Source organism: Pseudomonas sp. Fl5BN2 (assembly GCF_009908205.1).
Taxonomy (GTDB): Bacteria; Pseudomonadota; Gammaproteobacteria; order Pseudomonadales; family Pseudomonadaceae; genus Aquipseudomonas.
The window spans coordinates 1-56,768 of record NZ_JAAARL010000006.1 but is presented as its reverse complement, the minus strand read 5'-3'; the positions used below and the strand labels follow the sequence as shown (position 1 = coordinate 56,768).

50 protein-coding genes, 4 tRNA genes and 1 pseudogene (1 of these 55 running past the window's edge) are annotated in these 56,768 nt (G+C 59.8%); 21 read left to right on the top strand and 34 right to left on the bottom strand.

Annotated features, from left to right (window positions below; all coding sequences use genetic code 11):
- A protein-coding gene (locus GV819_RS10060; RefSeq protein WP_161755923.1) for a hybrid sensor histidine kinase/response regulator crosses the window boundary here: on the bottom strand, positions 1-2,508 show its 5' portion. Its footprint begins 966 nt before the window's first position; the window shows 2,508 of its 3,474 coding nt (coding positions 1-2,508); it begins with the start codon at positions 2,506-2,508; its stop codon lies beyond the left edge, outside the window.
- Positions 2,509-2,641: 133 nt separating this feature from the next.
- Positions 2,642-3,187, bottom strand: coding sequence for a TetR/AcrR family transcriptional regulator (locus GV819_RS10055; protein WP_161755922.1), 546 nt, complete (start codon positions 3,185-3,187; stop codon positions 2,642-2,644).
- A 92-nt stretch (positions 3,188-3,279) separates the two neighbouring features.
- Between GV819_RS10055 and GV819_RS10050 the strand changes: the two genes are divergently transcribed.
- Positions 3,280-4,482 (top strand): MFS transporter, encoded by a 1,203-nt coding sequence (locus GV819_RS10050; protein WP_161755921.1) that lies wholly within the window; start codon positions 3,280-3,282, stop codon positions 4,480-4,482.
- A 10-nt stretch (positions 4,483-4,492) separates the two neighbouring features.
- Here GV819_RS10050 and GV819_RS10045 read toward each other — a convergent pair whose 3' ends face one another.
- Positions 4,493-5,464, bottom strand: a complete 972-nt coding sequence (locus GV819_RS10045; RefSeq protein ID WP_161755920.1) for a GlxA family transcriptional regulator — start codon at positions 5,462-5,464, stop codon at positions 4,493-4,495.
- A 122-nt stretch (positions 5,465-5,586) separates the two neighbouring features.
- Between GV819_RS10045 and GV819_RS33155 the strand changes: the two genes are divergently transcribed.
- The 4 genes from GV819_RS33155 (at position 5,587) to GV819_RS10030 (ending at position 9,239) form a co-directional block, all read left to right on the top strand.
- A complete protein-coding gene (locus GV819_RS33155) occupies positions 5,587-5,715 on the top strand; it encodes a hypothetical protein (RefSeq protein ID WP_256667448.1) in 129 nt (42 codons plus the stop codon).
- Positions 5,712-6,023, top strand: coding sequence for a cupin (locus tag GV819_RS10040; RefSeq protein WP_161755919.1), 312 nt, complete (start codon positions 5,712-5,714; stop codon positions 6,021-6,023). The genes GV819_RS33155 and GV819_RS10040 overlap by 4 nt, the downstream gene beginning before the upstream one ends.
- 106 nt (positions 6,024-6,129) lie before the next feature.
- Entirely contained in the window at positions 6,130-7,281 is a 1,152-nt protein-coding gene (locus tag GV819_RS10035; RefSeq protein WP_161755918.1) for a TDT family transporter, read from the top strand.
- Between the two features lie 83 nt (positions 7,282-7,364).
- On the top strand, positions 7,365-9,239 hold the full coding sequence (locus GV819_RS10030) for an MFS transporter (RefSeq protein WP_161755917.1): 1,875 nt from the start codon (positions 7,365-7,367) through the stop codon (positions 9,237-9,239).
- A 63-nt stretch (positions 9,240-9,302) separates the two neighbouring features.
- Here GV819_RS10030 and sugE read toward each other — a convergent pair whose 3' ends face one another.
- The 3 genes and pseudogenes from sugE to rdgC form a co-directional block, all read right to left on the bottom strand.
- Entirely contained in the window at positions 9,303-9,620 is a 318-nt protein-coding gene (gene sugE / locus GV819_RS10025) for a quaternary ammonium compound efflux SMR transporter SugE (RefSeq protein WP_161755916.1), read from the bottom strand.
- 117 nt (positions 9,621-9,737) lie between these two features.
- Positions 9,738-10,702: pseudogene (locus GV819_RS10020) on the bottom strand (bile acid:sodium symporter family protein).
- A 75-nt stretch (positions 10,703-10,777) separates the two neighbouring features.
- The gene (gene rdgC, locus GV819_RS10015; RefSeq protein WP_161755915.1) at positions 10,778-11,698 is read right to left on the bottom strand and encodes a recombination-associated protein RdgC; all 921 of its coding nucleotides are present in this window, start codon (positions 11,696-11,698) and stop codon (positions 10,778-10,780) included.
- 160 nt (positions 11,699-11,858) lie between these two features.
- Between rdgC and GV819_RS10010 the strand changes: the two genes are divergently transcribed.
- From GV819_RS10010 to GV819_RS09995, 4 genes are all read left to right on the top strand, one after another.
- A tRNA-Val gene (locus GV819_RS10010) sits at positions 11,859-11,934 on the top strand.
- A 19-nt stretch (positions 11,935-11,953) separates the two neighbouring features.
- A tRNA-Asp gene (locus GV819_RS10005) sits at positions 11,954-12,030 on the top strand.
- Positions 12,031-12,230: 200 nt separating this feature from the next.
- Positions 12,231-12,306: transfer RNA gene (locus GV819_RS10000), tRNA-Val, on the top strand.
- A gap of 19 nt (positions 12,307-12,325) precedes the next feature.
- Positions 12,326-12,402, top strand: a tRNA-Asp gene (locus tag GV819_RS09995).
- A 579-nt stretch (positions 12,403-12,981) separates the two neighbouring features.
- Here the strand turns inward: GV819_RS09995 and GV819_RS09990 are convergent.
- On the bottom strand, positions 12,982-14,151 hold the full coding sequence (locus GV819_RS09990; protein ID WP_161755914.1) for a catalase family protein: 1,170 nt from the start codon (positions 14,149-14,151) through the stop codon (positions 12,982-12,984).
- The gene (locus GV819_RS09985) at positions 14,148-15,956 is read right to left on the bottom strand and encodes a di-heme-cytochrome C peroxidase (RefSeq protein WP_178125971.1); all 1,809 of its coding nucleotides are present in this window, start codon (positions 15,954-15,956) and stop codon (positions 14,148-14,150) included. Before GV819_RS09985 ends, GV819_RS09990 begins: the two co-directional genes overlap by 4 nt.
- A 268-nt stretch (positions 15,957-16,224) precedes the next feature.
- Here GV819_RS09985 and GV819_RS09980 point away from each other — a divergent pair, with 268 nt between their 5' ends.
- From GV819_RS09980 to GV819_RS09960, 5 genes are all read left to right on the top strand, one after another.
- Positions 16,225-16,938, top strand: a complete 714-nt coding sequence (locus GV819_RS09980) for an FKBP-type peptidyl-prolyl cis-trans isomerase (protein WP_161755913.1) — start codon at positions 16,225-16,227, stop codon at positions 16,936-16,938.
- A gap of 292 nt (positions 16,939-17,230) precedes the next feature.
- Entirely contained in the window at positions 17,231-17,686 is a 456-nt protein-coding gene (locus GV819_RS09975) for a YkvA family protein (RefSeq protein WP_161755912.1), read from the top strand.
- A 114-nt stretch (positions 17,687-17,800) separates the two neighbouring features.
- On the top strand, positions 17,801-18,142 hold the full coding sequence (locus GV819_RS09970) for a helix-turn-helix domain-containing protein (RefSeq protein WP_161755911.1): 342 nt from the start codon (positions 17,801-17,803) through the stop codon (positions 18,140-18,142).
- Positions 18,139-18,510 carry a hypothetical protein gene (locus tag GV819_RS09965; protein ID WP_003179080.1) on the top strand — a complete coding sequence of 124 codons (372 nt, stop codon included), beginning with the start codon at positions 18,139-18,141 and terminating at the stop codon, positions 18,508-18,510. The genes GV819_RS09970 and GV819_RS09965 overlap by 4 nt, the downstream gene beginning before the upstream one ends.
- A complete protein-coding gene (locus GV819_RS09960) occupies positions 18,511-18,933 on the top strand; it encodes a sel1 repeat family protein (protein ID WP_161755910.1) in 423 nt (140 codons plus the stop codon). It abuts the gene before it with no gap.
- On the opposite strand, the gene GV819_RS09955 is transcribed toward GV819_RS09960, so the two are convergent.
- The gene (locus tag GV819_RS09955) at positions 18,878-20,710 is read right to left on the bottom strand and encodes a bifunctional diguanylate cyclase/phosphodiesterase (RefSeq protein WP_161755909.1); all 1,833 of its coding nucleotides are present in this window, start codon (positions 20,708-20,710) and stop codon (positions 18,878-18,880) included. The two genes, GV819_RS09960 and GV819_RS09955, sit on opposite strands and share 56 nt — an antisense overlap.
- A 135-nt stretch (positions 20,711-20,845) precedes the next feature.
- A complete protein-coding gene (locus GV819_RS09950) occupies positions 20,846-22,930 on the bottom strand; it encodes a carboxy terminal-processing peptidase (RefSeq protein WP_178124784.1) in 2,085 nt (694 codons plus the stop codon).
- Between the two features lie 138 nt (positions 22,931-23,068).
- On the opposite strand from GV819_RS09950, the gene GV819_RS09945 reads away from it, so the two are divergent.
- Positions 23,069-24,031 (top strand): zinc-binding dehydrogenase, encoded by a 963-nt coding sequence (locus GV819_RS09945; RefSeq protein ID WP_161755907.1) that lies wholly within the window; start codon positions 23,069-23,071, stop codon positions 24,029-24,031.
- 109 nt (positions 24,032-24,140) lie between these two features.
- On the opposite strand, the gene GV819_RS09940 is transcribed toward GV819_RS09945, so the two are convergent.
- The 6 genes from GV819_RS09940 to GV819_RS09915 all read right to left on the bottom strand — a co-directional run bounded on the left by GV819_RS09940 (position 24,141) and on the right by GV819_RS09915 (position 29,448).
- On the bottom strand, positions 24,141-24,794 hold the full coding sequence (locus GV819_RS09940) for an HAD family hydrolase (RefSeq protein WP_161755906.1): 654 nt from the start codon (positions 24,792-24,794) through the stop codon (positions 24,141-24,143).
- A 40-nt stretch (positions 24,795-24,834) separates the two neighbouring features.
- Positions 24,835-25,824, bottom strand: a complete 990-nt coding sequence (locus tag GV819_RS09935; RefSeq protein WP_161755905.1) for an ABC transporter ATP-binding protein — start codon at positions 25,822-25,824, stop codon at positions 24,835-24,837.
- Positions 25,821-26,621, bottom strand: a complete 801-nt coding sequence (locus GV819_RS09930; RefSeq protein ID WP_161755904.1) for an ABC transporter permease — start codon at positions 26,619-26,621, stop codon at positions 25,821-25,823. The genes GV819_RS09935 and GV819_RS09930 overlap by 4 nt, the downstream gene beginning before the upstream one ends.
- The gene (locus GV819_RS09925; RefSeq protein ID WP_161755903.1) at positions 26,608-27,453 is read right to left on the bottom strand and encodes an ABC transporter permease; all 846 of its coding nucleotides are present in this window, start codon (positions 27,451-27,453) and stop codon (positions 26,608-26,610) included. Before GV819_RS09925 ends, GV819_RS09930 begins: the two co-directional genes overlap by 14 nt.
- A complete protein-coding gene (locus GV819_RS09920; protein WP_161755902.1) occupies positions 27,450-28,256 on the bottom strand; it encodes an alkaline phosphatase family protein in 807 nt (268 codons plus the stop codon). Before GV819_RS09920 ends, GV819_RS09925 begins: the two co-directional genes overlap by 4 nt.
- Before the next feature lie 124 nt (positions 28,257-28,380).
- The gene (locus tag GV819_RS09915; RefSeq protein WP_161755901.1) at positions 28,381-29,448 is read right to left on the bottom strand and encodes an ABC transporter substrate-binding protein; all 1,068 of its coding nucleotides are present in this window, start codon (positions 29,446-29,448) and stop codon (positions 28,381-28,383) included.
- A gap of 362 nt (positions 29,449-29,810) precedes the next feature.
- Between GV819_RS09915 and GV819_RS09910 the strand changes: the two genes are divergently transcribed.
- Positions 29,811-30,539 carry a UTRA domain-containing protein gene (locus GV819_RS09910; RefSeq protein ID WP_161755900.1) on the top strand — a complete coding sequence of 243 codons (729 nt, stop codon included), beginning with the start codon at positions 29,811-29,813 and terminating at the stop codon, positions 30,537-30,539.
- 26 nt (positions 30,540-30,565) lie between these two features.
- Here the strand turns inward: GV819_RS09910 and GV819_RS09905 are convergent, their stop codons facing one another.
- The 7 genes from GV819_RS09905 to minC all read right to left on the bottom strand — a co-directional run bounded on the left by GV819_RS09905 (position 30,566) and on the right by minC (position 37,220).
- Positions 30,566-32,722: a mechanosensitive ion channel family protein gene (locus GV819_RS09905; protein ID WP_161755899.1), complete on the bottom strand. Its 2,157-nt coding sequence runs from the start codon at positions 32,720-32,722 to the stop codon at positions 30,566-30,568.
- 79 nt (positions 32,723-32,801) lie between these two features.
- Positions 32,802-33,008, bottom strand: coding sequence for a hypothetical protein (locus tag GV819_RS09900; protein ID WP_161755898.1), 207 nt, complete (start codon positions 33,006-33,008; stop codon positions 32,802-32,804).
- A gap of 84 nt (positions 33,009-33,092) precedes the next feature.
- Positions 33,093-34,382, bottom strand: coding sequence for a M18 family aminopeptidase (locus GV819_RS09895; RefSeq protein ID WP_161755897.1), 1,290 nt, complete (start codon positions 34,380-34,382; stop codon positions 33,093-33,095).
- 106 nt (positions 34,383-34,488) lie between these two features.
- Positions 34,489-35,124, bottom strand: a complete 636-nt coding sequence (locus GV819_RS09890) for an RluA family pseudouridine synthase (protein WP_161755896.1) — start codon at positions 35,122-35,124, stop codon at positions 34,489-34,491.
- Positions 35,125-35,215: 91 nt separating this feature from the next.
- Positions 35,216-35,470, bottom strand: a complete 255-nt coding sequence (gene minE, locus GV819_RS09885; protein WP_019693048.1) for a cell division topological specificity factor MinE — start codon at positions 35,468-35,470, stop codon at positions 35,216-35,218.
- Positions 35,470-36,282, bottom strand: coding sequence for a septum site-determining protein MinD (gene minD, locus GV819_RS09880; RefSeq protein WP_011062650.1), 813 nt, complete (start codon positions 36,280-36,282; stop codon positions 35,470-35,472). The genes minE and minD overlap by 1 nt, the downstream gene beginning before the upstream one ends.
- 200 nt (positions 36,283-36,482) lie before the next feature.
- A complete protein-coding gene (gene minC, locus GV819_RS09875; protein WP_161755895.1) occupies positions 36,483-37,220 on the bottom strand; it encodes a septum site-determining protein MinC in 738 nt (245 codons plus the stop codon).
- 121 nt (positions 37,221-37,341) lie between these two features.
- Here minC and GV819_RS09870 point away from each other — a divergent pair, with 121 nt between their 5' ends.
- The 3 genes from GV819_RS09870 (at position 37,342) to GV819_RS09860 (ending at position 42,885) form a co-directional block, all read left to right on the top strand.
- A complete protein-coding gene (locus tag GV819_RS09870) occupies positions 37,342-38,274 on the top strand; it encodes a lipid A biosynthesis lauroyl acyltransferase (protein WP_161755894.1) in 933 nt (310 codons plus the stop codon).
- Between the two features lie 50 nt (positions 38,275-38,324).
- The gene (locus tag GV819_RS09865) at positions 38,325-39,494 is read left to right on the top strand and encodes a patatin-like phospholipase family protein (protein ID WP_161755893.1); all 1,170 of its coding nucleotides are present in this window, start codon (positions 38,325-38,327) and stop codon (positions 39,492-39,494) included.
- 271 nt (positions 39,495-39,765) lie between these two features.
- Positions 39,766-42,885: an autotransporter outer membrane beta-barrel domain-containing protein gene (locus GV819_RS09860; RefSeq protein ID WP_256667445.1), complete on the top strand. Its 3,120-nt coding sequence runs from the start codon at positions 39,766-39,768 to the stop codon at positions 42,883-42,885.
- An 80-nt stretch (positions 42,886-42,965) separates the two neighbouring features.
- Here GV819_RS09860 and denD read toward each other — a convergent pair whose 3' ends face one another.
- Positions 42,966-43,949 carry a D-erythronate dehydrogenase gene (gene denD, locus GV819_RS09855; protein ID WP_161755892.1) on the bottom strand — a complete coding sequence of 328 codons (984 nt, stop codon included), beginning with the start codon at positions 43,947-43,949 and terminating at the stop codon, positions 42,966-42,968.
- A gap of 15 nt (positions 43,950-43,964) precedes the next feature.
- Entirely contained in the window at positions 43,965-45,275 is a 1,311-nt protein-coding gene (locus GV819_RS09850) for an MFS transporter (RefSeq protein ID WP_161755891.1), read from the bottom strand.
- Between the two features lie 161 nt (positions 45,276-45,436).
- Here GV819_RS09850 and GV819_RS09845 point away from each other — a divergent pair, with 161 nt between their 5' ends.
- Entirely contained in the window at positions 45,437-46,222 is a 786-nt protein-coding gene (locus tag GV819_RS09845; RefSeq protein WP_161756195.1) for a FadR/GntR family transcriptional regulator, read from the top strand.
- Between the two features lie 104 nt (positions 46,223-46,326).
- On the opposite strand, the gene GV819_RS09840 is transcribed toward GV819_RS09845, so the two are convergent.
- The 7 genes from GV819_RS09840 to puuE form a co-directional block, all read right to left on the bottom strand.
- Positions 46,327-47,112: an outer membrane protein OmpK gene (locus tag GV819_RS09840; protein ID WP_161755890.1), complete on the bottom strand. Its 786-nt coding sequence runs from the start codon at positions 47,110-47,112 to the stop codon at positions 46,327-46,329.
- 641 nt (positions 47,113-47,753) lie between these two features.
- The gene (locus tag GV819_RS09835; protein ID WP_161755889.1) at positions 47,754-49,112 is read right to left on the bottom strand and encodes a nucleobase:cation symporter-2 family protein; all 1,359 of its coding nucleotides are present in this window, start codon (positions 49,110-49,112) and stop codon (positions 47,754-47,756) included.
- 170 nt (positions 49,113-49,282) lie between these two features.
- On the bottom strand, positions 49,283-50,596 hold the full coding sequence (locus GV819_RS09830) for a urate hydroxylase PuuD (RefSeq protein WP_161755888.1): 1,314 nt from the start codon (positions 50,594-50,596) through the stop codon (positions 49,283-49,285).
- A 52-nt stretch (positions 50,597-50,648) separates the two neighbouring features.
- The gene (locus GV819_RS09825; RefSeq protein ID WP_161756194.1) at positions 50,649-51,152 is read right to left on the bottom strand and encodes an ureidoglycolate lyase; all 504 of its coding nucleotides are present in this window, start codon (positions 51,150-51,152) and stop codon (positions 50,649-50,651) included.
- A gap of 120 nt (positions 51,153-51,272) precedes the next feature.
- Positions 51,273-52,268, bottom strand: coding sequence for an allantoicase (alc, locus tag GV819_RS09820; protein WP_161755887.1), 996 nt, complete (start codon positions 52,266-52,268; stop codon positions 51,273-51,275).
- 97 nt (positions 52,269-52,365) lie between these two features.
- Positions 52,366-52,881: a 2-oxo-4-hydroxy-4-carboxy-5-ureidoimidazoline decarboxylase gene (gene uraD / locus GV819_RS09815; RefSeq protein ID WP_161755886.1), complete on the bottom strand. Its 516-nt coding sequence runs from the start codon at positions 52,879-52,881 to the stop codon at positions 52,366-52,368.
- Entirely contained in the window at positions 52,878-53,804 is a 927-nt protein-coding gene (gene puuE / locus GV819_RS09810) for an allantoinase PuuE (RefSeq protein ID WP_161755885.1), read from the bottom strand. The genes uraD and puuE overlap by 4 nt, the downstream gene beginning before the upstream one ends.
- 425 nt (positions 53,805-54,229) lie before the next feature.
- Between puuE and uraH the strand changes: the two genes are divergently transcribed.
- Positions 54,230-54,583, top strand: a complete 354-nt coding sequence (uraH, locus tag GV819_RS09805; RefSeq protein ID WP_161755884.1) for a hydroxyisourate hydrolase — start codon at positions 54,230-54,232, stop codon at positions 54,581-54,583.
- A 106-nt stretch (positions 54,584-54,689) separates the two neighbouring features.
- Here uraH and GV819_RS09800 read toward each other — a convergent pair whose 3' ends face one another.
- Together GV819_RS09800 and GV819_RS09795 are read right to left on the bottom strand one after the other, a co-directional pair.
- Positions 54,690-55,316 carry a LysE family translocator gene (locus GV819_RS09800; RefSeq protein ID WP_161755883.1) on the bottom strand — a complete coding sequence of 209 codons (627 nt, stop codon included), beginning with the start codon at positions 55,314-55,316 and terminating at the stop codon, positions 54,690-54,692.
- A 62-nt stretch (positions 55,317-55,378) separates the two neighbouring features.
- A complete protein-coding gene (locus GV819_RS09795) occupies positions 55,379-56,728 on the bottom strand; it encodes an NCS2 family permease (RefSeq protein ID WP_161755882.1) in 1,350 nt (449 codons plus the stop codon).
- Positions 56,729-56,768 lie beyond the last annotated feature (40 nt).

The following is a 56,768-nucleotide window of genomic DNA, read 5'->3' as shown; positions in this document are numbered from 1 at the left end:
CAGTTGCTGGGCGTCGGCAGACAGCCCATCGTCCTGGTGGGAGAGGGCGGCGGAGAACAGGCGTGCGGCGTTCAAGGGTTGCATCAGGTCATGACTGACCGCTGTCAGAAAGCGGGTCTTGGACTGGTTGGCGGCTTCCGCCGTGCCCTTGGCTTCGGTCAGCGCCGCGTTGAGTTGTGACAGTTCGTGGGTACGTTCGGCTACCCGCTGTTCCAGGCCTTCGTTGGCTTCGGTGAGGGCTTGTTCGGCTTCGCGGAACGGGGTGATGTCGGTGAAACTCATGACGAAGCCGCCGCCGGGCATTGGGTTGCCGATCAACTCGATGACCCGGCCATTGGGAAACAGTCGTTCGGAAGTGTGGGCCCGTCCCTGGCGCATCCAGTGCAGGCGCCGCGCCACGTGGACTTCCGCTTCGCCGGGGCCGCACAGGCCGCGTTCGGCATTGTGCCGAATGATGTCGGCAATTGGCCTACCGACACTGATCAAGCCTTCGGGGTAGTTGAACAGCTCCAGGTAGCGACGGTTCCAGGCCACTAGTTTCAGCGACTGGTCCACCACGCTGATGCCCTGGGTGATGTTTTCGATCGCTCCCTGTAGCAGTGCACGGTTGAACTGCAGCACCTCGGATGCTTCGTCGGCGATACGTACCACATCCTCCAGTTGCATCTCCCGCCCTTCGATGGCGGCCTTGACCACGGCGCGGGTCGAGGAGGCCCCAAGGACCCCGGCCAGCAGGCGTTCGGTGTGCGCGATCCACTCGCCGTCGGCGTTCTGGTTGGGGTTGAAGCCTTTGCCCTGGCGGTAGGCGAAGCGGATGAAGCTCTGGCGGGCGCGTTCTTCACCGACAAAGCGGGCTGCCAGCTTCAGCAGGTCGTCGATCTGCACCGACAGCATCGAGCGTGAGCTGAGACGTCCGCTGATTTCCTGGCCGATGAAGCGCCCGGCCTGCCAGTGTTCGGAAACCCGGGTGCGCGATAGCACCGAGACCCAGGCGAACAGCGTGAAGTTGCCGGCCAGGGATAGCACTACGCCTTGAGTCAATGGGGTGATCGGCAGGTTCAGTGGGTTGCCGTGCAGCCAGGCCAAACCTGGGAAGCTGTTCAGGGACCAGCCCAGGCTGTGGGCGGCGATGGGTAGGACCAGGGTGTAGAACCAAAGGAAGGTGCCGGTTGCCAGGCCGGCGAAAACGCCGCGACGGTTGGCTTGTTTCCAGTACAACGCGCCGAGCATGGCTGGGGCCAGTTGGGTCACGGCAGCGAAGGCGATCTGGCCGATGGTGGCCAGGCTGGCTGTGGAGCCCAGCAGGCGATAACTGACGTAGGCCAGTAACAAGATGGCGACGATGCTGACCCGGCGTACCGAGAGCATCCAGTGGCGGAAGACTTCGAAAGGCCGTTCGGCGTTTTTGTGCCGCAGCAGCCAGGGCAGCAGCATGTCGTTAGAAACCATGGTCGATAGCGCGACGCTGGCGACGATCACCATGCCGGTGGCCGCCGATGCGCCACCGATGAATGCCAGCAGGGCCAGGGCCGGATGGGCCTGGGCCAGGGGCAGGCTGATGACGAAGGAGTCTGGCAACACGCTGCTGGGCAGGAGCATTTGCCCAGCCAGGGCGATGGGCACTACAAACAGTGCGGCCAGGGCCAGGTAGGCCGGAAACACCCATTTGGCAAGGCGCAGATCCTGGGGTTCGATGTTCTCCACCACGGTGACGTGGAACTGCCGTGGCAGGCAGATGATCGCCATCATTGCTACACCGGTCTGGACCACCATCGACGGCCAGTTGATGGTTTCCTTCCAGTACTGCTCCAGGCGCGGTGCCAGCATGGCCTGGTTGAACAGGTCGTCGAAGCCGTCATACAGGCCAAAGGTCACAAAGGCGCCCACGGCGAGGAAGGCAAACAGCTTGACCAGGGATTCGAAGGCAATCGCCAGCACCATGCCCCGGTGGTGTTCGGTGGCGTCGAGGTTGCGGGTGCCGAAGACGATGGTGAACAGGGCCAGGATCAGCGACACGATCAGCGCCGTGTCCTGTGCTCGCGTGCCCATGGCGTCAGCTCCGGCGCCGATCAGCAGGTTGACCCCGAGTACGATGCCTTTGAGTTGCAGGGCAATGTAGGGCAGCACCCCCACCATGCAGATCAACGCCACCACCACTGCCAGGGACTGGGATTTGCCATAGCGGGCGGCAATGAAGTCGGCGATGGAGGTGATGTTCTCCTGTTTGCTGATCATCACCATCTTCTGCAACACCCAGGGCGCGAACACCAGCAGCAGGATGGGGCCCAGGTAGATCGGCAGGAACGCCCAGAGTTGTTCGGCGGCTTGGCCCACTGCGCCAAAGAAGGTCCAGCTGGTGCAATAGACGGCCAGCGACAGGCTGTATACCCAGGCCCGTACCCGCGGTGGCAGGGGCGTGCTGCGACGATCACCGTAGAAGGCGATGGCGAACATGATGGCCATATAGGCCAGGGCAACGGCGGCGATCAGCCCGCTGGACAACGACATGGAAACTCCGAAGCAAAGACGCCGGGCACCTCAGCCCGGCCAGACAGTCTGGCACGATGTTGAGTTGGCGTCAGTGTCGACCAAGGTCTCAGCGCGGCCTGATGTCGCACGGCTGTACAGCCGTGCGGGCGGGCTATGGCTGCAGGGCAATCTCGATCAGTTCATGGAGTTCCTGCACCGGCAGCGGTGCGGCGGAGAACAGAATTCGGAACACCGTGGGCGCTACTATCAGGTTCAGCAGGCGGTCGATGCCCGGCAGGTTTTCTTCGCTGCCCGGATAGCGTTCGATAATGCTCTGCAACTGAGCGCTGAGGATGGTCACGCAATAGCCTGGGGTCGCGCTGCATTGCACGTCGCGCATCATGTTGCGTCCAGGTTCCGAACTCATTTCATCCAGGTATTGCTCGGCCCAGGCCTGCAGGTCGCCGCGCAGGGTGCCGGTGTTGGCTGGTTCGCTATCCGGACGCATGCGCGCCAGGGCGACATCGGCCAGCAGGGCTGACAGGTCGCCCCAGCGACGATAGATGGTCGAGGGCGTGACCCCGGCGCGGCTGGCGATCTGCGGTACGGTCAGGGTCGAGCGTTCCTGTTCGTCAAGAAGCTCGCGGACCGCGGTATGGATGGACTCTTGAACCCGGGCGCTGCGACCGCCAGGGCGTAAACCTTCTCTAATAGTCATGGCGTCGAACCTTAACACAAAGAATTTGCTTTAAGCCCGTGACAGTCGCACACTCCACAAAAGCAAAATATTAGCTTTAGTGGAGCGTGTTCATGTCCGGTGTTATCGACACTTGCGTGTCTAACCGTCGCAGTCTGGTGTTTCTGGCCATTACCCTGCTCAGTTTTCTGGCGGCATCCAGCGTACCGACGCCGCTGTATCACCTGTATCAGGAATCCCTGCACTTCTCGTCGGCAGTCTTGACCCTGGTCTTCGGGGTCTATGCCTTGAGCTTGTTGGCGGCCTTGCTGACAGTGGGGTCGCTGTCGGATTACCTGGGGCGCCGGCCGGTGATTTTTGTCGCCTTGCTGATCAATATCCTGGCAATGCTGCTGTTCATCAATGAAAGCAGTGTGCAGTGGCTGATTGCTGCGCGCGTGATGCAGGGGTTTGCCACTGGCATGGCCACCAGCGTGCTCGGTGCCGCGTTGCTGGACACAGACCCCCGGCAGGGGCCCTTGGTCAATAGCGTTGCTCCATTGCTGGGGATGGCTTGTGGTGCCATGGGAGCCAGCCTGCTGGTGGAATTTGCGCCATGGCCGCTGCAACTGAGTTATTGGTTGCTGCTGGGAGTGTTCCTGGTCCAGGCGCTGTATGTCTGGCGTCTGCCGGAAAGTGTCAGTCCGCAAGCGGGTGCCTGGGCTTCCCTGCGGCCCAGGCTGCATGTCCCGCCACAAGCACGGTGGGCTTTATGGCTGGCGTTGCCGGTGGATGTGGCGGTCTGGGCGGTGGGTGGCTTTTATCTGTCCCTGGCGCCGTCCCTGGTGCGGGCCGCTACCGGGTCCACCTCGAACCTGATCGGCGGTGCACTGGTGGCCGTGCTGACACTCAGTGGCGCGCTGATGATCTTCTCCCAGCGTCAGCGCCCGGCGGACAAAGTCCTGCGTTTGGGGGCGGGCTTGTTGGCGGTGGGAGTGATGCTGATTCTCGGTGCGGTGCATAGCGCCAGCCTGATGCTGTTCTTCTTCGGCACCCTGGTACTGGGCAGTGGCTTTGGCGCCGGATTTCTCGGTGCACTGCGCAGCGTGGTGCCTCTGGCCTTGCCTCACGAGCGGGCGGGCTTGATGTCGGCGTTTTATGTGTTGAGTTATCTGGCCTTTTGCCTGCCGGCGCTGCTGGCAGGAAGTCTCACGCGCAGCTTCGGCCTGATTGCCACCACCGATGGTTATGGGGCAGTGCTGATCCTGCTGTCCCTTGGCGCTCTGTTGGCCCTGATGCGCCGCCGCTCAGCCTCGGCTTGTGGCGTTGGACTCTGAATCAGGCGTCTCAAGGGCGTCGGTACTGCGCCCGATAAGCCGAAGGGGAGAGATGTAGCACTGCATTGAAATGCTGGCGCATGGATAGAGTGCTGACAAAGCCTGACTCCACGGCAATGGCGTCGATGCTCTGCTGGCTGGTTTCCAGCAGGCGCTGGGCATGGTTCAGGCGTCGACCAAGCAACCATTGGCCCAAGGTGGTGCCAGTCAGTTGGCGGAAATGCCGAGTGAAAGAGCGTCGACTCATGGTTGCGCGCTCAGCCAGTGAGTCCAGTGAGTGGTTCCGAGTGAAGTTCTCTCCCAGCCATTGCAACAGCTGCCCCATAGGATTGCGCTCGCCAGCCTGGGGCAGGGGGTGGTCGATGAATTGGGCCTGGCCGCCGGAACGATGAGGAGCGATCACCAAGCGACGGGCCAGCTTGTGGGCGCTCTGGGCGCCGCACAACTGTTGTAGCAGATACAGGCAGCAATCCAGTCCGGCAGCGGTACCTGCGGAAGTGAGCAGGGTACCGGCTTGGGCATACAGCACGTCGGCGTCCAGTTCCACCTCTGGGTATTTTTCGCTGAACGCCCGGGCCCAGTGCCAGTGAGTAGTGGCTTTGTGGCCATTCAAGAGCCCGGTCTCGGCCAGGACAAAAGCCCCGAGGCACAATCCCACCAGGCGTGCGCCCCGCTGATGAGCGTTGTACAGCGCATCGAGCAGCACTTGGGGCGGTCGCTCCAGGCTGTCGCGCCAGGAAGGCATGACAATCACGTCAGCCTCGTGCAACTCGCTCAGGTCGTGATGGACAGTGATCTCGAAACCGGCGGATGTTCGCAGTGGCAGGTTCTCGAAGGCACAGACTCGCACCTGAAAGCGTGGCAGTTCGAAATCCTGGTGTTGTTCATCGAATACCAGCAATGGTACTGACAGGTGAAAGGGGCTGATGCCATCAAAGGCGATCACCGCAATGCGCAAAGGTGGATCGACATCGGCGTGCATGCTTGGGCCCAGGTGAAAGGATTGGCCCGATTCTATCGGAAGATGGCTTTCTGGCCACTTACTAACAGCGCTGACCAAGGTCACCCTGGATGCTCGCTTTTTGCTCTGAAGGAATGCACACCATGTCCCCTGTATTTCGTTATCTGCTGATCGGTAATGACTGGCGTGCGCTGTGTCTTGCCTGCTACTGGGTTGAAGCCGCTCGACAACTGGGTGGAGCGATGGGAGCGCGGTGGGGGAGCCAGGCATGAAGGTCATTCGCAGTGCCGAGTTTGTTGGTGATCGAGCCTGGGCGGCACTGGATATTGCCAGCATGAATGGCATCAGTACGCGCCTGCACTGGACCGACCAGCCCTATCGATGGCACATCAATGACGGCCAGGAAGTTTTTGTGGTCCTGACCGGCCGGGTGCAGATGCACTATCGCCAGGAAGGTCGGGAGCAGGCGGTGATGCTGGAGGTTGGAGATATCTTCTACGCCGACCTTGGCACCGAGCACGTGGCTCATCCGCAAGGGGTCGCCAGAGTGTTGGTGATCGAGTCCGAGGGCAGTGTCTAGCTATATATTTGTAAAATAGATAACAGATAGAGAAATTACCCGTTATATAGATATTCGATTAGGTTCTACCATTGGCTCCACCTCATCAGGGGACAGGAGACACGCCATGACATGTACCCATAGCAGCAAACCCGGCCACCGGCCCTTGAGCCATTTACAACACCCCCGGGAAGCCATTCGCCAATTCACCCCCAACTGGTTCGCGGCCACCATGGGCACCGGCGTCTTGGCGTTGGCCCTGGCCCAGTGGCCGGCCGAGGTTCCCGGGCTGCACCTGGTGGCCGAGGGGTTCTGGTGGCTGACCATCGCTTTGTTCGTGTTGTTTACGCTGATGTATGCCGCGCGCTGGGTGTTGTTCTTCGATGAGGCGCGACGGATTTTCGGGCATTCCACGGTCTCGATGTTCTTTGGCACCATTCCGATGGGCCTGGCGACCATCATCAATGGCTTGCTGCTGTTCGGTATCCCTCGCTGGGGCGAGGGTGTCGTGAACCTGGCGCAAGTGCTCTGGTGGCTGGATGTGGCGATGTCCCTGGCGTGCGGGATCCTGATCCCCTACATGATGTTCACCCGCCAGGAACACAGCATCGATCAGATGACCGCTGTCTGGCTGTTGCCGGTGGTGGCAGCTGAAGTGGCGGCGGCCAGTGGCGGCCTGCTGGCACCCCATCTGCAGGACGCCCACGGGCAACTGGTGATGCTCAGTACCAGCTATGTGCTGTGGGCCTTTTCGCTGCCGGTGGCATTCAGCATCCTGACCATCCTGCTGCTGCGCATGGCCCTGCATAAATTGCCCCACGAAAGCATGGCGGCCTCGAGCTGGCTGGCCTTGGGGCCGATTGGTACCGGCGCCCTGGGTATGCTGGTGCTGGGGGCCGATGCGCCGGCAATCTTCAGCGCCAACGGCTTGCCAGGTGTCGGCGAGATTGCTGCCGGCCTGGGGCTTGTGGCAGGGCTGACGCTGTGGGGTTTTGGCCTGTGGTGGATGCTGATGGCGGTGCTGATTACCCGACGCTACCTGCGTGAAGGCATCCCCTTCAACCTCGGCTGGTGGGGCTTCACCTTCCCGTTGGGCGTGTATTCGCTGGCCACCCTGAAACTGGGCAGCACCTTGCATCTGGGGTTCTTCAGTGTGTTCGGCGCGGTGCTGGTGGTGGCCCTGGCGGCGATGTGGCTGATCGTGGCCAAGCGCACGGTCCAGGGTGCATATAAAGGAGAGCTGTTTGTTTCGCCGTGTATTGCAAGCCTACGGAAATAATCGCCAAAGATAGGTAAGGTTGTGGCCTGGATCGACGTTCGACACTCCAATAACAGTATCCACGCCACTCAGGGACATGGAAGATGAGTCACCCCTCGCAGTTCACCTTGCTTCGCAAGCGGCGGTTTCTGCCGTTTTTCATCACGCAGTCCCTTGGCGCTTTCAACGACAACATCTTCAAGCAATCGTTGATCCTGGCCATTCTCTACAAGTTGAGCATCGAGGGTGATCGCTCGATCTGGGTCAACCTCTGTGCCTTGCTGTTCATCTTGCCGTTCTTTCTGTTTTCGGCCCTGGCCGGGCAGTTTGGCGAAAAGTTCGCCAAGGATGCGTTGATCCGCCTGATCAAGTTGGGTGAGATTGCGATCATGCTGGTGGGGGCGGTGGGATTCGTCTTCGATCACTTGTCGCTGATGCTGGTGGCGCTGTTCGCCATGGGCACCCATTCGGCGCTGTTCGGTCCGGTGAAGTATTCGATCTTGCCCCAGGCACTGCGTGAAGAAGAGTTGGTGGGAGGCAACGGCCTGGTGGAAATGGGCACCTTCCTGGCGATTCTGGCGGGCACTATCGGTGCCGGGATCATGATGTCCTCGGCGCATTACGCGCCGATTGTCTCGGGCGCCATCATCGGTGTCGCGGTGCTGGGCTATCTGGCTAGCCGGGCCATTCCCCGGGCCGCTGCGGCTACCCCGGACATGCGTCTGAACTGGAACATCTTCAGTCAGTCCTGGGCTACGTTGCGCCTGGGCCTAGGGCAGACCCCGGCGGTGTCTCGATCGATTGTCGGCAACTCCTGGTTCTGGTTCGTCGGGGCGATCTACCTGACCCAGATCCCGGCGTATGCCAAGGAGTGGATGCACGGCGACGAGACCGTGGTGACACTGATCCTTACCGTGTTCTCGGTGGGTATCGCATTAGGCTCGATGCTGTGCGAGAAGCTTTCAGGGCGCAAGGTCGAGATCGGTCTGGTGCCGTTCGGCTCCTTTGGCCTGACGGTCTTCGGCCTGTTGCTGTGGTGGCATTCTGGTGGGATTCCGGAAAGCGCCAATGGCCATGGCTGGATTGAAGTGCTGGGCTTTGCCCATGCCTGGTGGGTGCTGTTCGACGTGCTGGGTCTTGGGGTCTTTGGTGGCTTCTACATTGTCCCGCTGTATGCGTTGATCCAGTCCCGTACTCCGGAGAATGAGCGAGCCCGAGTGATTGCGGCCAACAACATTCTCAATGCGCTGTTCATGGTGGTGTCGGCGATTGTCTCCATTGTCATGCTGAGCATGGTCGAACTGACCATTCCCCATCTGTTCCTGGTGGTGTCGCTGCTCAATATCGCGGTCAACGTCTACATCTTCAAAGTAGTGCCCGAGTTCAGCATGCGTTTCATGATCTGGTTGCTCAGCCATTCCATGTACCGTGTCGAGCATCGCAACCTGGAGCTGATTCCCGATGAGGGGGCAGCCTTGCTGGTGTGTAATCACGTGTCTTTCGTCGATGCCTTGCTGATCGGCGGAGCGGTCCGTCGGCCGATTCGCTTCGTGATGTACTACAAGATCTACAACCTGCCGGTGTTGAACTTCATCTTCCGTACCGCTGGGACCATTCCCATTGCTGGTCGGCACGAAGACCTGCAGATCTATGAAAAAGCGTTCAAGAAGATTGCCGAGTACCTGCGTGATGGTGAGTTGGTGTGCATTTTTCCTGAGGGTAAGTTGACTGCCGATGGCGAGATCAACGAGTTCAAGGGCGGCCTCACGCGGATTCTCGAAGAAACCCCGGTGCCGGTGATTCCCTTGGCTTTGCAAGGCTTGTGGGGGAGTTTCTTCAGTCGTGATCCGAACAAAGGCTTGTTCCATCGCTTCTGGTCGCGAGTGACCTTGGTGGCCGGGCCCATGGTGGCCGTGGAAGCTGCCGAGCCAGTGCAGTTGCAGGCGATGGTGGGGCAGTTGCGCGGACCCCGTCGCTAGTGATCTGACGGATACAAAAACGCCCGCAATGTTGCGGGCGTTTTTATTTCTGCGGCGGGGCTATCAGCTGGCGCTGACTTTCAATCCCACCAGGCCGGCGATGATCAGCGCCACACTGGCCAAGCGCATAATGGCCATGGATTCTCCGAACAGGATAATCCCGGCGATCACTGTGCCAATGGCGCCAACGCCGGTCCAGATCGCATAGGCGGTGCCCAGGGGCAGCTCCTTCATTGCCAGGCCCAGCAAGCCCAGGCTGATGGCCATCGCGATGATGGTCAGGGCGGTGGGCAGCGGACGGCTGAAGCCATCGGTGTATTTCAGGCCGACCGCCCAGCCCACTTCAAACAAACCGGCAAAAAACAAAATGATCCAGGACATGCGGACCTCATCGGTTGATGGGGTCGTCCCCAGAATTAATCACTCGATCGAGTCGCGAGGTCGTCCTCGCGCTGCGCAGTATACTGCTCAGCTTTCATCGGTCGATCAGTTTTTTGCTCAGTCATTGCTGAGTTGTGTTTCCGGTTCTTGCTCGGTTTCGTCGCGCATGCGACGGAAGTAGGTCGAGAGTAGGGCTCCGGAAATGTTGTGCCAGACACTGAACAACGCGCTGGGTACTGCCGCCAGCGGCGAAAAGTGCGCACTGGCCAGCGCCGCGCCTAAACCGGAGTTCTGCATGCCGACTTCCAGGGCCAGGGATTTGCGTTGGGCCAGCGGCAGCTGAACACTCGCCCAGTGAAGTAGCCCAGCAAGTACCCGAAGCTGTTGTGCAGCATTACTACCGCCATGATCAGCAGGCCGGACTCGGCGATCTTCGCCTGGCTGGCGGCCACCACGGCGGTGACGATGATGACGATGCTGACCACCGAAACCAGTGGCAGTACTTCCACTGCACGTTGCACGCGATGGCCAAGCAGGCGCTGGGCCAGTACCCCCAGCACGATTGGCAGCAGCACCACTTGCAGGATCGACCAGAACAACTCCATGAAGGACACCGGTAACCAGGCTGAGGCCAGCAGCCAGATCAGCGCTGGAGTCAGCAGCGGCGCGAGCAGGGTGGTCACTGCGGCTATGGCCACCGACAGGGCCAGGTCGCCCCGAGCCAACCAGGTCATGACGTTGGACGAGGTGCCGCTTGGGCAGCAGCCGACAAGGATCACGCCGACGGCAATCTCCGGCGGCAGATGGAAAGCCTGGCAGAGCACCCAGGCCACACCGGGCATGATCACAAAATGCGCTACCACCCCCAGTGCTACGCGCCAGGGGTGGCGGGCTACCTCGGCAAAGTCCTCGAGCTTCAGGGTCAGGCCCATGCCGAACATCACCAGCCCCAAGAGGGGCACGATGGCGCCTTTGAGGCCGATGAACCAGCCAGGCTGAAAGAATGCCAGCACGGCAAAAATCAGTACCCAGTAAGCGAAGGTGTTGCCGACAAAGCGGCTCAGTGCAGCCAGTGCGCGCATGACCTGTTCCTTATTATGTGAAAACGCCACCGAAGGCGGTGGCGTCTGTTGCAGAGCGGCTATCCAGGCAAGGCGTCAGATGCCTTGTGGCGTCTCTTCGCCACCCAGGGCTTCGAATAGCGCCGGCAGGAAGTCGCCGAAGGTCAGCATCATCAGTGTGAAGCTGGCGTCCTGTTGGCCGAGGGCCTCATCGCCGCCGTCCTGTTCTGCTTGATCCTGCAGCAGGTCTTCGAACTTCAGGCGCTTGACCACCATCTTGTCGTCGAGCATGAAGGACAGTTTGTCCTGCCAGGCCAGGGACAGTTGAGTGACCACTTTGCCCGTACTCAGGTGCAGCTGGATTTCTTCGCTGGTCAGGTCCTGGCGCTTGCAGCGCACAATGCCGCCGTCTTCGTGGGTATCGCGCAGTTCGCATTCATCGAGGACAAAGAAGTCGTCGGCGGCTTTCTGGGTCTTGACCCAGTCGGTCATGATCGCCGTCGGGGCAATTTTCACGGTCAGTGGGCGTACGGGCAGGGTGCCGAGTACTTCGCGCAGAGTGGAGAGCAAGTCTTCGGCACGTTTCGGGCTGGCCGAGTTGACCAGGATCAGGCCCTGTTTCGGGGCGATGGCAGCGAAGGTCGAGGAGCGGCGGATAAAGGCGCGGGGCAGGAACGCCTGGATGATTTCATCCTTGATCTGATCGCGTTCCTTCTTATAGACCTTGCGCATCTGCTCGGCTTCGATCTCTTCGACCTTTTCCTTCACCGCGTCGCGTACCACGCTGCCTGGCAGAATGCGTTCTTCCTTGCGCGCCGCGACCAGCAGGAAGTCCTGGCTGACGTGGACCAAGGGGGCGTCTTCACCTTTGCCGAACGGAGCGACGAAACCGTAAGTGGTCAACTCCTGGCTTGCACAGGGGCGCGCCAGTTTGGTCGCCAGTGCAGTTTCCAGCGCCTGCGCATCAACAGGCAGATCTTGGGTCAGGCGGTAGATAAGCAGGTTCTTGAACCACATGGGGTGAATCTCTCCTTTATACAAAGGGGGGCATTATTCTCCGCGCAGCTCCATAGGCCAACCCTCCGCTAAGCCTTTGGAAGGCCTGATAAAATTATTTTAAAAAGTGCTTGCCAGAGTAATGGCTGCTCCGTAGAATGCGCGCCACACCGAACGTGAAGGGTGATTAGCTCAGCTGGGAGAGCGTCTGCCTTACAAGCAGAATGTCGGCGGTTCGATCCCGTCATCACCCACCATTCGCATTCAGTGTTACGCGCAGCGGTAGTTCAGTCGGTTAGAATACCGGCCTGTCACGCCGGGGGTCGCGGGTTCGAGTCCCGTCCGCTGCGCCATATTCGGTAACCTGGAACACTGAACGCCAGGTCACCACAGAAAGCCCGCTAGCGCGGGCTTTTTGCTGTAAGCAGTTGTTGTAAAGAGTTCCGTGGGTCGTGTTGCAGTTCATTGAAATTCGATTTTTTTAATAAAATTATTAATTAAATCAACACATTATGAATTTCTGTGGCATAATGCGCCCCGCAACGAAGGTAAAGGGTGATTAGCTCAGCTGGGAGAGCGTCTGCCTTACAAGCAGAATGTCGGCGGTTCGATCCCGTCATCACCCACCACTTACTTTCAACGCTACGCGCAGCGGTAGTTCAGTCGGTTAGAATACCGGCCTGTCACGCCGGGGGTCGCGGGTTCGAGTCCCGTCCGCTGCGCCATATTCGCTCCTTCAGGCCCACTGAACGCCTGGGAGCTACAAGAAAAGCGGCCTATGGCCGCTTTTTTTCGTTCATGGCCCAGCCACTGCATTTCTTGTCTGCTCTTGGCAGCACGCTGTCGATCCAGAAATCCCTCCCAAGCCGGCTCGGTTGTTTGAACGAGTGCGTTGAGGCCGCTCGATGAATTGGCGGTGATCCTCGGTGCATGGGTTGGCAACGGTCGCGACAGCGATATGCTCAACCACCCCGTGGCGCTAGGGGGCTGAGCACTCACAACAGCGCTCGGCTTAGCGGTAAAGCCACTCCCTGTGCCGGTGTCGTTTATGGCCTCAATGACAATCACTCGGTCTACGTATGCGATACCAGCATCTTCAAGCCGCAGATCGTGTGTGACAGCGATGGTGCAATTCTGCAGTCGGATGTATTCGATAAAAATACATCCACACCTTGGATGCCAACTTCTGCAGCTTCACGTATACCGCCCCGCGCAACCTGATGCTGGGTGCCTGCTACGACTTCTGACGGTTGGCGAGGCATAAAAAAGCCCCGAACTTGTCGGGGCTTTTTTATGCGTGCAGATTACGGTTCGGCATTACGGCGGTGCCGATAGTCGCTGACCGCTTCATACACAGCTTTGCGCAAACGGTTGATGCCGCCAATCGGTCGATGGGCTTCCAGACCGAACCAGGGGTTGAAGGATTGGTTGTCACACGCCAGGTTCTGCGCCGGGGTATCGAAGTCCTGGGCGGGGATCTTCATTCGGGCCACTGTTTCAAACGCTGAATCACTCTCCTTCCACTGGATGCTGGTGTCTTCGATCGGCATGAAGCGGCTTGGGTCTTGGCGCTGGATCTGCAGGACAAAGCAGGCGGCGACTCGATCGGTCGACAGCTGTTGCAGCAGGGCACTGCGCAGGAAGTTCGGCAGGTCCTGATTTTGCGTGGGCAGCTTGTAGCTCGGACAGCTGTCCGGGTCCGGCAGTACTCGGAATTTAGCGTTGGCGTTGCCGAACTTGTAGGGCGAGACGGAAAAGTAAGTGGTCTGGGTCGGGCTGGCCGGTGCCGGTGACAGAGTCGCCAAAGCGATGAGCAGATGGCGGATCTGCCAACTGCGTGGATTCCAGGTGGGGAAGAAGGCGCCGACTTTCTTACCGTCCGCCTGAGCGCCGATGTTCTGTTGATACTCGGCCACATCACTGACGAAGAAGTTCGGATGGTTGAACATCACGAAATCCTGCTCGCGGCGACCCGACTCTGAGGGCAGCAGCTGCCGTCCTGGGACATCCAGCAGCTTGATCGCCATGCCACGGGCATCGCGAATGCTGTCGAACTGTGGATAAGCGTTGCCGTTGGACAGGCGCACCAGCGCTTGCCAGGTTTGCCCGGGAGTGGCGAACACTCCCTGGCGCAGTTGCGGATCCAGCTCCGCGAGCACCTGGACTTCGGCTTTCACGCAGCCGTGGGCCTTGGCATGGGCGTCACGCAGGTAGCGGGTGCCTTCGCGGTGCTGATCCACGATGCGCACGGCGGTCTGGATAATGTCTTGGGTGCGTGCGGTCTCATCCGCCGGAATCTGTTCTTCCACCGCCACCGGGCCGCGGTGCTGCCAGGCAAACCAGGCGCTGGCCAGGCCCCATCCGATCAGTCCGACGCACAGCAGAATCAGTACCAGCTTGCCCAGCAGGGCTCCTAGGCGTAGCCAGAGCCGGCCCAGCAGGGACGGCCGTTTTCTTGCGAGATCGAGTTTCATGGCAATTGCGACTCCAGCGGTCCGCCCAGAACTTTCAGGTATTCCAGCAATGCCCAGCGTTCTTCAGGCTGCAGCAGCGGGCCGATTACACCGTTACCGCGCTGACCGGCGCGGAACTCATGGCCACTGTTGTGGTTGCCACTGATACGGGTATCGAATTCAAAGCCGTTGGCGAATGCCTCGGTGCGATAGCCCAGGTGTTTCGGATCGTATTCGAAGGTGCCGCGATAGAAAGTTGTCGAGCGCTCTGATTGCGGTGACAGCAACTGGTAAAGGCTGGGGACCGAGCCATTGTGCAGGAACGGCGGTGTGGCCCAGACCCCGGCCAGTGGGCGTGCCTTGTAGGCGTGCAGTTCACGTACGCCAATGGGCAGCCCGTAGCCGTCCAGGCGTGGGCGTTCTTCTGGGGTGACCTGGGCGTCGCGGTAGGCGCGCTCTTCGACGAAGGCAGTGATATAGGCCAGGCCCTTGGCCGCCGAGAGCTGATGCAGGTCCAGGGGCTCGGTCGGTGTCGGGTGCAGTTGAACGTTGGACTTGGTCAGTTCAGTGATGTCCCACTGCAAGGCACTCAAATCGTAGCGTAGGTCGGCGATGTTGCTGGCGGAGTTCGGGTCGGTGCCGATGACCGCGACAGGCAGCATCTTCAGTTGCTGCACCGGGCGCCCGTTGTTGTCGCTGACGCTGGGGACATGGCACCCGGCGCAATGGTTGGCAAACAGTTCCCGGCCTTTGGCTGCTAGCGGCTGGTCAATGGCTCCCAGCAATTCCTCCGGCCAGGTGGGCGGCTTGAGTCGTTGCAGGGTTTCTTCGATCTTGTTCAGATCGCGGACCCGGACGCTGGATGGATAACGAGACTCACCGCTGAGAGGTTGGCCGGCGTCATCGAACAGGTTCAGGGTTGCACCGACGCCAAGGGCTTCGCCGATATTGCGCGCCATGGGTTGTTGTGCCGAGCCGTTCCACTGCACCCAGTCGAAGGTCCAGATGTCCCATAGTTGTGGGTAATCCACGGGGGCATTGGCCACGCGGTAGTTCTCGGGGGAGATCGCATCACCGAAGCTGGCGTTGGCGATTCGGCCGAAGGCATCGGTGCGGCCGGGGCCCTCTTCGGTGGGATAAAGACCGCGGTGTGTGTCGTTCCAGGCCACCTTGAGGAAAGTGTCCAGCGAGACTTTGAAATCCTTGCGCAATTGTTCGTGTTGGGCGTTGTAGTCCTGGCCTAACACGTTGCGGGCGAAGCGCTCGAATTTCCACGGGTTGTAGTAGGTCGCCGTCAGGCTGGCCACCAGGGCCTGGCCGAAGCTGCCACCGCGCAGGGTCGGTACGCTTGAGGGCAGTACATGCTGGGCCGAGCCGCCATCGATTCGCAGTGCCTGATGGTTGAAGCGTAACTCACCGGTGTGGCAGGCGGCGCAGGTGATGTCCAGGTACTCGGCTTGGCTGCCGGGATTCTGGTGCCGGGCGAAACCCACCGGCAGGTTGCCGGGATTGTCGGCAGTAGCCTTTTGTCCCGGCTCCACCAGAAAGCCGAAGCGTGCCAAGTATTCGGGAGCCGCAAAGGGCTGCTGGGAGAAGGGCAATTCCAGGGCGGTGAACCACTCATAGCGTAGGCCTTTGACCTGAGTGCCTTGAGGGGTGAAATAGAAGATCTGGCGGTCGGCGGCATCCCATTGATTTAGGTAGTGCACCTTCTCGACCGGGATATAGGCGGGGAGTCTCGGATTAGCGATGTAGTACAGGACCACAGCCAGGGTCAGGCCGATCAGCACGGCAATTAACAGCAACACACGGTATAAGAGGCGCAAGATGTACGTCCTTGTCGAATTTCGCTTCCTTATGCCTGAGCTCAACTGACGCGGCAAGTAGCCATTACTTGAGCTATGGTTACTCGCGCCCTTTCAAACGCCTAGTTGAGTTGTCTGGGCAGGGTGTACCCAGAGCACAAAAACGCTTTTAAAGACGTGAACTTATCGGACATTTACTACTCTTACGCCGGTAGCCATTGGTCGTGGTCGCCTGATAAGCTCGCGGCTTTATTCGATTGCCCTTTAGGCGCATGAACAAGGAAATAGCATGAAACAGCATCGGTTGGCGGCGGCGGTGGCCCTGGTTAGCCTGGTACTCGCGGGTTGTGACTCGCAGACCAGCGTAGAGCTGAAAACCCCGGCGCAAAAAGCTTCCTACGGGATCGGCCTGAACATGGGCAAAAGCCTTGCCCAGGAAGGCATGGATGACCTGGATTCGAAAGCGGTAGCCCAGGGCATTGAAGATGCCGTCGGCAAGAAAGAACAGAAGCTGAAAGATGAAGACTTGGTCGAAGCCTTTGCCGCGCTGCAAAAGCGTGCTGAAGAGCGCATGGCCAAGATGAGTGAAGAGTCGGCTGCGGCAGGCAAGAAGTTCCTCGAAGAAAACGGCAAGAAAGCGGGTGTGACTACTACCGCTTCCGGCCTGCAGTACGAAGTGCTGAAGAAGGCCGACGGTGCTCAGCCGAAAGCGACCGACGTAGTGACCGTTCACTACACCGGTACCCTGACCAACGGCACGGTGTTCGACAGCTCGGTAGAGCGTGGCAGCCCGATCGATCTGCCGGTCAGCGGTGTGATCCCGGGTTGGGTCGAAGGCCTGCAACTGATGCACGTTGGTGAGAAGTACAAGCTGTTCATCCCTAGCGACCAGGCTTACGGCGCGCAAAGCCCAAGCCCGGCGATTCCAGCCAACTCGGTACTGGTATTCGAATTGGAGTTGCTGGGTATCAAGGATCCAGCCAAGCAGGACGCCGCCAAGTAACCTGCGTCAGCGCCTGAAGCAACGCCCCGTTTTTACGGGGCGTTGTCGTTTCTGCGGGATGCTGCTGGCAAATAATCCGAACCGGCAGCATCGTAGGCGGTCTGAACAGGGTGTTGGCGATGGCTAGTCGCTGAAGGCTGCCAAGTCAATGAAATTATGGGTTTTTTTATGTGAGTAAAAAACGCCCGATCTGAGCTCAGCCCTTATGAAACGGGGCTTGCAGCCGTGAAAAAGAGCTCTGTTCACAAGGTTATCCACAATTTGTGTGGATAACATTTCAGTGGGAGTGATGATGAAGGCACCCTGGAATTTTGCCCGTTTCCTACCCTTGGCCGGTCGCTTGCTGAGTCGCGGCCGTTTGCCGACGCTGTTGTTCGCGGTGGCCAGCAAAGGTGCCAGCCAGGGTGGACGCCTGGGTAAGGTCAAGGAGGACCTGCGGCTGTTGCAGGCGCTGTGCTTGGCCTACTGGCGGGGCGAGTACCGGGCCATCAGCCCCAAGGCCTTGTTGTCGGTGGTGGCGGGCCTGATGTACTTCCTCAGTCCGGTAGACGCGATTCCTGATTTCATCCCTGTATTCGGCATGCTCGATGACATTGCCGTGCTCGCGTGGTTGATGAAGACCCTGGATGACGAACTCAATGCCTTCCGCTCCTGGCGTAATCGCCAGGTGCCGGAAAAACTCGCGGTGGTCGAACGGCTGCCGGATACACCCCAACAGCTGCAACTGGAGGCACCACGGAAAAACTGAGGTGATTTTCTTACTCCCGTAACAATCATGCTCCCCGCGACCGCCGCCGCTGTTAGGATTACACTTCAAGGGAAAAGTCCGACTCGCTAAGTGTCGTTGTCCTACGGGGTAGTAATGGATATCCAGATTATTGAACGCGATGGCGAGCCCGAGTATGCGGTTCTGCCGTGGGCTCAGTATCAAGCTTTATTGACAGCCGCAGGCTTCACCGATCAAGCACCGCACGCTGCTGCAACGTCTCAGGCAGCGCCACCAGCCCAGAGTCTTCCGGGCCTGGATCAACTACGAAATCTGCGTGAAGAGAAGGGCATCGCCATTGAGGCGTTGGCCCGCAAAGTAGGTATCAGTCCGTCTTACCTGGCCCTGATTGAAAGTGGCGAGCGTCTACCCGACGCTGCGATTCGCCGCAGCTTGGCTTGGGAGTTGACGGTGCCGGGGTGGAGGGAGCAATTGTGAGTGTAAGGATCAGTCGTCAGCACTGGGATGGGCTGTTGGGTGAGTTGGATCAGGCCCGTCGTCAACGCCATCTTTTAACCTATCGTGCGTTGCTGGAGCGTTTGCAGTTACCCAGCCCGGCCATGCAAACCTTGACCGCGGCGCTTGAACATCTGGCCGCCCTGGATGCGCGGGCCGAGCAGCCATTGCGCAGCTCCCTGGTGATCAGCCAGGGTGCCAGCCGTTTGCCGCGCACCGGATTCTTTGAATGCGTGGAGCGCCTGGGGCGTTTTTCCGGGCCTTCCGATGGCGTTGCCGCCGCTTCATGGCACGCCTCGGAAGTGGTGCGAGTGTTCGAGTACGAGTACCCCGAATCAGCGGAGGCTTAAATGTTCTGGCGACTCAAGGCACGGCTCAGTTACTGGCTGGCGCGACGGCTGTTTCATTGGCCATGGTTGGTCCGCGAACCTCGTAGTTGGCGCTGGATGGAAGGGCAGTTCGCGCGTATGGCCAACTTGGGCGACGTCGACGCGCAAAGTTTCTACGGGCACATCCTGACCTTTCGTGGGCGAGGGCTTGGGGCGCGGGAGGAGGGCATCCGCCTGCTGCGTCTGGCCGCGCTATCTGGTGACGGCAAAGCAGCCTATCAACTTGGCGTGATCAGTCTTGCCGGATCCACCAGCAAAGCGCCTGACGCTGCAGAGGCGGCGCGTTGGTGGAAGCTCTCAGCCCAGGCCGGGCATCCTCTGGCGGATCTCAAGCTGACGCAGTTAAATCAGTCGGCTGATCCCGATCCCGCGTCGGCTCATTGACAACGCTGGTACCCAGGCAGGCTGCGGTTTCCAGGCTATCGATCACATGGATACTGTAGCCCTGCACATTCTTGGCGTGATGCTTGGCTTGGGAAGCCAGCTCCGCCAATTGGCTGGAATCCAGTTGTCCACAGGCCTGTGGATACAAATGCACCACGCCGATGGACAGTGACAGCAGGGGGAACTCCTGGCGAACCCCTTGTCGATTGAGAGCGACAAAACAGCCGGCTTCCAGGTGTTCGCTGCGATAGAAGCGTCGACATTGGCTATGGAAGTCGTCCAGCAACTGGTTCAGCCGCTTGCGCCAGTCTTCCGGCCCCAGCACCAGCAGAAAATCATCCCCGCCAATATGCCCGACAAAGTCGCGGCTCGGGTCCACCCGATCATTCAGGCATTGCGCCAGGCACAGCAGGACTTCGTCGCCGCGGCCGTAGCCGTAGATATCGTTGAAGGGCTTGAAGCTGTCGATGTCCACATAGCAGATGACTGATTCTCGCCCTTGCTGCAACAGCCGGGTCAAGCACTGCTGGATTGGCACATTACCTGGTAGCAGGGTCAGTGGGTTGGCATAGCGGGCCTGCTGGATCTTCAGTTCGGTGATCAGCTTGAGTACGTCGATCACCCGGCCCAGCCCCAGGTAGTGGCCGTTTAGAGTGATGATGAAGTCTTCTTCAATGCGTTGCCGGGCACGGCTGGTGATCAGGCGGCTGACCTGTTGCAGGGATTGGCTGAGCTCAACGGCGAGGAAGTCATCGTTCATCAGCCGGCTGATGGGCTTGCGGGCGAAAAGATCGGTGGCAAAGGGCTTGAGCAAGGCGTCCGAGAGCGAATGCCGGTGGACGATCCCACAAGGCTGACCCTGCTCGTCAAGGACCGCCAGAGAGTTGAGATTGGCTTGCTGGCGGAAGGCCTCCAGCACGTTGGCGGTCGGAATGTCACGGGCCACCGCCGGCTGTTCTTTAAGCAGCGCACTGAGGTCGCTGCCTTCGTCGTTCAGCGCCACGCTGGTGTTGTCATGCTTGGGCATCATTGCCCGGGCATCCCGAGGTGGTTGTTCCTGAGGACGGCACAACAGGTAGCCCTGAATCAGATCAACGCCCATCTCGGTAAGCACTGCCAGTTCTTCGGCCATCTCGATCCCTTCGGCGATCACCAGGGCGCGGGAGGCCTTGGCGATCTGCAGGATCGAGCCGACGAACTCGCGCTTGAGGGCGTCCTGGTGGATGCCGTCGATGAAGTGCCGGTCGATCTTCACGTAGTCCGGTCGCAGCTCGGACCACAGGCGCAGGCTTGAGTAACCGGCGCCGAGATCGTCCAGGGCAATGGAAAAGCCCATGTCGCGGTAATGATGCAGGGCATTCTGCAGCAGTTGGAAATCATCAATTGGCGTCTGCTCGGTGAGTTCGATCACCACCTGACTGGGTGGAATACCGAAGTCCTGGAGCAATTGCAGGGTGCGTCCTGGCTGGTGAGCTGCTTCCAGCAGGGATTCCGGAGAGACGTTGAGGAAGAGTTTGCCGGGTAGTTGCTGCTCGCTGAAACGTTTGCATGCGCTGTAGCGGCAGGCGATCTCCAGTTCGCTCAGGCGTCCGGCCTGGCGCGCTACCGCGAACAGCGCGACAGGGGAGTGCAGCGGGCTATTGGAGGGGCCTCGACTCAAGGCCTCGTATCCGAGGATGCGTCGCTGCGAAAGGGAAACAATCGGCTGGAACAGGCTGTGTAGACTGCTTTGAGCCAGGATTGAACTCAATGCACTCAGCTGTTCGGTCGTGGTCATGGCGATCTCTGTCGATTAAAAAAGGACCTGCCGCCGCTCCTGATTCGGGAGCGGCGGCAGGTCCTTTATTTCACGACAGAATGATGACTGTTTAATGACGATCCGAGGAGCGATCGAATTAAATTGCCATCATCTTCAGTGCTTGGCCACCGAGGTGTTGAGCTTCAGATAGTCCAACAGAATGCGCCCGGTTTCACTCAGGTAGGCGTCGTCTTCCGGCTTGGTCTTGTCCGGCTCGGCAGCGGCCAGCGCGTCCTCGTCTTCTTTCTTCAGCTCTTTGAGCGGCTCTTCGCCCTTGGCCTTGCGGCGAGCGTTTTCCAGGGCCAGCTGCTTGGCTTCAATATCGGCATGCTGGGCACGGCGATCGGCTTCGTTGAGGCTGACGGTTTTTTCCGCCATCAGCTTCTGCGCCAGAGCCAGCTTGTCACGGATGAACACGAACTCCGGATCTTTCGCCGACCGGGCTTCATGCTCGGCCTTGAGCTGGGACAGGAACGGCTTGAACGGATCTATCGTCGGCTTGATGGCCGGGCGAATGGTGTCCCATGGCATCGCTTCAGGCAGGGCGCTTTCGCCAATTTCCTTGGTGTCGATGATCGACGGGTAACCGATATCCGGCAACACGCCCTGATGCTGGGTGCTCTGGCCGGAAACCCGGTAGAACTTGGCCAGGGTCAGTTTCAGCTCGCCGTGGTTCAGAGGCTGAATGGTCTGCACCGTGCCTTTACCGAAGGTCTGGCCACCGATGATCAGCGCGCGGTGGTAGTCCTGCATGGCGCCGGCGAAAATCTCCGAAGCCGAAGCCGAGAGGCGGTTGACCAGCAGCGCCATCGGGCCTTTGTAGAAGGCGCCGGGGTTTTCGTCTTCCAGCACATCCACACGGCCATCGGCGTTGCGTACCAGGACGGTCGGGCCCTTGTCGATGAACAGGCTGGTCAGTTCAGTGGCTTCCTGAAGGGAGCCGCCGCCGTTGTTGCGCAGGTCGATGACCACGCCATCGACCTTGTCTTTCTGCAACTCGGTCAGCAGCTTCTTCACATCACGAGTGGTGCTCTTGTAGTCCGGATCGCCAGCACGGAAGGCCTTGAAGTCCAGGTAGAAGGCCGGGATCTCGATCACCCCGAGCTTGTAGTCCTTGCCGTCCTGCTTGAGGTTGAGGATCGACTTCTTCACCGCCTGATCTTCAAGCTTCACCGCTTCGCGAGTGATAGGTACGATCTTGCTGGTCTGGTCGTTTGGTGCATTGCTGGCCGGAATCACTTCCAGGCGCACCAGGGTGCCTTTCGGGCCACGAATCAACTTGACCACTTCGTCCAGGCGCCAGCCCACGACGTCGACCATTTCCTTGTCGCCCTGGGCGACACCGATGATCTTGTCCGCGGGAGCCACTTGCTTGGTCTTGTCCGCCGGACCTGCCGGCACCAGGCGCACGACCTTGACCTGGTCGTTATCGCTCTGCAACACGGCGCCGATACCTTCCAGCGACAGGCTCATGTTGATATCGAAGTTTTCCGCATTATCCGGCGACAGATAGTTGGTATGCGGATCGTAAGACATGGCGAAGGTGTTGATGTAGGCCTGGAAGATGTCCTCGGCCCGGGTCTGGTCCAGGCGCGCCAACTGATTCTTGTAGCGCTTGGTCAGCGTTTCTTGAATCTGCTTGGGGTCTTTACCGGCAATCTTCATCCGCAGCACTTCGTCCTTGACGCGTTTGCGCCACAGGTCGTCGAGTTCGGCGGTGGTCTTGAGCCAAGGGGCGTCCTTGCGATCGATCAGCAAGGTTTCCTTGGCGGTGAAGTCGAACTTGTCGGCGCCTTTGTTGAGTTCAGCCAAGGCGAAGTCCAGACGGGATTTGACCCGGTCCAGGTAACGCTTGTAGATGGTGAACCCGGCGTTCAGGTCGCCGCTTTTAAGGAAGTCGTCAAACTGGGTTTTCCATTTGTCGAACTCCGCGATATCGCTGGCCAGGAAGTAGCTGCGTGATGGATCCAGCAGCTTCAGGTAGCTGTCGTAGATGATCACCGAGCGCGCATCATCCAGCGGCGGTTTGCTGTAATGGTGACGCTTGAGCAGTTCAACGACATTGAGGCTGGCAATTACCTCATCGCGATCAGGCTGAAGGTTGTCCCAGCTATTGGCTGCGAACGTATTGGTCGACATCGGCAGGAGGCCGAGACCAATGAAAAGAGCGAGGGCGGTGCTGGGGAACAAATGCTTCATGCTGATTCGACGCGGGGGCAATTGATAACGCATATTAGGCCGTCTTTGAAGTCGCCGGTTCCATGAGGGCCGGTCGCATAATGCAAAAAGCCCGGTGCTACCGCTCCGGGCTCAGTCCAGACTCACTATGGAGGCACTGTGAAAGCATTGCAAGGCGTTGAAGGTCATGTGGAGTGGGTTGAAGAGCCAAGCCCTGCTTGTGATGTCGGCCAAGTTCGCATTCGCGTGGCGGCGGCGGGCCTGAATCGGGCCGATCTGCTGCAGCGTGCAGGGCTCTACCCTCCGCCTCCCGGGGCCAGCCGAGTGCTGGGATTGGAGTGTTCCGGGGTGATCAGCGAGGTCGGCCCGGGCTCGTCCTGGCAGATCGGTGATCGGGTGTGCGCGCTGCTGGCAGGCGGTGGCATGGCCGAAGAGGTGGTGGTGGATGCACGCCATGTGCTGCCGGTGCCAGAGGGCGTGTCCCTGGCGGAAGCCGCGGCCCTGCCCGAGGTATACAGCACGGCCTGGCTGAACCTGTTCCAGCTGGCAGCGCTCAAGCCGGGAGAGAAGGTACTGTTGCACGCGGGGGCCAGCGGCGTCGGTTCGGCGGCTATCCAGCTGTGCAAGGCATTTGGCAACCCGTGCTGGGTCAGCGTCGGTTCGGCCGATCGTCTGGTCTATTGTGAAAGCCTCGGCGCTCAAGGCGGTGTGGTGCGTACCGAGGGTCTTGAGGCGCTGCGCGACTTTGGGCCTTTTGATGTGATTCTCGACCCGGTAGGGGCCAACTACGCGGTCAACAACCTCAAGCTGCTGGCCCTCGATGGGCGCTGGGTACTGATCGGTCTGATGGGCGGGCGTGAAGCGCAATTGGACTTGGCCTTGGTGTTGGCCAAACGCATCCAATTACTGGGTTCGACCCTGCGCAGCCGCGACGAACAGTTCAAGGCCGATCTATTGAGCGACCTTGGACAGAACGTTTGGCCGCTGTTTAGCGAAGGGCGGCTGAGTCCGCAACTGGCCAAGACCTTCCCGATCCAGGACGCTGAAGCGGCCTTTGCCGAGCTGGCGACCAATCAGGTTTCGGGCAAGCTGGTGCTGGTGATCGACCCCAGCCTCAGCTGATCCTCATGGCCGGCTTGCTCACGAAGCTGTTGTTGGGTCGAAAGACCTCTTTGCCGGCCCAGCTCCTACACTAAGCTGCTTTGGCAATAAGCAGCGGGACGGTGTTGCATTATTTCCAGTGGTGGATCGGCCAACCGGCCTTCTCTGCGTGTTCACGCAGCACCGGGTCCGGATTCACCACCTGCGGGTAATCCACCCGCAGCAGCAATGGCAGGTCGTTGCGGGAGTCAGAGTAGAAGGTCGCCCCTTCCAGGTTCTCTTCTTCAGCGTCCAGCCACTCCAGCAAACGGGTGATCTTGCCTTCACGGTAGGTCAGGGTGCCGACGGTATGGCCGCTGTACACGCCGTGCAGTACTTCCAGCTCGATCCCCAGCACCTCATCGATGCCCAGGCGCGCGGCAATCGGTTTCACCAGGTGAGTACCAGAGGCCGAGATTACCAGGATCCGGTCGCCGGCCTTGCGGTGGGCGGCAATGGCCTTGCAGGCGTCGCTGAAGATGAGCGGTTCGATCACGTCTTCAACCCAGGGCTCCACCAAGTGCGCCACTTCTTCCGGGGTACGCCCGGCCATGGGTTCCAGACTGAAGGCCATGAACTCTTCCATGGCCAGCTTGCCGTGACTGTAGGCGTCCATCAGTTCGTAGTTGCGACGCATGAATGACTCTCTGTCGACCCAGCCCAGGCGGGCCATCTGCTCGCTCCAGAGCGTCGCGCAGTCGCCGTGAATCAGGGTTTCGTCCAGATCAAAAATTGCCAGGGCCATCAGTGCAGCTCTCTCTTCAAGTTCAATCGCATGAAAGGCATCAGGCTACCTCACACAGGGCCGTCGGATCGATGGAAAGCGCCAGGCGTTGTCCGTCGGCATGCAGGTCATCGGCCGAGCGGTTGAGGACATCGACCACCAGTTCCACGCCGCGTGCCTCGATCCGATAGCGGATTACATTGCCCAGCAGGCTGTGGCTGCGGATCAGTGCGTCGAGTTGGCCTTCCTTGCGCAGTTCGATAGCTTCCGGGCGAATGGCGATACGGCTGTTGACCGGGCGCTGCAGCAGTTTGCTGGCGCTTTCGGCGTCCAGCAGGTTGTAGTTGCCGATAAAACCTGCGGCGAAGGCATCCACCGGTGCGGTGTAGAGGGTTTCGGCATCACCGCTCTGGACGATCTTGCCCTGGTTCATCAGGAAGATCCGATCGGACATGGTCAAGGCTTCCTCCTGATCATGGGTGACGAAGATGGTCGTCAGGCCCAGCTCCCGCTGGATATTGCGGATCTGTTCACGCAGGTGCTTGCGAATCCGTGCATCCAGGGCCGACAGCGGTTCGTCCAGCAGCAACAGGCGCGGTCGGGTTACCAGGGAGCGGGCCAGTGCCACCCGTTGGCATTGGCCACCAGAGAGTTGGTGCGGATAACGGCTGGCGAAGTCGTTGAGCTCCACCAGTTGCAGGACTTCAAGTCCCCGCTTGTGGCTGTCATCGGGGTTGACCTTCTGCATGCGCAGGCCGAAGGCAACGTTCTGCTCCACGGTCATGTTGGGGAACAGCGCGTAGCTCTGGAACACCATGCCGATCCCGCGTTTCTGCGGGCTCAGGGGCACGATGTCCTGGCCGTCGAGGAGGATCTTGCCATTATCCACCGGGGTCAGCCCGGCGATGCAGCGCAGCAGGGTGGACTTGCCGCAACCGGAAGGGCCGAGCAGGGTGACGAACTCGCCTTTGTGGATTTCGCAGTTGATGTCGCTGAACACCGGGGTGCCCGCATAGTGCTTTTGCAGGTGTTGGACGCTGACGAAGCTCATTGGCTTTTGTCCTTGTTCAAGATGTTGGCGGCCCAGGTCAGAACCAGCACAAAGAAGAAGTAGGAAATCACCAGGGCGCTGGTGAAGTGGCCGCTGCTGTTGCGCATGTTGTTCAGGTACACCTGCAGGGTTTCATAGCGGGTACCCACCAGGATGTTGGCGAACACGAACTCGCCGAACAGGAAGGAGAAGGACAGCAACAAGGCCACCATCAAGCCTTTGCGCAGGTTCGGCAGCACCACCAGGAACGCCGCTTGCCAGGTACTGGCACCGAGCAGTTGGGCGGCGTCCATCAGGTCTCGCAGATTGATCGCCTGGAGGTTGTTGGTGATGGCCCGATACATGAACGGCAGCGCTACGGTGAAGTAGCAACCGATCAGGATCCACGGTGTGCCGACCATGGCGAAGGGACCTGAACCATAGAGCTGCAGCAGGCCCACCGAGGACACCACCGGCGGCACCGCGAAAGGCAGCAGGATCAGGATGTTCATCAGCGCGTCGAGCTTGGGGAAGTGGTAGTGCACCACAAACAGCAGCGGCAGGATCAACACCACGGAAAGGATCAGCGCTCCGACGCAGACCAGCAGCGACTGGCCGAAGGCATTGAGAAAGCGCGGGTCGCTCCACAGTTGCAGGTACCACTTGAAGGTGAACCCGCTGGGCAGGATGGTCGCCGACCAGCTGCTGGCAATGGAGTAGACGAATGTCCCCAGCAGCGGCAGCAACAGAATAGCGAACAGCAGGTAGACCACGAATCGGTGGTACAGGGCGGCGGAGCCGGGTTCAGCGCGAGACATGGTAGCTCCTCTTCAGCAGCAACTGATGGACGATGGTCACTAGGGTCATCAGCGCCACCAGCACCACCGCCAGAGCGCTGGCCATGTTCGGATCCAGGGAGATGTCCCCGGAAACCATGGCGGCGATGCGGATCGGCAGCACGTTGAAGTTGCCGGTGGTCAGGGCATATACAGTGGCGTAGGCACCCAGGGCGTTGGCCAGCAAGATCACGAAGGTGCCCAGCAGCGCCGGGGTCAGCACCGGCAGGCCGATGTGCCGCCAGAACTGCCAGCTGCTGGCGCCCAGCAGCGCGGCGGACTCACGCCAGTCTTCGCGCAGGGCATCGAAGGCTGGGTAGAGCAGCAGTACGCCAAGGGGGATCTGGAAGTAGGTATAGAGAATGATCAGCCCGGTCTTGGAGTACAGGTTGAAGTCCTGAATGATCCCCGACTGCTTGAGCATCAGGGTGATGGTGCCGTTGAAGCCCAGCAGGATGATGAAGGCGAAGGCCAGGGGCACGCCGGCGAAGTTGCTGGTCATGTTGGCGAAAGCGTTGACGAAGTTGCGCAGTTTGGAGTCCACCCGGCGCAGTGAGTAACTGCCCAGCACTGCGATAGTGATGCCGAACACGCTGGACCAGAAGCTGATCTCCAGGCTGTACTGGATCGCTTGCAGGTAGAACTTCGAACTGAAGATCTTGCTGAAGTTGGCCAGGCCCCAGCCGAACTCCTCCGATTGCAGGCTGTTGATCAGCACCCACACCAGAGGTGCGATCTGGAACACGATGAAGAACAGGGCGAAAGGTACCAGGCACAGGGCGGCCAACCATTTGCCACGAGTGACTGAATTCACTGCAACAGCTCCCGGCAGAAAGGTTTGTCATGGGCCACGCCCAGCAGTTGGCAGACGGTGCCGCACAGTTCGGTCTGTTTCGGCGCGGCAGCGGGATCGAGGCTGAAGGCGTTGCCGAACACGAACAGCGGGACTTCCCGCTCCTCGGCCAGCAGGCCGTTGTGTGAACGGTCGTTGTTCATGCCGTGGTCGGCCGTCACCAGCACCTGGTAGCCGGCATCCAGCCAGCCTTGCAGGTAGTCGGCGAGGATGATGTCCGCCGAGCGCGCGCTGTTGCGATATTGCGAACTGTCCAGGCCATGCTTGTGTCCGGCGTCGTCGATGTTCATCGGGTGCACCAGCAGCAGGTTGGGCTGATGGCGCAGGCGCAGGTCTTCGGCGTCGGCGAACAGGTGGGAGTCGGGGTAGTGATCGCTCCAGTAGAAATGGCCGTACTGGATCGGCAATTCAGGGTTGGCAGTGTGCCGGTCTTGCGGGGCATTGAAGGGCGAACGGTTGTACAGCTCGCTGACCCAGTGGTAGGCCGCGGCGGCAGTGGTCAGGCCGGCATCGCGGGCGTAGTGGAAGAGGCTGCGCTGGTTGGACAGGCGCGAGAGCTGGTTGTGCACGATGCCGCTGTCGATCGGACGCACGCCCGTGAGGATGCATTCGTACAGCGGGCGCGAGAGCGCGGGTAGTTCGCATTGCAGCTTGTATAACGCAGCACGGCCGGCGCCGACGTAGGCCTGCAAGTGCCCCATGGCGTGTCGGGCGACTTCGTGGTTGAGGCCATCGAGCACCACAAGGATGACGTTGTGCTTCATGAGGTGGAGGGCTCCGGGATCGGGTGTGTAGGCGCCAGCTTGCCGGCGAGTGGCTTGTGTGCGCTTGTCTGTGCAGCGCCTTTGAGCCATTCGCCGGCAAGCCGGCTCCTACAGGGATGCAGCATTACTGCATATTGATGATGACTTCTTCCTGCCACTTCTGCGGTAAGGCCTTGGAGGTTTTTTCCCAGGCGTCGGCATCCTTGATCGGTGTCACATGCTTGTACTGCTCGTTGGGCAGCAGGTTGGCCTGTACTTCGGCCGGCAGGGTCAGGTGTTCGGCGCGGATTGGCCGAGCGTTGCCGCGGGCGAGGTTGATCTGGCCGGCATCGCTGAAGATGTATTCACGGGTCAGCTTGGCAGCGTTCGGGTGCTTGGCGTACTTGTTGATGATGGTGGTGTAGCCGGAGATCACCGAGCCGTCGGACGGGATCAGCACTGTGTAGTCGTCTTTGTTGACCATCTTGTTGCGGTAGCTCAGGCCGTTGAAGTCCCAGACTACGCCGACCTCCACTTCACCCTTTTCCATGGTGGCGATGGTCGGGTTGGCGAGGGACAGGCGACCTTGCTTGGCGATCTCGGCGAACATCAGCAGTGCCGGCTGGATGTTCTTCTCGTCACCGCCCTTGGCGATGGCAGCAGCCAGTACGCCGTTGGCGGCCTGGGCGGCGGTGCTCACGTCACCGATAGACACCTTGTACTTGCCTTTTTCCAGGTCGGCCCAGCTCTTCGGCGCTTCGGAACCGTGCAGCAGCTTCTTGTTGATGATGAAGGCAATGGTGCCGGTGTAGGCCAGTGCCCAGTTGCCATCCTTGTCCTTGGCCCAGTCCGGGACCTGTGCCCAGGTGCTTGGTTTATAGGGCTGGGCGACGCCCTGCTTGACTGCGATGGGGCCGAAGGCTGCGCCGACATCGCCGATATCGGCGCTGGCGTTGTCTTTTTCCGCGGCGAACTTGGCGATTTCCTGGGCCGAGCTCATGTCGGTGTCGATGTGCTTGAGGCCGTAGGTCTTGGCCAGGTCTTCCCAGGTACCTTTCCAGTTGGCCCAGTCGTCGGGCATGCCGACGCTGTTGACAGCGCCTTCCGCTTTGGCAGCGGCTTCCAGGGTTTTCAAATCGTTATCAGCGGCCATGGCGGCGGTGCACATGGCAATGGTCGAGCCTAACAGTGATGCCAGGAAAAGCTGTTTCATCCGAAGCTCCTTTGGGCGTGTTCAACGCTGCGTTTTATCGACAGTCTTGCGGTGGGTTGGTCTAGGTCAGCAATACCTGAGCCAATTTAGGCGGGTTGGATGACACTTTGATGTCGGTGCCAACGATCGGCGCATGGATTCGGGCGCAGGTCCGGGGCTGCGAAATAAGCGTAGACCATGGCCAAACACCCACTGTGCAAGGATCTGGCGGGTAATTTGCAGGTTCGTGGCCGTCCCGTTCAGCGCCTTTGTCATCTCTCAGTCATATGCATTGCCTAGGCTTTCGACACGGATGCAGAGCGCTGCCCCGGCCACTGCACTGCCCTGAAACAGTGCTGGTCTAGTCCAGATAGGTAACGTTGATGCGTATTGATGCAACCAAAGCGGTGACAGCCATCGGCCAGGTCCTGCAAGAGCAGATCGCCCACGGCCTGTTGGCGCCCGGCAGCAAGCTGCCGGCCGAGCGCAAGCTCAGCGAACTGTTCGACACCACCCGCATCACCGTACGCGAGGCCCTGCTGCAACTGGAGGCCCAAGGGCAGATCTATCGTGAGGAGCGCCGTGGCTGGTTTGTCTCGCCGCCGCGCCTGGCCTACAACCTGATGCAGCGTAGCCACTTCCACGCCATGGTCAGCGCCCAGGGCCGGGTGCCGTCCACAGAGGTGATTTCCGCGCGCCTGCAACCGGCATCAGCGGCGGTCTGCGCCTGGCTGCAATTGCCAGCGCTGTCCAGCGTGATCCAGATCTGCCGCGCGCGGCGTATCGATGAGCGGCTGGTGCTGTACGTCGAGCACTACCTGAACCCCAAGTATTTTCCGAAGATTCTCGATCTGGACCTGAACCAGTCGATCACCGAGCTCTATGCCCGGCATTACGATCTGCATTACGGACGGGTGCGCTTCGAAATCGTGCCCACCTCATTACAGCCGGAAGCGGCGGCGGCCTTGAAGGTTTCGGTGGGCAGTCCCGGACTGCGGATTGCCCGGGTCAACTATGACCAGCACGAACGGCTGATCGACTGTGACCTGGAGTTCTGGCGCCATGACGCGATTCACGTAAGCGTCGATGTGCAGCAAGACAGTCGTGTGTAGAAGCCGGCTAGCCGGCCCTTACTGGATCATTCCTTTTCCGCGCCGCCACCGGCAGTGATCACCTGGATGCTCATGCGTGGAGTCGCGAGGTCGAGCCCGGCCTCGTCGAGATGGCGCTTGAGGGACAGGTTGAAAGCTCGGGACACTTCCCATTGCTTGATGGGTGCCGTCTTGAAGCGAGCGCGGAGGATGGCGCTGCCGGACTCGAAACTCTCGACCCCCTGGATCTCCAGTGGCGACCAGATGTTGCGCCGTTGCAGAGGATCTGTGCGCATCTTCTGGCCGACATCGCGCATCAGCTTGATCGCATCGTCGATCTCCATGTTGTAGGGGATCGCCACGCGGAAGATCGCGTAGCCGAACTCCCGAGAGTAGTTCTTGATGCTCTTGATCTCGCTGAACGGGATGGTGTGGACGATGCCGTCGATGTCCCGCAGGCGTACGGTGCGGATGGTCAAGCCTTCGACGGTGCCGAGGTGGCCGCCGACATCCACGTAGTCATCGATGGCCAGGGAGTCCTCGATGATGATGAACAGGCCAGTGATCAGGTCCGCTACCAGTGATTGGGCACCGAAGCCGATGGCCAGGCCGATGACACCGGCACCGGCCAGCAACGGTGTGACGTTCATGCCCATGTTGGCCAGGGCAACGATGGTGGCGATGATGAAAATCGCCACGAACAGCACGTTGCGGATCAGCGGCATCATGGTCTGTGCGCGGGCGTTGGCCAGGCCCTTGCGTGAGCGGGTCAGGGCGTGATGCACCGCGGTGTCGCTGAGAATCCAGATCAGCCAGGCGAAGATCAGGGTGCCGGCGAGGCTGAACAGCTTGACGCTGATTTCATGGCCGTCGCCTTCGGTAAAGCGGATCAGCGACATGCCCCAGACCCTCAGGCCAAGCTCGATGAACGCCAACCAGACCGCCAAGTGGGCGAGGGTGTAGAAGAAGCTTTTCAGTCGTTCGGAATACAGGGCATGGCGTTTGTGCCCACGCAGGGGCTTGAGGGCGTGGCGGCGTACCAGGCCGTTGATCACCATGCACAGCACCAGCAATACCGTACACAACAGTGACTGGCGCAGGGCCGTGCTGGTGTCGCCGGCGGAGACAAAGGTGGCGAACAGCGAGATGCCCACTAGCACCAGGGCTGGCAGGTACCAGAAGGTTCCGATGATTTCGATGGTGTCGCTCAAGGCCCGGCGAGTCAGGCGCCGTGACAGTGGTTGGTTGCGGATCAGGTGGGCGATCGGCCGACGGAAACGCAAGATGAACACGCCGGTGGACAGCGCCGCCATGACATTGGCGAAGGTTGCGGCGGTGTGGGCCAGGTGCGGGCCGAGGCTGGCCACCAGTCGTGGGTCGCCCAGCGCTTCGCCAAAGGCCGCGAAGCTGCCGATCCACCATAAGGGACGGAAGGCCTGGCGGCGCAGAATGTAAAGCGCCCGGTGCCGGTTGGGGCCATCGAGCACGGAGAACGCGACCACGCAGATCGCCGAGAAACAGGTGCCGACCACCAGGGCATAGGCCAGCACCATGGCCAGTTGCTTGCCCAGGGAGGACGGCAGGGAATAGGTCAGGTAGACGGTGATCAGCAGGGCAATCAACCAGGGGCCGAGCTTGCGCAGGGCAAACCGCAGCAGGTCCCAGGTCTTGGGGTGCTGGGGCAGGTCTTCGGTCAGGCCAAAGCGCAGGCGTACTCGGTGGCTGAGCCAGATCAGCGCTGCCGCCAGCAGGCTCCAGACCATGAGGATCAAGGCAAAGGCAAAGATTATCGGTAGCCACTCGCTGGCCGGCAGCATCAGCGCCGCGAGTTCGCCCTTGGCCTGATCGAATTCGTTGGACCAGCGCGTGACAGGGCTGTCGGCCCCGGAGAACTGTTTCTCGAGATTCGACAGGGTGCCGCCAATCAGGCCGAGTACGCCTTCTTCGGCATCTGGCTGGGCTTTTTTCGTGGCGTCGCGCAGCTTTTTCAGGTCGACCAGCAACTTGGCCCGTTGCTGGTCGTTTTCCAGGGACTTGATCACTTCGTCCAGTGATTGCCCCAGAGGCTCTTCAGCCTGAGGCTGGGCTTTGCTCTGATTGCCCAACAACCCCGGCAACCCGACGGCCTGGGCACTGTTCATGGGCAACAGGGTCAGCAGGCAGACAAGCACATAGCAGGGCAGGGCGAAAAGACGAGCGAACACTGGGCGGTCAACCTCGGAGAACGATGGATCGGCCGAGTGTACGAGGCCGCCAAATTCAATGCGAGGGTGAGCGCTGCATTTATTCCGCGAGTTTGGCGAGGATCTTGTAAACCACGGTGCCCAGAATCAGCAGCATGCCGACCCACATACTGAACACACCGAGGTTCTTGTCCCGGAAATTGAAGCCGATGGCCAGGAGGAGCATGCCCGTGAGGATCGGGATGAGCATGGAATGAAACGAAGACATCGAGATCATGACGACGGCCTTGTCAGAAGGAGTACTCATAAGTCTAGGTCGCTTTGCCGCGACCCGGGTTGATGTGCATCAGAAACTGGCAGGCGCACCCGCCAGGGTCTGTGTCGCTGCAGCTCAGGGCAATTCTTGGCTGGCGTAGAACGCGCTCAGCACTTTCACCAGGTGGGCCAGGTCATGGCTGCCACAGAGTTCGCGGATCGAGTGCATGGCAAAGGTCGGCAGGCCGATGTCCACGGTACGCACTCCCAGGTGGCTGGCGGTGATCGGGCCAATGGTCGAGCCGCAACCCATGTCGCTGCGTACCACGAAACTCTGCACCGGGACTTCTTCGGCCATGCACAGGTGACGGAAGAAACCGGCTGTTTCGCTGTTGGTGGCGTACCGCTGGTTGCTGTTGACCTTGATCACCGGGCCGGCGTTGAGTTTCGGGCCGTGGTTGGCATCGTGCTTGTCGGCGTAGTTGGGGTGTACGCCGTGGGCGTTGTCGGCGGAAATCAGCAGCGACTTCTGAATGGTCCGGACAAATTCGTCGCCTTCAGGCAACAGGCGGCGCAAGGTCTGTTCGAGCATTGGGCCGTCGGCGCCGCAGGCCGAGCAGGAGCCTACTTCTTCATGGTCGTTGCACACCAGTACGCAGGTTTCTTCGCTGTCGGCTGTCAACAAGGCCTGCAGCCCGGCGTAGCAGGACAGCAGGTTGTCCAGGCGCGCGCCGGCAATGAAGTCCCCGTGCAGACCAACCACCGCTGCGCTCTGGGTGTCGTAGAAACTCAGCTCGTAGTCCAGCACCACGTCGGCGTTCAGGCCATGTTCGCGGGCCAGCTGGTCGGTCAGTACGGCACGAAAGTCCACCCGCTCATCACCGGCGAACTGGGCAAGGATCGGCGGCAGTTCGTTCTGCGGGTTGATCGCCCAGCCCTGGTTGGCTTCACGGTTGAGGTGAATGGCCAGATTGGGAATGATCGCGATGGGAGCCTTGAAGTCGATCAGCTGGCTTTCCACCTTGCCGTCGCGGCGGAAGGTCACGCGGCCGGCCAGGGACAGGTCGCGGTCAAACCAGGGGGCCAGCAGCGCGCCGCCATAGACTTCGACACCCAATTGCCAGAAGCCCTGGCGCTGCAGTTCCGGCTGAGGTTTGACCCGCAGGCAAGGGCTGTCGGTATGAGCGCCTACCAGGCGGATGCCACCTTGCAACGGAGAGTGCCGACCCATTTTGAAGGCGACGATCGAGGAGTCGTTACGGGTGACGTAATAGCGGCCGTTGGCTTCGATGGCCCAGGGCTCGCGCTCGTCGAGTCGCTGGTAACCTGCCGCCTCCAGGCGTTGAACAAGGCTGGTAGTGGCATGGAAAGGGGTAGGGGAGGCCTTGAGGAAGTCGATCAGGCCTTGGTTCAACTCTTCGCGCATAAGTAGCTCCAGACAGCAGTGGCGCGAGTTTAACGTATTGGCTGGAAAAGTGGCTGTGCAGGAGTGCCCTGCAGGAGCCGATAGCCGGCTCCTGCAACGAGCTTTGTCAGAACGGGGCCGGGCACTCGAAGCGCAGGCGCTCACTTGTCTGCGGATGGGTGAAGCTGAGCATGCTGGCGTGCAGGCATAGCCGTGGCCAGGCAGCCAGGGCTTGCGGGTGGGCGTAGAGACCGTCGCCCAGCAGCGGGTGGCCGATGGAGAGCATGTGTACCCGTAGCTGATGGGAGCGGCCAGTGATCGGCGTCAGTTCGACTCGGCACCAATCGTCATAGCGTTCCAATACCCGCCAGAAGGTCAGCGCATGCTTGCCGAACTCGTGGTCCACCACGTGCCGCGGCTTGGTCGGCGGGTCGTAACGCAGCGGCAGATCGATGCTGCCACTGTCCAGTTCCGGCTGGCCCCAGCACAACGCGGTGTAGGCCTTTTCGGTTTCACGGTCATGAAATTGTCGGGACAACTCACGATGGCTATCCGCATCACGGGCCAGGAGAATGATTCCGGAGGTCTCCCAGTCCAAACGGTGGACAATGCGGGCCTCGGGGTAACCGTTTTCCTGCAGGCGAGTGATCAGGCAGTCCTTGTTGTCGTCGGCACGACCGGGGACGGAAAGCAGCAGGGTGGGTTTGTTCACCACCAGGACGGCGGTGTCCTGATGCAGGATGTGAATATTCGACAACGGCATTAAAACAGCCTCGTAACAAACGCCAACGGCGGCTCGCCGACCCCATGCCGTGCATGAGGTCAGCGAGCCGCCGTGGCTCCCGTCGGATCAATCAGCGATCAGGCAGGGTGATATTGAGTTCCAGGATCGAGCAGCTGCCTTGGTTTTCCAAGGCGACGTGCACGTCGTCGGACCCGATATTGACGTACTTGCGGATCACTTCCACCAGTTCCTTCTGCAAGGCTGGCAAGTAATCAGGGGTGCTGCGCTGGCCGCGTTCATGCGCCACGATGATCTGTAGACGCTCTTTCGCTACCGACGCGGTGCTGACCTTTTTGTTAGCACGAAAGAAGTCAAAAAGATTCATTATCTACCTCCAAACAGACGCTCGAAGAATCCCTTCTTCTCGACATCAAGGAACCGGTGTTCCACGGTTTTGCCCAGCAGGCGGTCGACCGCATCGCTGTAGGCCTGGCCTGCATCGCTCTGGTCGTCGAGAATCACCGGTACACCCTGGTTGGAGGCCTTGAGCACCGCCTGGGATTCCGGGATGACGCCCAGCAGGGTCACTGCGAGAATTTCTTTGACGTCTTCAACACCAAGCATTTCACCGTTGCTAACGCGCTCCGGGTTGTAACGAGTCAGCAGCAGGTGTTCCTTGATCGCGTCTTCGCCTTTTTCGGCGCGCCGGGATTTGCTGGCCAAAAGACCCAGCATACGGTCGGAGTCGCGGACCGAGGACACTTCAGGGTTGGTCACGACAATCGCTTCGTCAGCGAAGTACATGGCCAGGTGTGCGCCTTTCTCGATACCGGCAGGGGAGTCGCAGACCACGAACTCGAAGGTTTCCTTGAGTTCCATCAGGACTTTTTCCACGCCTTCCAGGGTCAGCGCGTCTTTGTCGCGGGTCTGGCTGGCGGCGAGTACGTAGAGGTTTTCCAGGCGCTTGTCTTTGATCAGGGCTTGTTGCAGGTTGGCTTCGCCGTTCACCACATTGACGAAGTCATACACCACGCGACGCTCGCAGCCCATGATCAGGTCGAGGTTACGCAGGCCGACGTCGAAGTCGACGATCACTGTTTTGTGGCCGCGCAGAGCGAGGCCGGTACCGATAGCGGCGCTGGTGGTGGTTTTACCCACACCACCCTTGCCGGATGTAACCACGAGAATCTTGGCCAAGGTGTTTCACCCCTAAGGAAAAAGGACTTTTAGCCCCTGAAAAACATCTCTTGAAAACTACTGCAGTCGGACAGCCTTGGCTGGAGTTCGGTCAGCGGCAGGGTTTATCGTCGATAAACACTGCAGATTGCCAATTTCCTACTTCGTTTGAGCCGTATTCGCTACGTTTTAGAGATGCTTGGAAAATGCGGCAGTATCCGTTAAAGACGTGTGATGTTCAACACGTCACCCGACAGGCTGACCTGGACTCCCGAGCCCCACAATGGGTCGCGTCGCAAGTCTTCGGAAACCTTGTACTGACCGGCAATGGACACAAGTTCAGCGCTCAATTGCTGACAGAAAATCCGTGCCTTGGTGTCGCCTTTGACACCGGCCAGGGCTCGACCACGCATTGGGCCGTATACATGGATATTGCCATCGGCGAGAAGTTCCGCGCCTGGGCTGACCGAGGACACTACTACCAGATCGCCACCCTGGGCATAGATCTGTTGTCCGCCGCGTACTGGCGAAGTAATGATACGGGTTGGCTTGACGGTCGGCTCCGGCGGCTTTTCCGGGACCTTCTTGACCTCGCTTTCCGGTGGTTCGAGCGGCCGTTCCCGGGCGCCGGAAGGCGGTAGCACCGGCAGGTCGACGGCAATTGCCGCAGCGATGTCTTCGATGCGGCTGGCGCGGATTGCCAAGGTGCGCAGGCCGTGTTGGCGGCAAACACGCATCAGTCCGGGCAAATCCACCGAGCCTTCAGAGGCGGGCAACTTGTCCAGCGCCAGGACCAACGGTGCGTTGCTGAAGAAGTTCGGCGCTTGGGCGACCTTCGCGGCCAATTGGCGATCGAGGCCTTCGAGGTCGTTGCGGGCCAGTTCCAGCACCGTGATGGCGAGCATGCTGCCCTTTAACTGGAACACAGGATCTTGGTCTAGCGATTCGGTTTGGCTCATGGTCTGCAGAAGGCGGCTTGTCACTAAAAGTGCCGAGACTTATAGCGAGAACGCCCGCGGGCCGCAAGCCAGGTCGAACCGATGTAGAATGCGCGACCTTGTTGTCTGTCCGGAATCTGTAATGGATCGCCCGCGTTTTCGAGCTGCATTCTTGTTTCCACGTTTCTGGCCGCTGTGGCTGGGGCTTGGCGTGTTATGGCTGATCGTCCAGCTGCCTTATCCTGTGCTCCTGCAAATCGGTCGTGCCCTGGGGGCGCTGATGTACCGGGTCGCCGGTGAGCGGCGGCGAATTGCCAAGCGTAACCTGGAACTGTGTTTCCCGGAAAAGTCCCCCGAGGAGCGCAAGCGCTTGCTCAAGGAAAACTTCGCCTCTACCGGGATTGCCTTCTTCGAGATGGCCATGAGCTGGTGGTGGTCCAGGTCGCGCCTGGCGCGCCTGGCCCATGTCGAAGGATTGGAGCACCTCAAGCAGGCGCAGCGTGAAGGTCGTGGGGTGATTCTCATGGCCCTGCACTTCACTACCCTGGAAATCGGTGCGGCATTGCTGGGGCAGCTACACACCATTGATGGCATGTACCGCGAACACAAGAACCCGCTGTTTGATTTCATCCAGCGCCGTGGCCGTGAGCGACACAACCTTGACTCCCTGGCCGTGGAGCGCGAGGACGTACGCGGCATGCTCAAACTGCTGCGCTCCGGTCGAGCGATCTGGTACGCGCCGGATCAGGACTACGGCGCCAAGCAAAGTGTGTTCGTGCCGCTGTTCGGCATCCAGGCGGCTACTGTCACCGCCACCAGTAAATTCGCTCGTTTGGGCAAGGCCTTGGTGGTGCCCTTCACCCAGGAACGCCTGGCCGACGGCAGTGGCTACCGTATGGTGATCCATGCGCCATTGGCGGATTTCCCTGGAGCCACTGAAGAAGAGGATTGCCTGCGAATCAATCAATGGGTTGAGAGCGCGTTACGCGCCTGTCCCGAGCAATACCTCTGGGCCCACCGACGCTTCAAAAGCCGGCCGCCGGGCGAGCCCAAGCTCTACAAGAAGCGCGGCTGACTCCCTGGCATTGACTACCGGCCCTTGTGCGCCATGGATGGAGTGAATTGATGAGTGCGGCGGAACCGGTTACAGGGTTGATTCTTTCCGGCGGCGGTGCCCGGGCGGCCTACCAGGTAGGTGTGCTGGAGGCGATTGCCGAGCTGTTGGGGCCGGGTGTACGCAATCCGTTTCCGGTGATCGTCGGCACGTCCGCCGGGGCTATCAATGCCGTGAGCCTGGCCAGTGGCGCCACAGATTTTTCGATGGCGATCCAGCGTCTTACGGCATTCTGGCGTAGCTTGCGCAGCGATCAGGTGATGCGCAGTGATTGGCCTGGAGTGATTCGTCAGGCCAGCCGTTTTGTTGGCCACAGCTTGTTGGGCCTGGGCGCCCAGGTACCGGTGGCGCTGATCAACAACTCGCCACTGCGGGAGTTGCTCAACCAGCACATGCATCTTTCGGGAATCAACCAAGCCATCTCCCAGGGACAGCTGCACGCGGTGGCGGTGACGGCCTTCGGCTATGAGTCCGGCCAGGCAGTGACGTTCTATCAAGGCGGCGGAGTGATCGATCCCTGGCTGCGCCATCGGCGGATCGGTATTCCCACTCATCTGACGGTCGATCACTTGCTTGCCAGTTCGGCGATCCCGCTGTTGTTCGCACCGGTGAAGCTTGATCAGGAGTATTTCGGCGACGGTGCGGTACGCCAGTCGGCGCCCATCAGTCCGGCTTTGCACCTCGGGGCCAGCCGGGTGCTGGTGGTTGGGGTCAGCGGCAACCCGCGGGGCAACGACCCGGACAACACCATGCAACGAACCTACACCGGGCAGCAGCCGACTCTGGCGCAGATCGGTGGGCATATGCTCAACAGCACCTTCATTGACAGCCTGGAAGGCGATATCGAGTTGCTGGAGCGACTCAATCACTTCAGTCGGTTGTTACCTGGCAGTGCTGCTGATCGTGGCCTGGCTATCGCGCCGGTGGAAGTGCTGGTGATTGCCCCGAGCCAGCCGATCGATGAGATCGCCGCACGGCATCGGCAGGAGTTGCCGGCGGCACTGCGGTTGTTCCTGCGTGGGCCGGGAGCGACCCGGACCAGCGGTGCGGGGGTCTTGAGCTACCTGTTGTTCGAAGCGGCTTACTGCAGTGAGCTGATTGAGTTGGGGCGTAGTGATGCCCTGGCCAAGCGTGAAGAGTTATCACGCTTCCTTGGGCTGAGGGGCACGTCGTTGGCCTGAGGCTGCTGTCATTGATGAGCTTTTGTCGCTGCCATGCGCGATGGGCCGGCAACGCATGTGCCTGTGTCTTCCTCTCTAGAATCGCGTTTCTCTGTGATTTATAGCCGCGATGATTATTTAAGAATCCTCTCATTACAAAGGTCTCGGATGACTTGGATTATGGCGGTGATCAATGTCGATCATCATTCTCGCCGCCCTTCCTAATGTCGCTGACTGTTAATTGCCGAGGTTTTCTTAGGAGGTGGCGTCTGTAGTACCGCAGGGAGGGGGTATGCAGCGATTTTTCCGCTTGACGCTGTTGGGCATATTTACAATGCCTTTGTCAGGTTTGGGGCTGGCCAGTGACTATGGCCAGGTCGATATCTCCGATCCCACTGGCAGCAGTTCGATGAACCTGTCTCCGGGCGACTCCGTGACCTATGACGGCCCGGGCGCGGCCATCGACGTTTCGATCAAGGGTAATAGCCTCAGTGCTGAAGGGATCACCGTCAGTGCCGGTTCGCCAGTCGGATCTTTTACCGCAGGGGTCAAGGCCAGCAAGGGCGGACGTGTGAACTTGGCCGACAGTCAGGTGCTCAGCTATCGCACCTATGCGCTAGAAGCCGTAGGTGCCGATAGTGTGATCAATGCTTCCGGCACTTCGCTCGTCTCCCTGAGTTCGTTTGGTGCGTACGCACATCTTGGTGGCCGCATCACACTTGATGGCGGCAGCATCAGCACTACAGGGTCCTATGGTTATGGGGTGGACGCCTCGGACGCGGGGTCAGTCCTGACCGCCAGCAACCTGACGATCTCCACCAACGGCAATAACGCGGATGGTGCGTCGGTGGTGGGTGGCGCCTCCATGACGCTGGAGGCGGTCGCGATCAATGTCACGGGTGCTTCCGCCGAGGGTCTGTATGTCAGGGGGGCGGGTTCGACACTGGCCTTTATCAATAGCCATGGAGTATCTGCCAGTAGCTTTGGCGCGCGGGTTGGAGGTGGGTCGTTCTCCATGCTGGGTGGCAGCCTCACTGGCCATGATGATGCGGTGTATCTGGGATATGACTATGACGGTATCGGGTCGACTGCCGATATCCGCGATGCAACGTTGATCTCCAGCAACGGCTATGGACTCAACCTCAATGGCGACAATGCCAGTGCGACGTTGAACAACGTCAGCATCATTACCTCCAGCTCCAAAGCGGGTGGAATATTCATGTTCATGCCCGGGTCGAAGTTGATTGCCGATCGATTCAGTATTGATAATCAGGGGACTGACAACGCTCGCGGACTGGACAATCGCGCCGGGCAGGCAACGCTGACGAACGGCAGCATCACCACCCATGGCATTAATTCATATGGCTTGTACCTGGTGAGTCAGTTCGATAACGCCAGTATTCATGCGAGCCGTGTCGGCATCGAAACATTCGGCGCCGGATCCATCGGTGCGTTGTCGCTAAGCTCTGGGTCCGAGCTGCGTCTAGACCAGTCCTGGGTTACCACTCACGGGAGTGGTGCATCAGGTCTTGTGTTGGGTAATGGCGCAATGGCGAGCCTGGAGAGCTCCCGGCTGACCACTCACGGAGATGCTGGGTCTGGTATATGGAGTTATGTCACCAGCGGAACGGCAAGCAATACCCTGTCATTGACCGACAGCCATGTCAGTACCCAGAACGCGGCGGCTCTGCTGGTCAGCGGCGGCAATCACCGATTTACCCTGATTGACTCAGACCTTGTGGCGCGTAGTGCCGGGCAGGAGGCACAGGGAGTTGTTCTGCAGACTGGCCAAGGATCTTTAAACAACGTTCTTATCGACACTGGGCAAGTCAGTGTGGAGGCCAGTGGTTCATCGCTGACTGGCGACGTTTTTGCCCAGAGCGGCAGAGTGGATCTGAGTCTTAGAGCCGGCTCGGTGCTGAACGGCGCGGTGTATTCCGATCAGGGTGGGCGGATCAATAGCTTGCAGCTTGACGCGAGCAGCCAGTGGAATGTGCGCAACGATTCGACATTGGGCACCCTGAGCAACAGTGGCACCCTGGCGTTCGTCGCAGCGCCGGGCAATGGTTTCAAGACCTTGACGGTTAACGACTATCTTGGGGGCGGCACGCTGGTGGTCAACACTCAACTGGGTGACGACAACTCCCCCACCGATCGAATGATCATCGACGGTGGCGCGGCAAGTGGCAAAACTGCCGTGCGCGTGCTCAATGCCGGAGGTGTAGGCGGGCTGACTGAGGAAGGGATTCGCCTAGTTCAAACCATCAACGGGGGCACCAGCACCGCTGATGCCTTCTATCTGGACAGCGGCTCCAGTGGTTATCGTGCGAGTGCGGACAGTCTGTCGATCAATGGCTATGAGTACAGCCTGGCTCAGGGGGGGAACGCAGGCTTGGCTCAGGACTGGTATCTGATTTCCCCGCCCGGCTCGGTTCGTCAAGTTGCGCCGGAAAGTGGCGCTCATATTGGCAATCAGATGGCCACCAGAACGATGTTCAGCCATAGCCTGCAGGACCGTGCAACCAAGCGTAGCCTTGCTGCCGATGGCCAGGACTCGGGGCTTTGGCTACGTGTCCAGGGGCGTCATGACAATGGTTTGCGCATGGCCGAAGGCAAGGTCGATATCGATTCCAGTAGCGACATGGTGCAGTTGGGCGGGGCTTTGCTACGCAGGCCTCTGGGCATGGAGGGCGCGTTCTATGCCGGGCTGATGGCGGGTTATGGCGATGCGCGGATCGACTCGACCTCGGCCTTGATACGCCGAGACACCGATACTGCCGTTCACTCTCGAGCGCATGGCAAGGTTTCAGGGTATTCGGTGGGGGGGTACGGCACGTTTTACGCTGATGATGTCAGCCGGCTTGGTGCCTATGTCGATACCTGGTTGCAGTACGGTCGTTATACCAACCAGATCAGCAGTGAACTGGGGTCTGCCAGCTATGATTCGACCTTGTGGTCGGCATCGATCGAATCGGGCTATGGATTCTTGCCGTTCGCCACGGGCTCCAGCTTGAGTGAGTGGGTTGTCGAACCTCGTGCGCAACTGATCTATAGCCGCTATGCCGCCAAGAATGCGCAGCTGCAAAGCACTGGCATGCGCAGTACGGATGCCGATGCCTGGAGTTCCAGTACTGGAGTGCGGTTCTACCCGAAGGCCTGGCAAGATTTGGCAGACTTGGCGATCCGCCCCTTTGTCGAAACCAACTGGCTGCATACCGAGGGCACCCCTTCGGTGCAAATGGGCTCGACAACATTGAGTGCACAGCCATCGCGTGATGCCTTGGAGTTGAAGCTGGGGGTGAACATTCGCGCCAGTCGAGAGTTAGAGGTTTCCAGTCATGTGTTTGGCCATGAAGGCAGTGCCGGGCAGTACGGGTATGGTGGGCAACTGAACCTGAGCTATAGCTGGTAACGCTGGCAGGTTTATCAGGGGTACGTGTCTGATATCTGGCAAGGGCGATGGCCCCCTGGCCATGGGGGCCATCCATGGCGTTATTGCATTGAGTGCGGCAGGTAGTCCTGCATGAACTGACGGATCACACTGGCAAAGTCCTCATCCGCTGTGAAGCCCAGTTCCCGGGCGTAAGACGCGCTGAACGCGCCCGGCCAGGAGCCGACGATACGCTCGATGTTGGCATCCGGGCGTAGCTCAATACGCTGGGCCGCCTCGTCTCCCGCCACCTCTCGTAGTGCACTGATCATCTGTTCCACTGTCAGTGAAAGGCCAGGCATATTGATGACCGGGCCTTGGCTCAAGCGCGCCCCAGTGAGTTCATGGCCGTGAATCAGATTGGCAATGGCCTGAGCCGGAGACATCAACCACAGTCGGGTATTCAAGGCTACCGGGCAGACACTGGGCTGGCCGTGGAGCGGTTCACGGATGATGCCGCTGGCAAAGCTGGACGCGGCAAGGTTCGGTTTGCCCGGACGCACGACGATGGTCGGCATGCGCAAGCTCCGGCCATCGACGAAGCCTCGTCGGCTGTAGTCCGCGAGTAGCAGGTCATTCATGGCTTTCTGGGTGCCATAGGAACTCTGTGGAGCCCAAACCTGATCATCGCCAACAGTATCCGGTAGCTGGCCACCGAAGACCGCGACGGAACTGGTCATCACCCACTTCGGGCAGGTGCCCAACTGGCGTGCCCGTTCCAGCAGGTTTTGGGTGGCACTGAAGTTGACCCGCATCCCCAACTCGAAGTCACTCTCCGCCTGGCTGGAGACCACGGCGGCCAGGTGAAAGATGCTATCGGTGTCGGCGTCGATCAAATTGGCCAGTACCTGTTCATCGGTGATATCTCCGCCTTTGACCTGAACCCGAGGGTCATCGAGACCCTGCACGGGTTCCCGGTCGAACGCGATGATTTGGCTGATGGGCTGCAGTTGGCCGTGACGGTCGGTCAGTGAGCCACGCTGCAGCAAGGCTGCGATCAGGCGTCGTCCAAGAAAACCGGCCGCGCCAGTGACAAGAATATTCATGAGTGACTCCAATGATCAGCGATTGACGAGTTTTCCGGGAATTTTGAAGACCAGCAGGGCGCCGATGAACAACGCGCTGGCCATGACGTACATGCCGATCGTGGTGCTCTGGGTCAGGTCTTTGAGAAAGCCCATCAGGTAGGGCGAAACAAAGCCCGCAAGATTGCCCCAGGAGTTGATCAGGGCGATGCCGGCCGCCGCTGCGGTACCGCCGAGAAAGGCCGTGGGCAGGCTCCAGAACAGAGGCAGGGTACTGAAGGCACCCATGGCGCCCAGGGTCAGGCCGATCATCGACACGGTGAAGTTGTCACTCCAGGTGGCGGAGATCATCAGGCCTATGCCACCGAGCACCGCAGTCAACGCCAGATGCCAGCGGCGTTCGCGCAGTCGGTCAGCACTACGGGAGATCAGCACCATGGTCAGCGCCGCTGCGGCGTAGGGAATTGCCGTGAGCATGCCGACCTCGAACACATCGCTCACGCCTGCCTGGCGGATCAGCGAAGGCAGCCAGAAGCCGACGGTGTAGAAGCCGGCGATCATGCAGAAGTAGATAGCGGTCAGCAGCCAGATTCGCGGCTGCCTGAACACTTGCCTGACGCTATGAATCTGATGGCCGTCGGCCTCGGCGTCGATCCGGGTCTGCAGCAGTCCTTTCTCTTCGCGGGTCAGCCAGCCGGCATCGGCGATACGGTCGCTGAGGCAGTAGATCACTAGGCCGCCGACGAGGATCGATGGCAAGCCCTCGAGGAAGAACATCCATTGCCAGCCGGCAAGTCCGTGATAGCCATTGAGGGCGCTCATGATCCAGCCGGACAAGGGCGCGCCAATCAATCCCGAGAGTGGTACGGCGGTGGCGAACAGGGCATACATCTTGCCGCGGCGGTTGGTAGGGAACCAATACGACAAGTACAGAATGACCCCGGGGTAGAACCCTGCTTCGGCAATACCCAGCAAAAAACGCATGACATAGAAGGAGGTGGGGGTGCTGACGAAGGCCATGCACGAGGAAATGATCCCCCAACTGATCATGATGCGGGCGATCCACAAGCGCGCACCGACCCGATGCAGGATCAGGTTGCTGGGGATTTCCACCAGGAAGTAGGCGATGAAGAAGATCCCGGCGCCCAGGCCGTAGACCGCTTCGGAGAACTGCAGGTCTTCGGACATCTGCAACTTGGCGAAGCCGACGTTGACCCGGTCCAGGTAGGCCACCAGGTAGCACAACAGCAGCAACGGTAGGATGCGCCAGGCGACTTTGCGATAGGCCAGGTCCTCGAACGTCGCGGTGGTGGAGCGGGCAGCTGTTTGCGACAGTGATTCAGGCATGTCTTTACCCATCCTTGTTTCTTGTATTTGGGTGATTTTGTTTTTATCGGACTCGCTGAGGTGTCTTAGATATCATAATACATCATACGAATTCAATGGTCGGACAGTGAACGGGACGGCGTGCCTGAAATGCAGTACCGTTAGCCAATTTGAATACAGAGATACCCATGTCGAAGCCTGATAACACTTCCCTTGCCGTCGATTCTCTGACAACGCTCAAAGATTCGGCCAAGGGCACGCTGGCGGATCAGGTAACCGCAGCACTCAAGGCACACATCGCCAGTGGTGAGGCCTTGCCGGGCTCGCGCTTGCCCACTGAACCTGTCCTGTCCGAGCGTTTTGGTGTTAGCCGTACGGTTATCCGCGAGGCGGTTTCGCGCTTGAAGTCAGCCGGCCTGGTGGAGGTGCGTCAGGGCAGCGGCACCGTGGTCTGCGAGGGTGCACATATCAAGGCATTCACCATTGATCTGGATGTGCGCGGGTCAATCGAGGCGGTGCTCAGGGTCACCGAGTTACGGCGTGGCATTGAAGGCGAGGCAGCGGCGCTGGCGGCTCAGCGGCATACCCCTGAACATTTGCAGGCTATTCATCAGGCGTTGCAGGCCATCGATGCCGCCGAACAGGCGGGCCAGGACGGTGTTGAGCAGGACTTGGCATTCCACTTCTCGATTTCCCAAGCCACCGGTAATCCGCTGTACCCCTCGCTGCATGAGTTCATTGCGCAGTTCATCAAGGAGGCGATCCGCATCACCCGCTCCAATGAGGAGCGCCGACGGGATCTGACACGCACAGTGCATGACGAACATTTCGCGGTCTATGCGGCGATCGCGGCGCGGGATGTCGAGGGCGCGCGGCAGGCGGCGCTGAGCCATATTCACAATGCGGTGGAACGGCTCAAAAGTGCCGATCCGGCATTTTGGCGGGACTCTGGATCGCGCCTTGCCTGATGGCGAGGGGCGAGGCCGCAGTTTGATCTAGCGCCGAGGTGGCGCATCGACCTGAGTTGCCTGCTCTCATCGGTGACATGAGAGCAGGCCGTGTCACGCACCCATCAGAAGTGGTACTTGACCAACAGGCTGGCGGTATCCTGGTTGGTCTCGAAGGCGCGGGAGTCCTGGATGCCGTACTTGTTCTTCCAATAGTCGTACTCGAAACCGACGTACAACTGCTTGGCACCCCAGTTCAGTGCCTTGCCCAGGTCGTACTTGACCTGCGGGTTGAAGTGCAGGTTGGCGTGGTAGGTACCCTTGGAGTTCTGGTCGTTGTCCACCACCCAGTCCATGTAGCCGTCGATCAGGATGTCCGAGCGCCCCATAGGGATGGTGTAGGACCACACCGGAGTGATCTGCCAGACGTTGTCACCCGGGCGGCTGCCCTCGGTGTGGCGCTGATAGAAGTTCAACTGGAAGTAGTCGAAGCCGGGCACTGCCAGATCGAAGCCCGGGCCGATCAGGTAGGACTCGTTGTCGCCTTCGCCGAATTCGTAGGTGAACGCCAGGAGCACATCCTTGATCGGGCCAAACTCCAGCTTCTGGTCGAAGATCTTGCCGAACGACAGCCGCGGACTGAACTCACCGTAGTAGGTATCCGGGCCAACGTTGCCGTCTTCCTTGCCGTTGTAGAAGATGCGGTCGAGGAAGAAGAAGTTGTCGCCGTACTTCCAGGCATCGGCATGTTCGAAAGTCACCGTTTGTTGAATCTGCGGATTGACCTCGAAGTTCTTGCCGTACAAGTAAGTCAGGCTGTTGTTCTGCCATTGCAGTAGGTCGCCAGCTACGGCCTGCCCTCCGGCCAGCAGGCTGGCGGCCAGCATCAGGCGTGTGCACATCGGTTTCATTCGGTTGCTCCCAAAGTAGGTAGTTCCACGTTTTTTGTCTCGGCGCTCTGATTTGGCGCCTTTTCTCTTGCTGTAAAAAACCATCCGATCGGTCAGCTTTTTTGCTTTTAGCAAGAGCTGAGCCAAGGCCGAAAAAAAGCAAAAAAACTCACGCCCGGCTGTTGCGATACAGTCGGTCGAGAGTTTTTTCAGCATTGATTTCGAATGCCTTGATACCTGTCTGGGCCGGGATAAGTTGGCTTTCAGGTCAGGTTTTTCATCCGGGCTTTTTTTTAGACCAGATTTGCGCGGCCGCGGAGAATACTGGCTCCCACGGCAGGGCTCAAGTGCTCCGCAACAGCGCACTTGCAGCCACTTTGGGGCAGGCATGCCGGCCATCTCAGAAAAGCATCCGTAATGGCTGGCAATAGGAGAGGGGTGACTGCGAGCAGTCAGGGTCATCACCTGGCGTCGATGGCCGTTGAACGGCCACCCTCAGACGAAGCTGGGCAGGCTGCATGATTGTTGCTCCCTGTTTGTTTTTATTTTCAAGGCGCAGCGTTTAGCGGGCAGTGGTCGGTCTTTGACTGACGACCGCTGCGGACACATACATGAAAGATGAAGCAAGGCTCAGGGCGCCGATCCAGCGCCCTGGTCACGACTCAATGCTGATGAGCTTCCTGAGGACTGCTGGTGGCTCGCTCGGTGCCTCCAAGGATGTTGAACAGCAGGTTCAACAGCAATGCACTCAAGGTCGCCATGGCGATGCCGCTGTGGGTAATGGGGCTCATCCACAGCGGTAGGTGGGCAAAGAACTCCGGACGGACCACTGGAATCAGGCCCATGCCGATGCTCACCGCTACCAGCAGCTGATTGCGTCGATCGGCGATGTCGGCTTCCTGGAGGATCTTGATCCCAGTGGCCGCCACCATGCCGAACATCGCGATTGCCGCACCGCCCAGTACTGCCGGAGGAATTGAAGCCACCAGAAAGGCCGCCTTGGGCAGCAGGCTGAGGATGATCAGCAGGCCGCCAGCGACTATGGTCACGGAGCGGCAGCGGACTCCGGTCATCTGCACCAGGCCAATGTTCTGGGCGAAGGAGGAATGGGTGAAGGTATTAAGAAAACCGGCGAAGAAGGAGGCCCCGGCGTCACAAAGCAGGCCACGACGCAGCATGCGTGGAGTCACTTCCTGGCCGGTAATCTTGCCCAGGGCGAGGAACATCCCGGTGGACTCGACGAAGATGATCACTACCACCAGGCACATGGACAGGATCGGGGCCAGATGGAACGTCGGCATGCCGAAGTGCAGTGGCGTGACGATTTGCAACCAGGGCGCCTGGGCCATGCCACTAAGGTCCACCATGCCGATCAGGCCGCACAGTATGTAGCCCAGGCCCATGCCGATCAGCACCGAGATATTCACCCAGAAACCACGCATGAAGCGATGGATCAGTAGGATAGTGCCCAGCACCAGTGCGGCAATGCTCAGATAGATCGGTGAACCGAATTGCGCAGCGGTGCTGCCGCCGCCGGCCCAGTTCACCGCCACGGGAAACAGTGATAAACCGATCGAGGTGATCACCGTTCCCGTGACCAGGGGGGGGAAGAAACGCACCACTTTGGACATGAACGGGGCAATCAGCATGCCGAAGAAACCGGCGGCGATGGTGGCGCCGAAGATCCCCTGCATGCCGATACCGGGCATGCCGGCCATGGCCACCATGCTGCCTACGGCGGCGAAACTGGCTCCCATCATTACCGGCATGCGAATGCCCATGGGGCCGATACCGAAGGATTGGACGATGGTGGCGATCCCGGCCACCAGCAGGTCGGCGTTGATCAGGAAGGCGATTTCTTCACGACTCAGGCCCGCGGCCTGTCCGATGATCAGCGGTACCGCAATTGCACCGCCATACATCAGCAGAACGTGTTGCAGCCCTACCAGGATCAGTTGCAGGAAGGGCAAACGCTGGATGGCGGGCGCATCGGGGACGCACTGTTCGGATGAATCGGACATGCAACACCTCGGATCTTTTTTATTCTTGTGATTTAACCGCTGCGTGGTTGCGCACAGCGTGTCTGCAACAGGTGAATATTGATCGGCTGAGGGCAAGCAAGCCCGCCCCTACAGATAAGTCCGGTTCTGTAGGGGCGAGCTTGCTCGCAGAGCAGCCTGACAGGCTCTGATCAGTTGGTCTGGGCTCCCTGGGCAATCCAGGCGCCGATCAGTTCACGTTCCTGCTGGGTCATCTGGGTGATGTTGCCCAACGGCATGATCTGACTGGCAACAGCCTGGGCCTGGATGCGTGCAGCCTGCAGGCGGATCTGTTCGGGGGTATCGAACATCACTCCGGCTGGTGCAGTGCTGAACAGGGGGCTGGTGGGCTTGGCCGAATGGCAGACCGCGCAACGCTCCTGAATCACACTGTGCACCTTGTTGAACGTGGGGCCCGTATTGGATGCCTGCGCCGGTGCCGGTGCGGTTGCTGCCGGGGTTTCCGCGGCCGTCGGCGCTGCGGGCTTGGCACCACCACCCAGGGCGGTTTCCGGCAGTGGCTGGTACTCGATCTGGGCAGGAGTCTTGGCTACTTCAGGGGTGCTTGGGGCTGGTGTCGGCCCCGTCACGTAAGCCAGGCAGATCATGCCCAGTGCCGCGACCGGTAGGGTCCAGGCAAACTTGTGGCTGTCGTGACGGGTGTTGAAGTAGTGACGGACCAACACTGCCAGGACCGCGATACCGGCCAGGATCAACCAGTTGTACTGGCTGCCGTAGGTGCTCGGGAAGTGGTTGCTGATCATGATGAACAGCACGGGCAGGGTGAAGTAGTTGTTGTGACGCGAACGCAGCAGGCCCTTGGCCGGCAGGCTCGGGTCCGGGGTGCGGTTTTCCGCGATCGCCGCCACCAGCGCGCGCTGGGCCGGCATGATGATGCGGAATACGTTGCCCACCATGATGGTGCCGATGATCGCGCCCACATGCAGGTAAGCGCCACGGCCGCTGAACACCTTGCTGAAGCCATACGCCGCGCCGATCAGCAGGAGGAACAGGATGAGGCCGAGCAGGGCGGGTTTCTTGCCCAGTGGCGAATCGCAGAGGAAGTCGTAGACGAACCAGCCTGCGATCAGCGCAGCGACGCCGATGGCTACACCTTCAGGACCGCTCAGGCCGCTGCCAGGGGCAACCAGATAGAGCATCGGGTTGAGGTAGAACACCAGGCACAGCAGGGCGATCCCTGACATCCAGGTGAAGTAGGCTTCCCACTTGAACCAGTGCAGGTTCTCCGGCATCGAGGGTGGAGCCAGCTTGTATTTTTCCAGGTGGTAGATACCACCACCGTGAATCGCCCAGAGGTCGCCGGACAGGCCATCCTTGGGATTGACGCGGTTGAGATTGTTCTCCAGCCAGACGAAGTAGAACGATGCGCCGATCCAGGCCACACCCGTGATCATATGTATCCAACGCACGCTCAGGTTGAGCCATTCCAACAGATGTGCTTCCACAGTCTTTACCTCTTGCCTGTCACCCTTAGTTGTTGGGTGATCAGACCTTCTCTTATTGGTGGGGGGCGAGGATCAAACGCTCATCCTCTTTGAAGAAATGCTCATCGCAGTTATTGCCATTGCCACTGCGATCAACCACCAGGAAGTCATCCCGCTTTTCGATCGTCAGCACCGGGTGGTGCCAAACGCCGCGATGGTAATTGATGCCCTGCCTGCCATTACTGACAAAGGCGCGGACCAAGCCTGATACAGGTTTATCGCCAAGTGGCGCAACCACGATCAGAAAAGGGTTGCCGAGCAGCGGAATGAAAGCCTGGCTGCCCAGCGGATGGCGTTCCAGCATGCAGATGGTCATGGGCATTTCCTGCGCATCGGCGCGGAAGATGCTGATGATTGCCTGATCCTCCGGCTGGGCGGTTTCAACCGTCGCCAGGCGGTGGAAGCGCATGGTCGAACCATTGTTGATCATGAAGTGATCGCTGCCGTCGGTTTCGATCACGTCACCAAAGGGGGCGAAGGCTTCTTTGCTCAGGGGCTCAATCATTAGTGTGCGCATGCTGTTCTTCTTATCTTGAGTGGGTGTTGGTCTGTTTGTATTGCCATCGCGAGCAAGCTCGCTCCTACACACTTGCACGCGAACCAGCAGGAGCGGGTTTGCCCGCGATCGAGGGCACCTTTATTTCGCAACCTTGCCCAGGATGCGCAGGCGGCTGACGCCTCCATCCGGGAATAGGTTCAGGCGGATATGGGTAATCGGCCCCAGCGCCTTGATCTGCTCGGCGAAGCTATGCTCGGCGTGCATTTCCAGCTTCTGGCTCGGCAGCAGTTCACGCCAGAACAGGCTCTGGGTTTCAATCTGGCTGTCGGTGCCACCCTTGACGAAGGCGCCTTGTATCGAACAGGAGTCCGGGTAGTTGCCCTTGAAGTGCAGGGTATCGACGATGATCTTCTCGATTTCACCGGCGTGACCCAGGGCGATGATCACCCAGTCATTGCCCGGGGTACGACGACGGGCGGTTTCCCAGCCGTCGCCCATGTTGATGCCACGACCCGGGTTAAGGATGTTGCCCATGCGCCCGAAGTGCTCATCGGAGCAAGCCAGGGCGCGCCCGCCGTTGAGGGCCGCAGCCAGGTCGACTTGTTCATTGTTGCCGATGGTCGACCAGTCGCGGTATGGAACGCCGTAGACCCGCAGACGGGCTACGCCGCCATCCGGGTAGATGTTGAAGCGCAGGTGGCTGAACGGCTGGTCGTTGTTGATCTCGTGATAGTGGTGGCTGTTGCCTTGCAGCTCGACCGCCGACAGCACTTCGACCCACAGGGTGTCATCGGTGGGTTCGCCTTCAGGCAGGAAGCAGGCTTCCAGGGACGCCGATGGTGGGAAATTGCCGGTGAAGAATGAGGTGTCGATATCCACGCCCTTGATTCGGCCGGGTACGCCCAGGCGGATCACTGCGCTGTCGTAGCCTTCGAAGCGTTTGCGGCGCGATTCCCAACCGTCCATCCATTTGCCGTTGTCATCGAACACGCCTTCCTTCCATACCGCCGGGGTGGGTTGGAACAGCCGATTCGCGTCAGCGAACCAGTCATCGGTGACCGAGATTATCTTGGTGCCCAAGCGGGCATCGGCCAGGTTGACGAACTTCTCGAAAGGTACGGCGCAAGCTTTCATTTTTCTTGTCTGCCTTGAAATAGGTGGCTGGAGATGCCGCAGGGCCCTGGTGGTGGCACAGGCTGAGCCGATTTCTCGGGGCGTCAGGGGCTGGCCGCTACAGGCTCAGTAGTCGGAACAAGGCGATTTTGTTGATCTCTGCCAGCGCGCACTTGAACTCGGTATCCACCGAGTTGTGGATACGAGTTTCGAACGCTGCGAGGATCTGATGCCGGTTGCTGCCTTTCACCGCCATGATGAACGGAAACTTGAACTTGGCCTTGTAGGCATCGTTCAGTTCGGTGAAGCGCTGAAACTCTTCGGCCGTGCACTGATGAATACCGGCGCCAGCCTGTTCATGGGTGCTGGCTTCGGTCAGCTGTCCCTGGACAGCAGCTTTGCCGGCCAGGTCCGGGTGAGCGTTGATCAGTGCCAGTTGGCTGGCGTGATCGGCGCTCAAGAGAATATCGCTCATGCGCTGGTGCAAGGTTTCGATCTGGTCGACGGAAGCGTCGAGGCCCAGGTCATAGGCTTTTTCAGCAACCCATGGGGAGTGTTCGTAGATATCGGCGAAGGCTTTGACAAAGGCTTCGCGGCTCAGGGTCGAGGGCTTGAGGCTCTGGAAGGCAGTCATTTCGCCGCTCTCTGGTAAGGATGGGTCTGTTGCCAATGGCGGGCGATGTCGACCCGGCGGGTGAACCAGACCTGTTCGTGGCCTTTGACGTATTCGATGAAGCGCTTGAGCGACGCCAGGCGTGCCGGACGGCCTATCAGCCGGCAGTGCAAACCGATGGAAAGCATCTTCGGCGCTTCGGCGCCTTCGGCGTAGAGCACATCAAAGGCGTCTTTCAGGTAGTGGAAGAAATCGTCTCCGGTGTTGAAGCCCTGTACCTGAGTAAAACGCATGTCGTTCGTGTCCAGGGTGTAAGGGATCACCAAGTGCGCTTTGCCGGTCGGATTATTGGGCTCCCAGTAGGGCAGGTCGTCGTCGTAGGTGTCGCAGTCATAAAGGAAGCCGCCTTCCTCCATCACCAGGCGCCGGGTGTTCGGGCCGGTGCGGCCGGTGTACCAGCCCAGGGGGCGCTCGCCGGTGATTTCGGTGAGGATGCGGATCGCTTCGAGCATGTGCTCGCGTTCCTGGGCCTCGTCCATGTACTGGTAGTCGATCCAGCGGTAGCCATGGCTGCAGATCTCGTGGCCGGCCTCGACCATGGTCCGGATCACATCCGGGTGACGCTGGGCGGCCATGGCTACGGCAAAGATGGTCATGGGAATGTCGAATTCCTTGAACAGCTTGAGAATCCGCCAGACCCCGGCACGGCTGCCATACTCGTACAGCGACTCCATGCTCATGTTGCGCTCGCCCTGCAGCGGCTGCGCCGAAACCATTTCCGAAAGGAAGGCCTCCGATTCCTTGTCGCCATGAAGGATGTTGCGCTCGCCACCTTCCTCGTAGTTGAGCACGAAGGACAGTGCGACTCGGGCATTGCCTGGCCAGTGAGGGTGAGGAGGGGTGGAACCGTAACCGATCAGGTCGCGAGGGTAGTCAGCGCTCACTGCAGTCTTCCTTCTTATTCGTGATGACGTTGGCGTGGCGGGACCTGAAGCTGGGAAGCCAGGTAGGCGTCACTGCGATGGGGTGATTGTATACAAGTTTATAATCACTTTGTAAGCCTGATTTTTTGCATTTTTCCGCATTCGTCGCTATGGACGGTACCTGCAAGAAACTTGCCTGAATGGTCAGCTAATGGATCGCAAGTCGTCTGTTGCCGTGCTGTTGAGGTCGACTCATCAGGTGTGGGAAAACAGCCGCGGAGGGTGAATGTTTGTGATTATTATTGTGTACAATTTTTTTTAAAAGTGTCTTAATCATCGCCTCGTCACAGCCTTTCATCCGCCGAATCGCCGTGGCTCCCTTTTAATCACTGACTTCGGGAGGCGCGAGGCCTGAACGCTTCAGTTGCGCCAGGCACGCAGAATCAATGGGACGTTTGACTACACACGTTTTGGATGCCGCACATGGCTGCCCAGGCAGCGCTATCAAGGTCGAGTTGTATCGGATTGAAGGGACCCAGCTGGAGTTGGTCGCCAGTACCCTGACCAACAGCGACGGCCGTTGCGATGCGCCACTGCTGCAGGGTGATGACTACCGTTCCGGGGTGTACCAACTGCAATTCCATGCCGGCGACTACTACCGCGCCCGTGGCGTGCAACTGCCCCAGCCGGCTTTCCTCGATGTGGTGGTGCTGCGGTTCGGCATCAGCGCTGAGCAGGAGCATTACCACGTGCCGTTGTTGATCTCGCCTTACAGCTATTCGACCTACAGAGGAAGCTAGGACTTTCCCCCAAGAATCCTGCGCAAATAGCTTCTTTGGTCTTTGCCCGCTCACACTGCGGGCTTTTTTTCGCCTGTTACATAGCCTTCGCCGGCAAGTAATGTGTTCAACGACTCAGCAAGGACGCAGCACCGGCGCTGCTGAACAGTCCGGCGCTGATGCGATTGAACCAACGTTGACCCTTGCCGCTGCGCAAGTAGCGCGCAGCACCGTGGGCGCTGAGGCCATAGGCCAGTTTGCAGGCCAGGTCCAGCAGGGTCCAGGTGACGATCATGACCAGCAGTTGTGGCAGGAATGGCTGCTGGGTGCTGAGAAACTGCGGCAGGAAGGCGGCGAAGAACAGAATGTCCTTCGGATTGCTGGCTCCCAGGACAAAAGCGCGCCCGAACAGTGCGCGAAAGCGCGGTTTCGGTGCGGCTTCAGGCACCACGGCGCCGTGGGATGGTTGCCGCGACTGCTGCCAGCTCTGCCAGGCGAGATAAAACAGATAGAGGGCGCCGACAACCTTCAGGGCGCTGAACAGTTGTTCCGAAGCCAGCAACAGTGCTCCCAGGCCCAGCGCCGAAGCGTTCAACAGGCAGATTGAGGCCAACACCCCGCCAAGAAAGGCCGGGTAGGAGCGACGCAGCCCATAGTTCAGGCTGTTGCTGATCATCAGCAACGACAAAGGCCCCGGGATCAGGATCACTACCAGAGCAGCAGCACCGAACAGCAGCCAGGTTTCCAGGCTCATCACTTTTTCCCTAATGCACAAAGGCCCCATCCGACAGGATGGGGCGGATAAAACAGGCGGGCTTACAAGAAAATGAACTTGGCGATGAAGATCGCGCACAGTACATACAGGCTGATGGAGATTTCCTTGTGTTTACCGGTCCCGGCCTTCAGCACCACGTAGGTGATGAAACCCAGGGCAATACCATCAGCGACGGAAAAAGTCAGGGGCATCATGATCGCCGTGACAATCGCCGGAATGCTGTCGGTGGCCTCGTCCCAGTTGATATGCGCCATGCCGCCCATCATCAACATGGCCACGTAGATCAAGGCGCCGGCAGTGGCGTAGGCGGGGATCATGCCTGCCAATGGGGCAAAAAACATGGCGGCGATGAATAGCACGCCCACGGTCACTGCAGTGAGGCCTGTCCGACCACCCGCGGCCACACCTGCGGCACTTTCCACGTAGCTGGTCACTGGCGGCACCCCAACCACTGCGCCGAAGACGCTGGAGGCACTGTCAGCTTTTAGCGCGCGGGAGAGGTTTTCAATCTTGCCATCAGCGTTCACCAGGCCAGCGCGCTGAGCCACGCCCATCAGGGTGCCGGCGGTGTCGAACATGTGTACGAAGAGAAAGGCCAGGACCACGCTGATCATGCTGACGTTGAACACTCCGGCGATGTCCATGGCCATCCAGGTCGGCGCCAAGCTCGGCGGGGTCGACATAATGCCGTTGTAGTGCACCAGGCCCAGGCCCCAACCGGCCAGGGTCACGGCGATAATGCTGATGAGAATTGCGCCGAACACCCGGTGATAGCTGAGCACCGCGATCATCAGAAAGCAGATGGCCGCCAGCAGCGGACCGGGCTCGCGCAGGGAGCCGAGCTTGATCAGGGTGGCCGGGCTATCGACGATGATACCGGCGGTCTTCAGGCCGATCAGTCCAAGAAACAGTCCGACCCCGGCGCCCATGGCGAAACGCAGGCTTACCGGAATACTGTTGAGCAGCCATTCACGGATCCGTGACAAGGTCAGGATCATGAACAGCACGCCGGAGATGAATACCGCGCCGAGAGCGGTTTCCCAGTTGTAGCCCATGGTGCCGACCACGGTGTAGGTGAAGAAGGCATTGAGGCCCATGCCCGGTGCCAGCCCCACCGGCCAGTTGGCGTACAGGCCCATCAACAGGCAGCCCAGGGCGGCGGCGATGCAGGTGGCAACAAAGGCGGCGCCATGATCGATGCCGGCGTCGGCCATGATGTTGGGGTTGACGAAAATGATGTAAGCCATGGTGATGAAGGTTGTCAGACCGGCAATCAGCTCGGTCTTCACCGTGGTGCCATGCAACCTGAGTTTGAAGACGCGCTCCAGCCAACGGCTGTTCAGCGAGGGCGAGAGGTCCAGCGAAGAGGCTTCGGATTTGCGGCTTTCCACAGCAAGTACTCCTCAAGAGTTTTATTGTTTTTTCTAGAAC

What these genes read in the sequence shown, in the direction of transcription:
- GV819_RS10055 (WP_161755922.1), bottom strand. Translation starts at nt 3,187, where the DNA reads ATGACTATTAGAGAAGGTTTACGCCCTGGCGGTCGCAGCGCCCGGGTT.
- GV819_RS10050 (WP_161755921.1), top strand. Translation starts at nt 3,280, where the DNA reads ATGTCCGGTGTTATCGACACTTGCGTGTCTAACCGTCGCAGTCTGGTG.
- GV819_RS10045 (WP_161755920.1), bottom strand. Translation starts at nt 5,464, where the DNA reads ATGCACGCCGATGTCGATCCACCTTTGCGCATTGCGGTGATCGCCTTT.
- GV819_RS33155 (WP_256667448.1), top strand. Translation starts at nt 5,587, where the DNA reads ATGTCCCCTGTATTTCGTTATCTGCTGATCGGTAATGACTGGCGTGCG.
- GV819_RS10040 (WP_161755919.1), top strand. Translation starts at nt 5,712, where the DNA reads ATGAAGGTCATTCGCAGTGCCGAGTTTGTTGGTGATCGAGCCTGGGCG.
- GV819_RS10035 (WP_161755918.1), top strand. Translation starts at nt 6,130, where the DNA reads ATGACATGTACCCATAGCAGCAAACCCGGCCACCGGCCCTTGAGCCAT.
- GV819_RS10030 (WP_161755917.1), top strand. Translation starts at nt 7,365, where the DNA reads ATGAGTCACCCCTCGCAGTTCACCTTGCTTCGCAAGCGGCGGTTTCTG.
- sugE (WP_161755916.1), bottom strand. Translation starts at nt 9,620, where the DNA reads ATGTCCTGGATCATTTTGTTTTTTGCCGGTTTGTTTGAAGTGGGCTGG.
- rdgC (WP_161755915.1), bottom strand. Translation starts at nt 11,698, where the DNA reads ATGTGGTTCAAGAACCTGCTTATCTACCGCCTGACCCAAGATCTGCCT.
- GV819_RS09990 (WP_161755914.1), bottom strand. Translation starts at nt 14,151, where the DNA reads ATGAAACTCGATCTCGCAAGAAAACGGCCGTCCCTGCTGGGCCGGCTC.
- GV819_RS09980 (WP_161755913.1), top strand. Translation starts at nt 16,225, where the DNA reads ATGAAACAGCATCGGTTGGCGGCGGCGGTGGCCCTGGTTAGCCTGGTA.
- GV819_RS09975 (WP_161755912.1), top strand. Translation starts at nt 17,231, where the DNA reads ATGAAGGCACCCTGGAATTTTGCCCGTTTCCTACCCTTGGCCGGTCGC.
- GV819_RS09970 (WP_161755911.1), top strand. Translation starts at nt 17,801, where the DNA reads ATGGATATCCAGATTATTGAACGCGATGGCGAGCCCGAGTATGCGGTT.
- GV819_RS09960 (WP_161755910.1), top strand. Translation starts at nt 18,511, where the DNA reads ATGTTCTGGCGACTCAAGGCACGGCTCAGTTACTGGCTGGCGCGACGG.
- GV819_RS09955 (WP_161755909.1), bottom strand. Translation starts at nt 20,710, where the DNA reads ATGACCACGACCGAACAGCTGAGTGCATTGAGTTCAATCCTGGCTCAA.
- GV819_RS09950 (WP_178124784.1), bottom strand. Translation starts at nt 22,930, where the DNA reads ATGAAGCATTTGTTCCCCAGCACCGCCCTCGCTCTTTTCATTGGTCTC.
- GV819_RS09940 (WP_161755906.1), bottom strand. Translation starts at nt 24,794, where the DNA reads ATGGCCCTGGCAATTTTTGATCTGGACGAAACCCTGATTCACGGCGAC.
- GV819_RS09935 (WP_161755905.1), bottom strand. Translation starts at nt 25,824, where the DNA reads ATGAGCTTCGTCAGCGTCCAACACCTGCAAAAGCACTATGCGGGCACC.
- GV819_RS09930 (WP_161755904.1), bottom strand. Translation starts at nt 26,621, where the DNA reads ATGTCTCGCGCTGAACCCGGCTCCGCCGCCCTGTACCACCGATTCGTG.
- GV819_RS09920 (WP_161755902.1), bottom strand. Translation starts at nt 28,256, where the DNA reads ATGAAGCACAACGTCATCCTTGTGGTGCTCGATGGCCTCAACCACGAA.
- GV819_RS09915 (WP_161755901.1), bottom strand. Translation starts at nt 29,448, where the DNA reads ATGAAACAGCTTTTCCTGGCATCACTGTTAGGCTCGACCATTGCCATG.
- GV819_RS09910 (WP_161755900.1), top strand. Translation starts at nt 29,811, where the DNA reads ATGCGTATTGATGCAACCAAAGCGGTGACAGCCATCGGCCAGGTCCTG.
- GV819_RS09900 (WP_161755898.1), bottom strand. Translation starts at nt 33,008, where the DNA reads ATGAGTACTCCTTCTGACAAGGCCGTCGTCATGATCTCGATGTCTTCG.
- GV819_RS09895 (WP_161755897.1), bottom strand. Translation starts at nt 34,382, where the DNA reads ATGCGCGAAGAGTTGAACCAAGGCCTGATCGACTTCCTCAAGGCCTCC.
- GV819_RS09890 (WP_161755896.1), bottom strand. Translation starts at nt 35,124, where the DNA reads ATGCCGTTGTCGAATATTCACATCCTGCATCAGGACACCGCCGTCCTG.
- minE (WP_019693048.1), bottom strand. Translation starts at nt 35,470, where the DNA reads ATGAATCTTTTTGACTTCTTTCGTGCTAACAAAAAGGTCAGCACCGCG.
- minC (WP_161755895.1), bottom strand. Translation starts at nt 37,220, where the DNA reads ATGAGCCAAACCGAATCGCTAGACCAAGATCCTGTGTTCCAGTTAAAG.
- GV819_RS09870 (WP_161755894.1), top strand. Translation starts at nt 37,342, where the DNA reads ATGGATCGCCCGCGTTTTCGAGCTGCATTCTTGTTTCCACGTTTCTGG.
- GV819_RS09865 (WP_161755893.1), top strand. Translation starts at nt 38,325, where the DNA reads ATGAGTGCGGCGGAACCGGTTACAGGGTTGATTCTTTCCGGCGGCGGT.
- GV819_RS09860 (WP_256667445.1), top strand. Translation starts at nt 39,766, where the DNA reads ATGCAGCGATTTTTCCGCTTGACGCTGTTGGGCATATTTACAATGCCT.
- denD (WP_161755892.1), bottom strand. Translation starts at nt 43,949, where the DNA reads ATGAATATTCTTGTCACTGGCGCGGCCGGTTTTCTTGGACGACGCCTG.
- GV819_RS09850 (WP_161755891.1), bottom strand. Translation starts at nt 45,275, where the DNA reads ATGCCTGAATCACTGTCGCAAACAGCTGCCCGCTCCACCACCGCGACG.
- GV819_RS09840 (WP_161755890.1), bottom strand. Translation starts at nt 47,112, where the DNA reads ATGAAACCGATGTGCACACGCCTGATGCTGGCCGCCAGCCTGCTGGCC.
- GV819_RS09835 (WP_161755889.1), bottom strand. Translation starts at nt 49,112, where the DNA reads ATGTCCGATTCATCCGAACAGTGCGTCCCCGATGCGCCCGCCATCCAG.
- GV819_RS09825 (WP_161756194.1), bottom strand. Translation starts at nt 51,152, where the DNA reads ATGCGCACACTAATGATTGAGCCCCTGAGCAAAGAAGCCTTCGCCCCC.
- alc (WP_161755887.1), bottom strand. Translation starts at nt 52,268, where the DNA reads ATGAAAGCTTGCGCCGTACCTTTCGAGAAGTTCGTCAACCTGGCCGAT.
- uraD (WP_161755886.1), bottom strand. Translation starts at nt 52,881, where the DNA reads ATGACTGCCTTCCAGAGCCTCAAGCCCTCGACCCTGAGCCGCGAAGCC.
- uraH (WP_161755884.1), top strand. Translation starts at nt 54,230, where the DNA reads ATGGGACGTTTGACTACACACGTTTTGGATGCCGCACATGGCTGCCCA.
- GV819_RS09800 (WP_161755883.1), bottom strand. Translation starts at nt 55,316, where the DNA reads ATGAGCCTGGAAACCTGGCTGCTGTTCGGTGCTGCTGCTCTGGTAGTG.